The sequence below is a fragment of the Pseudomonas sp. NFX183 genome (genome assembly GCF_047943075.1).
Taxonomy (GTDB): Bacteria; Pseudomonadota; Gammaproteobacteria; order Pseudomonadales; family Pseudomonadaceae; genus Aquipseudomonas.
This window is the reverse complement of the sequence record NZ_CP181333.1, coordinates 672,706-729,634: the sequence shown is the minus strand read 5'-3', so window position 1 is coordinate 729,634 and position 56,929 is coordinate 672,706. Positions and strand designations below refer to the sequence as shown.

The 56,929-nt window shown below is 60.4% G+C and carries 49 protein-coding genes (2 of these 49 running past the window's edge); 33 read left to right on the top strand and 16 right to left on the bottom strand.

Going from position 1 to position 56,929, the window contains the following annotated elements:
* Positions 1 to 227 carry the 5' portion of a TetR/AcrR family transcriptional regulator gene (locus tag ACM530_RS03535; RefSeq protein ID WP_242194319.1) on the bottom strand. The gene continues 409 nt to the left of window position 1, outside the view, so 227 of the gene's 636 nt are visible here — the first part of the coding sequence; the start codon lies at positions 225 to 227; its stop codon lies off the left edge, out of view.
* Positions 228 to 320: 93 nt separating this feature from the next.
* Between ACM530_RS03535 and ACM530_RS03530 the strand changes: the two genes are divergently transcribed.
* From ACM530_RS03530 to ACM530_RS03520, 3 genes are read left to right on the top strand one after another with little or no spacing between them, the layout of a single operon-like run.
* Positions 321 to 1,424, top strand: a complete 1,104-nt coding sequence (locus tag ACM530_RS03530; protein WP_416364274.1) for an efflux RND transporter periplasmic adaptor subunit — start codon at positions 321 to 323, stop codon at positions 1,422 to 1,424.
* A 6-nt stretch (positions 1,425 to 1,430) separates the two neighbouring features.
* The gene (locus ACM530_RS03525; protein WP_242194315.1) at positions 1,431 to 4,496 is read left to right on the top strand and encodes an efflux RND transporter permease subunit; all 3,066 of its coding nucleotides are present in this window, start codon (positions 1,431 to 1,433) and stop codon (positions 4,494 to 4,496) included.
* A gap of 2 nt (positions 4,497 to 4,498) precedes the next feature.
* Positions 4,499 to 5,095 (top strand): LysE family translocator, encoded by a 597-nt coding sequence (locus ACM530_RS03520; protein WP_145161828.1) that lies wholly within the window; start codon positions 4,499 to 4,501, stop codon positions 5,093 to 5,095.
* 65 nt (positions 5,096 to 5,160) lie between these two features.
* Here the strand turns inward: ACM530_RS03520 and ACM530_RS03515 are convergent, their stop codons facing one another.
* Genes ACM530_RS03515 through plsB form a run of 3 tightly spaced genes read right to left on the bottom strand, consistent with a single transcriptional unit; the run spans position 5,161 to position 8,846 of the window.
* Positions 5,161 to 5,850 carry a DUF4197 domain-containing protein gene (locus tag ACM530_RS03515; protein ID WP_119738730.1) on the bottom strand — a complete coding sequence of 230 codons (690 nt, stop codon included), beginning with the start codon at positions 5,848 to 5,850 and terminating at the stop codon, positions 5,161 to 5,163.
* Between the two features lie 29 nt (positions 5,851 to 5,879).
* Positions 5,880 to 6,275: a YbaY family lipoprotein gene (locus tag ACM530_RS03510; RefSeq protein ID WP_416364273.1), complete on the bottom strand. Its 396-nt coding sequence runs from the start codon at positions 6,273 to 6,275 to the stop codon at positions 5,880 to 5,882.
* 51 nt (positions 6,276 to 6,326) lie between these two features.
* A complete protein-coding gene (gene plsB / locus ACM530_RS03505; protein ID WP_369300820.1) occupies positions 6,327 to 8,846 on the bottom strand; it encodes a glycerol-3-phosphate 1-O-acyltransferase PlsB in 2,520 nt (839 codons plus the stop codon).
* Between the two features lie 180 nt (positions 8,847 to 9,026).
* Between plsB and ACM530_RS03500 the strand changes: the two genes are divergently transcribed.
* Positions 9,027 to 9,236, top strand: coding sequence for a cold-shock protein (locus tag ACM530_RS03500; RefSeq protein WP_032891681.1), 210 nt, complete (start codon positions 9,027 to 9,029; stop codon positions 9,234 to 9,236).
* A 141-nt stretch (positions 9,237 to 9,377) separates the two neighbouring features.
* On the opposite strand, the gene ACM530_RS03495 is transcribed toward ACM530_RS03500, so the two are convergent.
* From ACM530_RS03495 to ACM530_RS03480, 4 genes are all read right to left on the bottom strand, one after another.
* The gene (locus ACM530_RS03495; protein WP_058425300.1) at positions 9,378 to 9,755 is read right to left on the bottom strand and encodes a hypothetical protein; all 378 of its coding nucleotides are present in this window, start codon (positions 9,753 to 9,755) and stop codon (positions 9,378 to 9,380) included.
* Between the two features lie 54 nt (positions 9,756 to 9,809).
* Positions 9,810 to 10,619, bottom strand: a complete 810-nt coding sequence (locus ACM530_RS03490) for a putative RNA methyltransferase (protein ID WP_416364272.1) — start codon at positions 10,617 to 10,619, stop codon at positions 9,810 to 9,812.
* Positions 10,619 to 11,770 (bottom strand): succinyl-diaminopimelate desuccinylase, encoded by a 1,152-nt coding sequence (gene dapE, locus ACM530_RS03485; RefSeq protein ID WP_145161842.1) that lies wholly within the window; start codon positions 11,768 to 11,770, stop codon positions 10,619 to 10,621. The genes ACM530_RS03490 and dapE overlap by 1 nt, the downstream gene beginning before the upstream one ends.
* A 252-nt stretch (positions 11,771 to 12,022) precedes the next feature.
* Positions 12,023 to 14,614, bottom strand: coding sequence for a glycosyltransferase (locus ACM530_RS03480; protein ID WP_416364271.1), 2,592 nt, complete (start codon positions 14,612 to 14,614; stop codon positions 12,023 to 12,025).
* Between the two features lie 217 nt (positions 14,615 to 14,831).
* Here ACM530_RS03480 and tcdA point away from each other — a divergent pair, with 217 nt between their 5' ends.
* Positions 14,832 to 15,641, top strand: a complete 810-nt coding sequence (tcdA, locus tag ACM530_RS03475) for a tRNA cyclic N6-threonylcarbamoyladenosine(37) synthase TcdA (protein ID WP_370004336.1) — start codon at positions 14,832 to 14,834, stop codon at positions 15,639 to 15,641.
* Positions 15,642 to 15,757: 116 nt separating this feature from the next.
* Here the strand turns inward: tcdA and ACM530_RS03470 are convergent, their stop codons facing one another.
* From ACM530_RS03470 to ACM530_RS03455, 4 genes are all read right to left on the bottom strand, one after another.
* Positions 15,758 to 16,171 carry a SufE family protein gene (locus ACM530_RS03470; protein ID WP_416364270.1) on the bottom strand — a complete coding sequence of 138 codons (414 nt, stop codon included), beginning with the start codon at positions 16,169 to 16,171 and terminating at the stop codon, positions 15,758 to 15,760.
* On the bottom strand, positions 16,168 to 17,373 hold the full coding sequence (locus ACM530_RS03465) for an aminotransferase class V-fold PLP-dependent enzyme (RefSeq protein WP_416364269.1): 1,206 nt from the start codon (positions 17,371 to 17,373) through the stop codon (positions 16,168 to 16,170). Before ACM530_RS03465 ends, ACM530_RS03470 begins: the two co-directional genes overlap by 4 nt.
* 67 nt (positions 17,374 to 17,440) lie before the next feature.
* Positions 17,441 to 18,475, bottom strand: coding sequence for a 2,3,4,5-tetrahydropyridine-2,6-dicarboxylate N-succinyltransferase (gene dapD, locus ACM530_RS03460; protein ID WP_145161856.1), 1,035 nt, complete (start codon positions 18,473 to 18,475; stop codon positions 17,441 to 17,443).
* Positions 18,476 to 18,506: 31 nt separating this feature from the next.
* A complete protein-coding gene (locus tag ACM530_RS03455; RefSeq protein WP_231982825.1) occupies positions 18,507 to 18,815 on the bottom strand; it encodes an arsenate reductase in 309 nt (102 codons plus the stop codon).
* A 293-nt stretch (positions 18,816 to 19,108) separates the two neighbouring features.
* Here ACM530_RS03455 and ACM530_RS03450 point away from each other — a divergent pair, with 293 nt between their 5' ends.
* Entirely contained in the window at positions 19,109 to 20,752 is a 1,644-nt protein-coding gene (locus ACM530_RS03450; RefSeq protein WP_262210438.1) for a Na+/H+ antiporter, read from the top strand.
* Between the two features lie 10 nt (positions 20,753 to 20,762).
* Here ACM530_RS03450 and dapC read toward each other — a convergent pair whose 3' ends face one another.
* The 3 genes from dapC to map all read right to left on the bottom strand — a co-directional run bounded on the left by dapC (position 20,763) and on the right by map (position 25,656).
* The gene (dapC, locus tag ACM530_RS03445; RefSeq protein ID WP_145161862.1) at positions 20,763 to 21,962 is read right to left on the bottom strand and encodes a succinyldiaminopimelate transaminase; all 1,200 of its coding nucleotides are present in this window, start codon (positions 21,960 to 21,962) and stop codon (positions 20,763 to 20,765) included.
* Between the two features lie 143 nt (positions 21,963 to 22,105).
* On the bottom strand, positions 22,106 to 24,808 hold the full coding sequence (locus tag ACM530_RS03440) for a [protein-PII] uridylyltransferase (RefSeq protein ID WP_416364268.1): 2,703 nt from the start codon (positions 24,806 to 24,808) through the stop codon (positions 22,106 to 22,108).
* Between the two features lie 65 nt (positions 24,809 to 24,873).
* The gene (map, locus tag ACM530_RS03435) at positions 24,874 to 25,656 is read right to left on the bottom strand and encodes a type I methionyl aminopeptidase (RefSeq protein WP_073522657.1); all 783 of its coding nucleotides are present in this window, start codon (positions 25,654 to 25,656) and stop codon (positions 24,874 to 24,876) included.
* Positions 25,657 to 26,042: 386 nt separating this feature from the next.
* On the opposite strand from map, the gene rpsB reads away from it, so the two are divergent.
* From rpsB to ispD, 23 genes are all read left to right on the top strand, one after another.
* Positions 26,043 to 26,780 (top strand): 30S ribosomal protein S2, encoded by a 738-nt coding sequence (gene rpsB / locus ACM530_RS03430; protein WP_003219330.1) that lies wholly within the window; start codon positions 26,043 to 26,045, stop codon positions 26,778 to 26,780.
* A gap of 191 nt (positions 26,781 to 26,971) precedes the next feature.
* Positions 26,972 to 27,835 (top strand): translation elongation factor Ts, encoded by an 864-nt coding sequence (gene tsf / locus ACM530_RS03425; RefSeq protein WP_083359812.1) that lies wholly within the window; start codon positions 26,972 to 26,974, stop codon positions 27,833 to 27,835.
* A gap of 212 nt (positions 27,836 to 28,047) precedes the next feature.
* Positions 28,048 to 28,791, top strand: a complete 744-nt coding sequence (gene pyrH, locus ACM530_RS03420; protein ID WP_003172271.1) for a UMP kinase — start codon at positions 28,048 to 28,050, stop codon at positions 28,789 to 28,791.
* The gene (frr, locus tag ACM530_RS03415) at positions 28,788 to 29,345 is read left to right on the top strand and encodes a ribosome recycling factor (RefSeq protein WP_106577169.1); all 558 of its coding nucleotides are present in this window, start codon (positions 28,788 to 28,790) and stop codon (positions 29,343 to 29,345) included. The genes pyrH and frr overlap by 4 nt, the downstream gene beginning before the upstream one ends.
* A 17-nt stretch (positions 29,346 to 29,362) precedes the next feature.
* Positions 29,363 to 30,118, top strand: coding sequence for a polyprenyl diphosphate synthase (uppS, locus tag ACM530_RS03410; protein ID WP_017137143.1), 756 nt, complete (start codon positions 29,363 to 29,365; stop codon positions 30,116 to 30,118).
* Positions 30,119 to 30,928, top strand: a complete 810-nt coding sequence (locus ACM530_RS03405; protein ID WP_416364267.1) for a phosphatidate cytidylyltransferase — start codon at positions 30,119 to 30,121, stop codon at positions 30,926 to 30,928. It begins immediately after the preceding gene.
* The gene (ispC, locus tag ACM530_RS03400; protein ID WP_416364266.1) at positions 30,925 to 32,115 is read left to right on the top strand and encodes a 1-deoxy-D-xylulose-5-phosphate reductoisomerase; all 1,191 of its coding nucleotides are present in this window, start codon (positions 30,925 to 30,927) and stop codon (positions 32,113 to 32,115) included. The genes ACM530_RS03405 and ispC overlap by 4 nt, the downstream gene beginning before the upstream one ends.
* Positions 32,116 to 32,168: 53 nt before the next feature.
* The gene (gene rseP / locus ACM530_RS03395; RefSeq protein ID WP_416364265.1) at positions 32,169 to 33,521 is read left to right on the top strand and encodes a sigma E protease regulator RseP; all 1,353 of its coding nucleotides are present in this window, start codon (positions 32,169 to 32,171) and stop codon (positions 33,519 to 33,521) included.
* Positions 33,522 to 33,595: 74 nt separating this feature from the next.
* Positions 33,596 to 35,986 carry an outer membrane protein assembly factor BamA gene (bamA, locus tag ACM530_RS03390; protein WP_145161876.1) on the top strand — a complete coding sequence of 797 codons (2,391 nt, stop codon included), beginning with the start codon at positions 33,596 to 33,598 and terminating at the stop codon, positions 35,984 to 35,986.
* Positions 35,987 to 36,031: 45 nt separating this feature from the next.
* Positions 36,032 to 36,535 carry an OmpH family outer membrane protein gene (locus ACM530_RS03385; RefSeq protein WP_003189173.1) on the top strand — a complete coding sequence of 168 codons (504 nt, stop codon included), beginning with the start codon at positions 36,032 to 36,034 and terminating at the stop codon, positions 36,533 to 36,535.
* 3 nt (positions 36,536 to 36,538) lie between these two features.
* The gene (lpxD, locus tag ACM530_RS03380) at positions 36,539 to 37,594 is read left to right on the top strand and encodes a UDP-3-O-(3-hydroxymyristoyl)glucosamine N-acyltransferase (protein WP_416364264.1); all 1,056 of its coding nucleotides are present in this window, start codon (positions 36,539 to 36,541) and stop codon (positions 37,592 to 37,594) included.
* A 111-nt stretch (positions 37,595 to 37,705) separates the two neighbouring features.
* A complete protein-coding gene (gene fabZ / locus ACM530_RS03375; RefSeq protein WP_016976866.1) occupies positions 37,706 to 38,146 on the top strand; it encodes a 3-hydroxyacyl-ACP dehydratase FabZ in 441 nt (146 codons plus the stop codon).
* Positions 38,143 to 38,919: an acyl-ACP--UDP-N-acetylglucosamine O-acyltransferase gene (gene lpxA / locus ACM530_RS03370; protein ID WP_145161881.1), complete on the top strand. Its 777-nt coding sequence runs from the start codon at positions 38,143 to 38,145 to the stop codon at positions 38,917 to 38,919. Before fabZ ends, lpxA begins: the two co-directional genes overlap by 4 nt.
* 2 nt (positions 38,920 to 38,921) lie before the next feature.
* Positions 38,922 to 40,061, top strand: coding sequence for a lipid-A-disaccharide synthase (gene lpxB, locus ACM530_RS03365; protein WP_416364263.1), 1,140 nt, complete (start codon positions 38,922 to 38,924; stop codon positions 40,059 to 40,061).
* Positions 40,058 to 40,690: a ribonuclease HII gene (gene rnhB / locus ACM530_RS03360; RefSeq protein WP_262207031.1), complete on the top strand. Its 633-nt coding sequence runs from the start codon at positions 40,058 to 40,060 to the stop codon at positions 40,688 to 40,690. The genes lpxB and rnhB overlap by 4 nt, the downstream gene beginning before the upstream one ends.
* Positions 40,691 to 40,766: 76 nt before the next feature.
* Positions 40,767 to 44,288 carry a DNA polymerase III subunit alpha gene (dnaE, locus tag ACM530_RS03355; RefSeq protein WP_124416617.1) on the top strand — a complete coding sequence of 1,174 codons (3,522 nt, stop codon included), beginning with the start codon at positions 40,767 to 40,769 and terminating at the stop codon, positions 44,286 to 44,288.
* Positions 44,289 to 44,417: 129 nt separating this feature from the next.
* On the top strand, positions 44,418 to 45,365 hold the full coding sequence (locus ACM530_RS03350) for an acetyl-CoA carboxylase carboxyltransferase subunit alpha (protein WP_106577159.1): 948 nt from the start codon (positions 44,418 to 44,420) through the stop codon (positions 45,363 to 45,365).
* A gap of 208 nt (positions 45,366 to 45,573) precedes the next feature.
* Positions 45,574 to 46,893: a tRNA lysidine(34) synthetase TilS gene (gene tilS, locus ACM530_RS03345; RefSeq protein WP_416364262.1), complete on the top strand. Its 1,320-nt coding sequence runs from the start codon at positions 45,574 to 45,576 to the stop codon at positions 46,891 to 46,893.
* Between the two features lie 273 nt (positions 46,894 to 47,166).
* Complete coding sequence (locus ACM530_RS03340) at positions 47,167 to 48,798, top strand: CTP synthase (RefSeq protein ID WP_106577157.1); 1,632 nt, start codon at positions 47,167 to 47,169, stop codon at positions 48,796 to 48,798.
* 5 nt (positions 48,799 to 48,803) lie between these two features.
* Positions 48,804 to 49,649 carry a 3-deoxy-8-phosphooctulonate synthase gene (gene kdsA, locus ACM530_RS03335; RefSeq protein WP_369300805.1) on the top strand — a complete coding sequence of 282 codons (846 nt, stop codon included), beginning with the start codon at positions 48,804 to 48,806 and terminating at the stop codon, positions 49,647 to 49,649.
* 157 nt (positions 49,650 to 49,806) lie between these two features.
* Positions 49,807 to 51,096 (top strand): phosphopyruvate hydratase, encoded by a 1,290-nt coding sequence (eno, locus tag ACM530_RS03330; protein ID WP_106577156.1) that lies wholly within the window; start codon positions 49,807 to 49,809, stop codon positions 51,094 to 51,096.
* A gap of 171 nt (positions 51,097 to 51,267) precedes the next feature.
* Positions 51,268 to 51,546 carry a cell division protein FtsB gene (gene ftsB / locus ACM530_RS03325; protein WP_017137157.1) on the top strand — a complete coding sequence of 93 codons (279 nt, stop codon included), beginning with the start codon at positions 51,268 to 51,270 and terminating at the stop codon, positions 51,544 to 51,546.
* Positions 51,543 to 52,250 (top strand): 2-C-methyl-D-erythritol 4-phosphate cytidylyltransferase, encoded by a 708-nt coding sequence (gene ispD, locus ACM530_RS03320; protein ID WP_242194279.1) that lies wholly within the window; start codon positions 51,543 to 51,545, stop codon positions 52,248 to 52,250. The genes ftsB and ispD overlap by 4 nt, the downstream gene beginning before the upstream one ends.
* 111 nt (positions 52,251 to 52,361) lie before the next feature.
* Here the strand turns inward: ispD and ACM530_RS03315 are convergent, their stop codons facing one another.
* Positions 52,362 to 53,258: a LysR substrate-binding domain-containing protein gene (locus ACM530_RS03315; protein WP_262207028.1), complete on the bottom strand. Its 897-nt coding sequence runs from the start codon at positions 53,256 to 53,258 to the stop codon at positions 52,362 to 52,364.
* Between the two features lie 109 nt (positions 53,259 to 53,367).
* Between ACM530_RS03315 and ACM530_RS03310 the strand changes: the two genes are divergently transcribed.
* The 4 genes from ACM530_RS03310 to truD form a co-directional block, all read left to right on the top strand.
* Positions 53,368 to 54,480, top strand: coding sequence for an S-(hydroxymethyl)glutathione dehydrogenase/class III alcohol dehydrogenase (locus ACM530_RS03310; RefSeq protein WP_025855143.1), 1,113 nt, complete (start codon positions 53,368 to 53,370; stop codon positions 54,478 to 54,480).
* Positions 54,481 to 54,569: 89 nt separating this feature from the next.
* Positions 54,570 to 55,415, top strand: coding sequence for an S-formylglutathione hydrolase (fghA, locus tag ACM530_RS03305; protein ID WP_416364261.1), 846 nt, complete (start codon positions 54,570 to 54,572; stop codon positions 55,413 to 55,415).
* Between the two features lie 54 nt (positions 55,416 to 55,469).
* Positions 55,470 to 55,943 (top strand): 2-C-methyl-D-erythritol 2,4-cyclodiphosphate synthase, encoded by a 474-nt coding sequence (gene ispF, locus ACM530_RS03300; protein ID WP_313057500.1) that lies wholly within the window; start codon positions 55,470 to 55,472, stop codon positions 55,941 to 55,943.
* Positions 55,940 to 56,929, top strand: the 5' portion of a protein-coding gene (gene truD / locus ACM530_RS03295; protein ID WP_416364260.1) for a tRNA pseudouridine(13) synthase TruD. The gene runs 69 nt beyond the window's last position; the window shows 990 of its 1,059 coding nt (coding positions 1–990); it begins with the start codon at positions 55,940 to 55,942; the stop codon falls past the right edge of the window. Before ispF ends, truD begins: the two co-directional genes overlap by 4 nt.

Below are 56,929 nucleotides of genomic sequence, written 5' to 3'. Positions count from 1 at the left end.
TCTTCGCATGTGGCCACGACGGCGGCAGTGAACAGCGTCTCTTTATCGGTGAAATGGCTGTAGACGGTCAGTTTCGACACGCCCGCCTCCATTGCCACGGCATCCATGCTGGTGCTGGCGTAGCCATTACTCAAAAACAGATTTTTCGCGGCTTCGAGGATTGCCTGGCGTTTTGCCATGTCCTTGGGACGCCCGGGGCTATTGGTGTTTACAGGATTGTCGGACATTTTCACCTTTAATACTGGACTGGTGAGTTTGGTATTAATAACATACCGGCCAGTATAATTATTCCTAGCTCCATTTGCGAAAGGTCCTACAGCATGCGCAGCACTTTCCTGCCCCTTGCGTTGCCTGTCAGCCTGATCTTCCTGTTGGCCGCCTGCGGCCATGAAGAAGCGGCCCAAACCACCCTCCGTCCAGCCATGGTGGTGCAACCGCAGCCCTCGGCGCAGGCGATGGACAGCTTTCCAGGCGAGGTGCGTGCCCGTTATGAGCCGGACCTGGCCTTTCGCATTGGCGGCAAAGTCAGTAAACGCCTGGTGGAGGAGGGCGAGCGGGTCAAGGCCAACCAACCGCTGGCCGAACTCGATCCGCAGGACGTACGCCTGCAACTGGAAGCCACGCGCGCCCAAGTGGCCGCCGCCGAAGCCAACCTGAGCCTGGTGCGCGCCGAGCGTGATCGCTACAAGACCCTGATGGACCGTCAGATGGTCAGCCGTTCTCAGTACGACAATTCCGAAAACCTCTACCGATCCGGTGAAGCACGCCTCAAGCAGATCAAGGCCGAGTTCGACGTGTCCAGCAACCAGGCCGGTTACGCCGTGCTGCGCGCGCCCCAGGACGGTGTGGTCGCCAAGCGCGCGGTGGAAGTTGGCCAAGTGGTGTCGGCCGGCCAAACCGTCTTCACCCTGGCCACCGATGGCGAGCGCGAAGTGCTGATCAGCCTGCCGGAGCAAGGTTTCGGCCGGTTCAAGATCGGCCAGCCTGTGTCGGTTGAGTTGTGGAGTCAGCCCGACCAACGTTTTGCCGGGCGTATCCGTGAACTGTCGCCCGCTGCTGATCCAAAATCGCGCACGTTTGCCGCCCGGGTTGCCTTCACCGGCGGCAAAGTCCCGGCCGAACTGGGCCAGAGCGCCCACGTATTCATACAGGCTGACGGCGTGATTGCGCTGGCGGTGCCGCTGTCAGCGCTGAGTGCAGAGAATGGCGCGTCCTACGTCTGGGTGGTGCAACCAGACAACACGCTCAAGCGCACGCCGGTGCGGATCGGCGCCTTTGGTGAAAAAACCGTCCCGGTACTGGAAGGCCTGGCCCCCACCGATTGGGTGATTGCGGCCGGTGTGCATGTGCTCCATGAGGGCCAGCAGGTGCGCCCGGTGGATCGCTCCAACCGCGTGGTGAATCTGGCGGCCAACAAGGAGTAGTCCCCGATGGGTTTCAATCTTTCCGAATGGGCGTTGCGTAATCGCCAGATCGTACTGTTCCTGATGATCCTGCTGGCGGTCGTCGGTACGCTGTCCTACACCAAGCTGGGGCAAAGCGAGGACCCGCCGTTTACCTTCAAGGCCATGGTGATCAAGACCAACTGGCCCGGGGCCACGGCCCAGGAAGTCTCGCGCCAAGTCACCGAGCGTATCGAGAAAAAGCTCATGGAGACCGGCGACTACGAGCGCATTGTTTCCTTCTCGCGCCCCGGTGAATCCCAAGTCACTTTCATAGCGCGCGACGCGATGCACTCGGCGCAGATTCCGGACTTGTGGTACCAGGTGCGCAAAAAGATCAGCGACATTCGCCAGACCTTGCCGCCGGACATTCAGGGGCCGTTTTTCAACGATGAATTCGGCACCACCTTCGGCAATATCTACGCGTTGACCGGTGACGGTTTCGACTACGCGGTGCTCAAGGACTACGCCGACCGCATCCAGATTCAACTGCAACGTGTGCCGGATGTGGGCAAGGTCGAGCTGCTCGGCCTGCAGGACGAAAAAATCTGGATCGAATTATCCAACCTCAAGCTCGCCACCCTCGGCCTGCCATTGGCCGCCGTGCAGCAGGCGTTGCAGGAGCAGAACGCCGTCTCTACCGCCGGTTTCTTCGAAACTCCGACCGAGCGTGTGCAGTTGCGCGTGTCCGGCAACTTCAAGACGGTGGAGGAGATCCGCAATTTCCCGATTCGCGTCGGTGACCGCACCTTTCGCATTGGCGACGTGGCCGATATCCACCGGGGTTTCAACGACCCACCGGCACCGCGCATGCGCTACATGGGCGCGGACGCCATCGGGCTGGCCGTGGCGATGCGTGACGGCGGCGACATTCTGGTATTGGGCAAGGCCCTCGAAGGTGAATTCGCACGCCTGCAGAAGAACCTTCCGGCAGGCATGGAGCTGCGCAAGGTGTCGGATCAACCGGCCGCGGTGAAAACCAGCGTCGGCGAATTCGTCCAGGTACTCGCCGAGGCACTGGCGATCGTGTTGTTGGTGAGCTTCTTCTCCCTCGGTGTGCGCACCGGCATGGTGGTGGCCCTGGCGATTCCGCTGGTGTTGGCGATGACCTTCGCCACCATGTATTACCTGGGCATCGGCTTGCACAAGATCTCCCTCGGCGCATTGGTCCTGGCCCTGGGCCTGCTGGTCGACGACGCGATCATCGCCGTGGAAATGATGGCGATCAAAATGGAGCAGGGCTACGACCGGCTCAAGGCCGCCAGCTTTGCCTGGACCAGCACTGCGTTCCCGATGCTCACCGGTACGTTGATCACCGCTGCAGGGTTTCTGCCGATTGCCACCGCGCAATCGAGCACCGGTGAATACACCCGCTCGATTTTCCAGGTCGTGACCATCGCACTGCTGGCCTCATGGGTGGCCGCCGTGGTGTTTGTGCCGTACCTGGGGGAAAAACTCCTGCCGGACCTGGCGAAAATTCATGCCGCCAAGCATGGCACCGATGGGCCAGATCCCTACGGCACGCCGTTCTATCAGCGTGTGCGACGTTTGGTTGAATGGTGTGTGCGTCGGCGCAAAACCGTGATCGTGCTGACGTTGCTGTTGTTTATCGGCTCGGTCGCGCTGTTCCGCTTTGTGCCGCAACAGTTCTTCCCGGCCTCCGGCCGCCTGGAGTTGATGGTCGATCTCAAGCTGGCTGAAGGGGCGTCCCTGAGCAACACCGCCGAGCAGGTCAAACGCCTGGAAGCGCTGCTCAAGGAACACGCCGGCATCGACAACTATGTGGCGTATGTCGGCACCGGTTCGCCGCGCTTCTACCTGCCGCTGGACCAGCAATTGCCGGCCGCGAGCTTCGCGCAATTTGTGGTGCTGGCCAAGACCATCGAAGAGCGTGAAAGCCTGCGCACCTGGCTGATCGAAACCCTTGACGAGCAATTCCCCGAACTGCGTTCGCGGGTCACACGCCTGGAGAACGGTCCACCGGTGGGTTACCCGGTGCAGTTTCGCGTGACCGGCGAACACATCGAAGAGGTCCGTGCCCTGGCCCGCAAAGTGGCGGCCAAGGTTCGTGAAAATACCCATGTGGTCAACGTGCACCTGGACTGGGAAGAGCCGAGCAAAATCGTCTACCTCAATATTGATCAGGACCGCGCCCGCGCCCTGGGTGTAAGCACCGCCAACGTGTCGAAGTTCCTGCAGAGTTCGCTGACTGGTGCAAGCGTCAGCCAGTACCGCGAGGACAACGAGTTGATCGAAATCCTCCTGCGCGGCACCGTGCACGAGCGCACCGAGTTGTCGTTGTTGCCAAGCCTGGCCGTGCCGACCGACAACGGCAAAAGCGTTGCGCTGTCGCAGATTGCCACCCTTGAGTACGGCTTCGAAGAGGGCATTATCTGGCACCGCAACCGCCTGCCGACGGTGACTGTGCGCGCCGACATCTATGGCAAGGAACAACCGGCGACCCTGGTCCAGCAGATCTTGCCGACCCTTGAAGGCGTGCGCGCCGAACTGCCGGAAGGTTACTTGCTGGAGGTCGGCGGCACCGTTGAAGACTCTGCGCGTGGCCAGAATTCGGTCAAGGCCGGTGTGCCGCTGTTTATCGTGGTGGTCCTGACCTTGCTGATGCTGCAACTGCGCAGCTTCTCACGCACTGCGATGGTGTTTCTGACGGCTCCGCTGGGCCTTATCGGCGTGACTTTGTTCCTGTTGGTGTTCCGCCAGCCCTTCGGGTTTGTCGCCATGCTCGGGACGATCGCCTTGTCGGGCATGATCATGCGCAACTCGGTGATCCTGGTCGATCAGATCGAGCAAGACATCAAGGCCGGCCTGACACCCTGGCAAGCGATCATTGAAGCGACCGTGCGACGCTTCCGCCCGATTGTGCTGACGGCGCTCGCGGCGGTGTTGGCCATGATTCCACTGTCACGCAGCGTGTTCTTCGGGCCGATGGCCGTGGCGATCATGGGCGGGTTGATTGTGGCGACGGCGTTGACCCTGTTGTTCCTGCCGGCCCTGTATGCTGCGTGGTTCCGAGTGAGGAAGGACGTCGCGTAATCATGCTGGCCACTGTTTCAGCCTTACTGTTGTTGCTGCTTGCCCCTGGCCCGACCAACACCTTGTTGTTTCGTGCCGGGGTGTTGTTCGGCTATCGGGCGTCGTGGACGCTGGCGCTGGTCGAGTGCCTGGCGTACCTGTTGCAGGTCTCGGTGTGGGGCGTGGCGTGGCTGTATCTGGCGGCGCATTCGCCGTGGGCGTTGAAAACCACGCAACTGGCGGCGGGCTGCTACCTGCTGTATGTCTCGTTCAAGCTGTGGCAACGCAAACACAGCGCTATCGATTCGACCCGTGACCGCTTCTCTGGCGTGTATTTTTTCTGGCTCACTGTGATGAATCCCAAGGGCCTGTTGATCGTTTCGTTCATCGCCCCGCTCAGCGCATTTGCATCCTTGCAGGGCTATGCCGGGTTCATGGCCACGCTGGCGTTGGTGGTGGTGCCGGTGGGGTCTGCCTGGATCGTGCTGGGCAGCCGCTTTGAAGGGATTCAGAAGACGTGGCTCACGCCCCTGAAGATCAACCGCGCGGCATCCGTGGCGATTTGTTGTTTTGCCACGCTCATGCTTGGGCGGTTGGCGCAGGCGGTTATCCAGGGCTGAAACAACAGCGCCAAGGCCCGTGAACAGCGGCCTTGGCGCAGTGATTGAAGGTTTACTGCCAACGTTTACAGCGCGCCGAACACCTTCTTCGCCAGGCTGGTGGCAGCCGCGGCCGGGTTCTTGCGGATGGTTTCTTCCTGCTGCGCGATCATCTTGAACAGGCCGTCCAGCGCCTGTTCGGTCACGTAGCTTTCGACGTTGGCACTTTTGGCATCAACCGCGCCAAACGCTGCGGCCTTGCCGGCCAGGGCGTTGTATTGCTGGGCGACGCCGACCTTGTCGGTGGCAGCCTTGACGATCGGCAGGAACTTGGCACGAATCTCTTCGCGACTGCTTTTGTTCAGGTATTGAGTGGCCGAGTCCTGGCCACCGGTGAGGATGCCCTTGGCGTCGGTCACGCTCATGTTCTTCACCGCATTGACCAGAATCGGCTGAGCCTGGGTCACGGCGGTTTCTGCCGCTTTGTTCATGCTGGTTTCGAGCTGCGTGACCTGATCACCCATGCCGAACATTTTCAGCTTGTCGGCGACTTTGCCGAGTTTGCCGGGCAGGCCGATTTTCACTTGCGGGTTGTTGCTGAAGCCACCGGGCGCGCCCAGTTGTTTCACGGCGATTTGTGCGCCTTGGGTCAGTGCATCCTTGAGGCCGCCGCTGGCGTCGCCCTGGGACAGGCTGCCAAGTGACACCGCCATGGCGTTGGCGCCAAGCAGCAGGCCGGCGCACAGGGCAGTGAGGCGAAGAGAATTACGGAGCATGGGCTCTTCCTTTTTCAAGCTGGGAATAATCAGTGTGAGACCGCATCAACCCGCAGACGCATTGGTTGTGGGTCTTGGCCGTTGAGTTGCACGGCGTGCTGCTCGGTGGTGATAAACAGTAGCTTGCCATCGAGCTCGATGCGAGCGCTGACCGAGTACGTGTGGCCTGGTTTGATCTGGGCCGGGTCGTAGCTCAGGTGAAATGGCAGCGGCACCTGGCCTTTGACCGGTCCTTTCTGTTCGGCAAGGGTCACGGCCGGAGCGTCCATCAAGGACACGTCCTGCAGGCTGACGCTCAAGGTGGCGGCGGGCGGCAGCGCGATGCGTTGCAGGTAGAACACTTCGCCGTCGAGGCTGGCCTTGGGGGTCATGGATTGGCAGGCTCCGAGCAGGGCGGTCAGGCCCAGGAGGATGATCTTTTTCATGGTACAGCTCCTTTTCAACGGCGCCGGAAACCGACCGGCGCCTCGTTCAATCTAGCGGCGTTCTTCAGCGTTTACCGGCTCGGGTTCGGCCGGCGTTTCGGCTGCGCCATCGACGCGGTGCAACGCCACTTGGCGAATCGACAAACGAATGTCGGCGGGCAGCACGCGCTTGGCTGCACCTTCGGCCAACTCACCGAGCAGGTCGTGATAACTCAACTTGCCGGCTTCATCGCGACGCAGCACATCTTGCTCCAGCAACGTCTGGATAAAATGTCGGAAAAGGCTCTTGTCGAAGAACTCCGGGGCATTGAGGCCATGCAGGATCGACAGGCGCTGAGCCATGATCGTGCACAGGTCTTCCAGCTCTTCGGCGCTGATGGTGTTCTGGCCGCTGTTGAGCAGCAGCGAGATCGCCATGTAAAAGCGTTGCAGAGTCTGGGCGATGCTCTTGGACAGCAGCGTCAGCAGCACAAAATGCCGCGAACTCGGTGCCGGGCGCAGGTACACCTCATTCTCGAAGCGCAGCAGGCCTTGTTCGACAAACGCCTCCAGCCAGTGGTCGACCACCGCGTCCAGCTCATCCAGCGACCAGCGGATAAACAGCTCCGATTGCAGGTACGGGTACAGCGCACGGGTGTAGCGCAGGATTTGTTCGCGGCTCATGCGCGAGCTGCTCTGGAAGAAACTCGCCAGCAACGCCGGCAGGGCGAAGATGTGCAGCACGTTGTTGCGGTAGTAGGTCATCAGGACGGCATGTTGCTCGTCCAGGTACAAAATCTTACCCAGGGCGTCGCTCTGCTCCGACAGCAGGTGCATGTCCTTGACGTGCTTGATCAGCGCCAGGCCATCGCCTTCCGGCAAGGTGGTGTGCGGTGAGTAGGGCACGCGGCGCAGCAGCGCCAGATACAGGTCCAATTGGCGCGCCATGGCCTGTTCATCCAGGGCCAGGCGCGTGGTGGACAGCAACGCCAGGGCCACCAGGTTTACCGGGTTGACCGCGGCGGCTTCGTTCAAGTGGCGCGCCACCAGCTCGCCAAGGCGGTTGGTGGTTTCATTGAGCCACGCCGGTTTGTAGTTCGGGCCCAGCTCCTGGGCGCGCCAGTCGGGTTGCTCGGCGTCGAGGAACTCGGCCAGTTTGATCGGCTCGCCAAAGTTGACCGCGACCTGGCCAAAGCGCTGCTTGAGCGCGCCAACCACTTTGAAAATATCGAAGATCGACTCTTTTTTCTTGCTCGCGCCGCGCAGCTCGCCGAGGTAGGTGCGGCCTTCCAGCACGCGTTCATAGCCGATGTACACCGGCACGAAGACGATCGGCATGCGTGAGGAGCGCAAAAAGCTGCGCAGGGTAATCGCCAGCATCCCGGTCTTGGGTTGCAGCATGCGCCCGGTGCGCGAGCGTCCGCCTTCGACGAAGTACTCCACCGGAAAGCCCTTGGTGAACAAGGTGTGCAGGTATTCGTTGAACACCGAGGTGTACAGCGGGTTGCCCTTGAAGGTGCGGCGCATGAAAAACGCACCGCCCCGGCGCAGCAGGCTGCCGATCACCGGCATGTTCAGGTTGATACCGGCGGCGATGTGCGGCGGGGTCAGGCCGTTTTTGAACAGCAGGTAGGACAGCAGCAAGTAGTCGATATGGCTGCGGTGACACGGTACGTAGATCACCTCGTAACCCTGGGCAACCTTTTGCACGCCTTCGATGTTATTGACCTTGATGCCGTCGTAGATCTTGTTCCAGAACCAACTGAGCACCACTTCCAGGAAGCGAATCGCGGTGTAGGTGTAGTCCGAAGCGATCTCGTTGCCGTAGCGCAAGGCCTGGGCCTTGGCTTTTTCCGGGGAGATTTTCTCGCGTTCGGCCTCTTCGCTGATGGCTTGGCGCACCAACGGCATGTTCACCAGGCCTTTGACCAGGTTGCGCCGGTGCGACAGGTCGGGGCCGATCACGGCGGTCTTCAGGTTGCGAAAGTGCACCCGCAGGATGCGCTGAGCCATACGTACGGTGCGTTCGTGACCTTTATTGTGCTCGATCAATTCACGCAGGTTGATAGGCGCGGAGAATTGCACGCGGGTCTTGCGACCCAGGATCAGGATGCTCAGCAAACGGCGCAGACGCCCGGTGACGGCCCAGCTGTCGGCAAACAGCAGTTTCCACGGGCTGGACTCGCTCTCGGGCGACTGGCCCCAGAACACGCTGACCGGAATGATTTGTGCATTCTCTTCGGCGTGTTCGGTCAGGGTATTGACCAGCCGGGTCAGGGTCGGCGGTGCGCCGCGCTTGTCCTGACGGCCGAGCCAATCCGGCTCGGGCGTGAGGTAGAAGAACGCGGCGGGTTCGATCTGCGGGCCTACCGAGACCGGCAGCACCGGGCGCGGCAAGCCGGCCTTGGTGCACTCGGTATCGACCACGGCCAGTTCGGTAAGGGAGGGCGATTGCAGGACGTAAAACACCGGCCGGCTGCGGTCGAGGTTAAGGGTTAGGGACGACTGGTTGATCGTCTCCGAGCGAACCCAGAGGTACAACAGTCGGCGCAAGGTGCCAAACACCAGACGGCGGAACGGAGAGCGGGTCATAGGCGTGCTGCTTCAAGTGGAAAAAACCGAGCAGGCGCTCGGGCGGGTAGTGTGCCGTATTCGCCGAAAATCGGCAAAAAAGCAGCGATGTAAACTTGAGTTGATCGTTTTTGAGCCTGTCTTATACTCGGCAGTTCAATGCGACGACTCAACAATAAAAAGCATGTGGGAGCAAAACAGATGGCAACGCGCGAAACCGGCAATGTGAAGTGGTTCAACGATGCAAAGGGCTATGGCTTTATTCAACGCGAGGACGGCAAGGATGTGTTTGTGCACTACCGCGCCATTCGCGGTGATGGTCACCGCTCACTGGCCGAGGGCCAGCAGGTGGAATACGCCGTGGTGACCGGCGAGAAGGGGTTGCAGGCGGAGGATGTGGTGGGGTTGTAACCTGATTTTGCTACACAGCTGAACCCCTGTGGGAGCGGGCTTGCTCGCGAAGGCGGTGTGTCAGTCACAATAAAGGCGACTGACCCACTGCTTTCGCGAGCAAGCCCGCTCCCACATTTTGATTGGGTTCACACTTCAGGTTCAGGCCGTTTTCCAGGTGATCTGTTCTTCACCGTCCACGCTGATGCGAATCCAGGTGTCGGCGCTTTCCTCACCTTCTTCCTCAACCCAGGTACCCGGCGCACAGCGCACTTCAACGTTGAGTGCGGCGAAGGCTGCGCGGGCGCAGGCGATGTCGTCGTCCCACGGGGTCTGGTCGCTTTCCAGGTACAGGCTGTTCCATTTGCCCACGGCCTTGGGCAGCCAGGTGACGGGCACATTGCCGGCCTTGCACTTGTAGGTCTGGCCCTTCTGGACCCAGTCGGTGCACGGGCCCAGCGCGGCGCCCAGCCAGGCGGCGATGGCTTTATGGTCGACGTCGGCGTCCTTCAGGTAAATCTCGATATCAGGTTGGCGCATGGATGTTCCTCGTTGCGGGATTCGAAAATCCATTCGCGGATGCTTAAAAGTCGGTTATTGAAGCACGAAATAATCGTAGCGCATCGACACCGTGACCTGCAGCGGCTCGGCGGCCTCGATCACCTCGGCGCGGCGCTCGGCACTCGCGCGCCAGCCGTGCGGCGTCATCGCCAGCAGGTTGGCGCGGTCGTTGGGCTCGGCCAGGCTCAAGGTGAATGCCAGGGTTTCGCTGTGTGCCAGGCTCATGCCATCGGGCACCAGGGCCAAATGCTTGTCGTCGGTGTACTCGCGCACCTCGTCGTACAGGCGTTCGCGCAGTTCCATCAGGTGGCCGGCCGTCGGGCCGACTTTCATCAGACCGCCGCCGGGGCTGAGCAGGCGCTTGGCCTCTTGCCAATCCAAGGGACTGAAAACGCTGGCGAGAAATTGGCAACTGCCCGAGGCCAGCGGCACACGCGCCATGCTGGCAATCAACCAGGTCAGCGCCGGGTTGCGCTTGCACGCACGTTTGACCGCTTCCTTGGAGATGTCCAGCGCGTAGCCGTCAGCATCGGGCAGCGCCTCGGCGATTTGCGCGGTGTAGTAACCCTCGCCACAACCGATGTCCACCCAGCGCTGCGGTGCGCGTTCAGCGGCCAGTTCAGCCAGGCGCTTGGCCACCGGCGCGTAATGCCCGGCGTTAAGGAAGTCGCGGCGTGCCTCGACCATCGCGAGGTTATCGCCCGGGTCGCGGCTGTTTTTGTGCTGCACCGGCAACAGGTTCAGGTAACCCTGGCGCGCGCGGTCGAAACGGTGCCCGACCGGGCACGCCACGCCATTGTCCACCGCGTGGAGCGGTGCGCTGCAAATGGGGCAAGCGAGCATCAGGCGAGCAACTTGATCAGGGTCTGGTAATAGATTTCGGTCAGCACATCGAGGTCGCTGGCCAGAATGCGCTCGTTGACCTGATGGATCGTCGCGTTGACCGGGCCCAGTTCCACGACCTGAGTGCCGAGGGTGGCAATGAAGCGCCCATCGGAGGTGCCGCCGCTGGTGGAGGCTTTGGTTTCGCGCCCGGTGATCGCCTTGATGCTGGCCGACACCGCATCCAGCAACGCGCCGGGCTCGGTGAGGAACGGCAGGCCCGACAGCGCCCATTCCACGTGCCAGTCCAGGCCATGTTTGTCGAGAATTGCCGCAACGCGCTGTTGCAGGCCTTCGACGGTGGACTCGGTGGAGAAACGGAAGTTGAACACCGCCGTCAGGTCACCGGGGATCACGTTGGTGGCGCCGGTGCCGGAATTGAGGTTGGAAATCTGGAAGCTGGTCGGCGGGAAGAAGGTGTTGCCGTCGTCCCAGTGCTCGGCGGCCAATTCGGCCAAGGCCGGGGCGGCGAGGTGGATCGGGTTCTTCGCCAGGTGCGGGTACGCCACGTGGCCTTGCACGCCGCGCACGGTCAGGGTGGCGCCGAGGGAGCCACGGCGGCCGTTCTTGACCACATCGCCCACCAGCGTGGTGCTCGACGGTTCGCCGACGATGCACCAGTCCAGGCGTTCCTTGCGGGCTGCCAGGCGTTCGATCACGGCTTTGGTGCCGTGGTGCGCCGGGCCTTCTTCATCGCTGGTGATCAGGAAGGCGACCGAGCCTTTGTGGTCCGGGTAGTCGCTGACGAAACGCTCGGAGGCCACCAGCATGGCGGCCAGGCTGCCTTTCATGTCTGCCGCGCCACGGCCGCAGAGCATGCCGTTTTCGTCGATCAGCGCGTCGAACGGGTCGTTCTGCCAGGCGCCCACCGGCCCGGTCGGTACCACGTCGGTGTGGCCGGCAAAGCACAGCACCGGGCCGTCGTGCTTGCCGTGGGTGGCCCAGAAGTTGTCCACATCTTCAATACGCATCGGCTCCAGCGCAAAGCCGGCGTCGCCCAGGCGCTGCATCATCAGCTTCTGGCAATCGGCGTCGATCGGCGTCACCGAGGGGCGACGGATCAGGTCGATAGCGAGTTGAAGGGTCGGCGAAAGGTCGGCATGGGCCGTCATGGGGGAACTCCGGAAGCGTGTTATGGGCGCAGGACGAATGTGGAATACACAACCTGAATGGGCGCAGATTCAATGTGGGAGCTGGCTTGCCGGCGATGCAGACGCCGCGGTCTGGCAGGTACGCCGCGGCGATGCCATCGCAGGCAAGCCAGCTCCCACAGAAAGCAGGGCTAGGCCAAGTCTCACAAAACGGCCGTTATCTTATAGCAAAACGGCGGCCAAGGGCCGCCGTTTAGTGCATTGCGCAAGTTTTTACTCAGCCGTTGCCGGCTCAACCTTCGGCGCAGGTTTTGGCAGCGACGAGAGGAACGCCATGATCAACGCCGCCACGTACGGCAGCGATTGCACCAGCAGCATCACCACCCAGAAGCGCATGTCATTGCTCGGCAGGCCCTGCACCAGGTAGATCCCCAGCGCCGCGCCCCACAACAGCAGCATGATGAACATTTCTTCGCGGGCTTCGGAGATCGCTACCCAGAAGCCGTGGTTATCCGCGTTTTTCGGGGTCCGAAAGAACGGAATACTGGTGGTGAAGAAGCCGTACAGCACCGCCTTGGCGATGGTGTGCGACAACGCCAGGCCGGCCAGCGCCGCGCAGAACGCATCTTTCAAGTTCACACCCACCGCACGGCGGTAGAGGAAAATGATCTTGCCCACTTTGAACACGAACAGCGCCAACGGCGGAATCGCGAAAATCAGCAGCGGCGGGTCAACCCGCGTTGGCACGATGATCATCGCCGCCGACCACAACAGGGCGCCGACGGTGAAGAAGATGTTCATGCCGTCCGCCACCCACGGCAACCAGCCTGCGAGGAAGTGGTAGCGCTGGCCACGGGTCAGCTCAGTGCCCTTGCCGCGCAGCAGGCTGGCGGTGTGGCGCTTGATGATCTGAATCGCGCCGTAGGCCCAGCGGAAACGCTGCTTCTTGAAGTCGATAAAGGTATCGGGCATCAAGCCTTTGCCGTAGCTGTCGTGGTAATACGCCGCCGACAGGCCTTTCTCGAATACGCGCAGGCCCAGTTCGGCGTCTTCGCAGATGCACCAGTCAGCCCAGCCGAGTTCTTCGAGCACCGAGCGACGAGTCATGGTCATGGTGCCGTGCTGGATGATCGCGTCGCGATCGTTACGGGTGACCATGCCGATATGGAAGAAGCCTTTGTATTCCGCATAGCAGAGCTTCTTGAAGGTGCTTTCGTTCTGGTCGCGGTAATCCTGCGGCGACTGCACCACGGCGATTTTCGGGTCGGCGAAGTGCGGCACCATGTGCTTGAGCCAGTTGGGCGACACGCAGTAGTCCGAGTCGATCACCGCGATCACTTCGGCGTCCTTGGCGGTGTGCGGGATCAGGTAGTTCAGCGCGCCGCCCTTGAAACCGGCCAGGGGCGAGACGTGGAAGAACTTGAAGCGCGGGCCGAGGGTTTCGCAGTAGTCGCGCACCGGTTCCCATACCGCCGGGTCCTTGGTGTTGTTGTCGATGATCAGGACTTCATAGTCCGGGTAATCGAGGGCGGCGAGGGCGTCGAGGGTCTGTTTGACCATCTCTGGCGGCTCGTTGTAGCACGGCACATGGATCGACACTTTCGGGCGGTAGTCCGAATCGCCTTCCACCGGCAGGAATTCACGCCGGCGCTTGTGGGTCCACACCGCTTCCGCCAGTTCGTGGGCTTCGGTCAGCAACACGATAAACACACCGAGGGCGCCGAGTGCCAACAAGATCCCCACGGTCACGCTGAACCAGGTGCTGTATTGCTGGCTGTAGTCGTAGCCGATCCACACCAGCACCGAACCGCACAGGAATGCGATAAAGGTCAGGAACGTACGGCCACGCTGGCGCAGGGCCGAGCCGTCGATCATCAGCAAGGTCAGCGACAGCAGCGCAAGCACCACCGAGCCGATGGCCAGCACGCGCCATTGCGGGATCGCGACCACTGGGCCTTCAAAGTTGAATTTCTGCTGACGCGCGGCGTTGTACACGCCCCAATAGGCGCCGGCCGAGCCTTCGTCGCTGACTTTCCACGGCTGATCGAACGCCTCGATCACGAAGTAGTTGTAGCCCTGGCGGTTGAGCTTATTGACCAGCGTACGCAGGTAAATCGCCTGGTCGGCTGGCGAGGTTTCATTGCCCCCGCGCATACGGCCGTTACTCGGCCAGCCAACCTCCGACAGCAGCAGCGGCTTTTTCGGGAACAGTTTCTTCAGATCCCGGGCGCGGTCGAGTACGTATTGGCCGGCCTTGTCCATCGGAATAAATTCCCAGAACGGCAGGATGTGCGCCGCGATCAGGTCGACGTGCTTGGCCAGTTGCGGGTTCTTTTCCCAAATGTGCCATTGCTCGGACGTCGTCACCGGCACTTTCACGGCGGCGCGCACGCGGTCGAGCAGCGCAATCAGCGCCTCTGGGGTGATTTCTTCACGGAACAACGCTTCGTTACCGACCACCACGCGCACGACGCTGCGTGAGCTGTTGGCCAGTTCGATGGCCCGCTGGATCTCGCGTTCGTTACGCGCAAGGTCCGGGCTGATCCAGATGCCCAGCGTCACGCGCAGGCCGAACTCTTCCGCCAGCTTGGGGATGTCGCCCAGGGTGCCGTCGACCGAGTAGGTACGGATGTTGTCCGTCAGCTTGCTCATGATCTCGAGGTCACGACGCATTTCTTCGTCGCTTGGGTACTGGTCTTTCTGCGGGAACTGGCCTTGCTGGAACGGCGAGTAGGAGAACCCGGAGATCTGTTCAGGCCAGTTGGGTGTGGTGACCGGGCGGTTGATCAGCGCCCAGAAACCGGTGAACAGCGCGGCAATTGCCAGCACCACCACCAGGTTGAGTCCAAATTTACGCGATGACATGGCTATTTCGGGTTCCAAAGGGTGTGGAACGAAAAGAGGTGTCGGCTTACGCCGAACGGCGCGCATCCTACACTGGCCTTTCCCCGAGCGTACAGCAGACAGAGAAAAGCCGGACGTTAGTCCGCGAATGTTCACCTAAGTTCTTTACTTGTAGCTGGAAGCTTCGAACTTGTCGCTGCGTAGTCCATAATGCGCGCCGGTTTTTGGGGTAATGGTCATGAGCACAGAAGATCCGCGGTTTGCAGGCGTCGCCCGCTTGTATGGCATTGAAGGCCTGGAACGCTTGAAAGCGGCCCATGTGGCGATCGTCGGCGTCGGCGGCGTAGGCTCGTGGGCGGCTGAAGCCATGGCCCGTTGCGGGGTAGGCGAGATTTCGCTGTTTGACCTGGACGACGTCTGCGTCAGCAACAGCAACCGCCAGTTGCACGCGCTGGACAGCACGGTGGGCAAGCCCAAGGTCGACGTCATGGCCGAGCGCCTGCGCGCTATCAACCCCGATTGCACCGTGCATGCGGTGGCGGACTTCGTGACCCGCGACACCATGGCCGAGTACATCACGCCGAATATCGATTGCGTGATCGACTGCATCGACGCCGTCAACGCCAAGGCTGCGCTGATTGCCTGGTGCAAGCGCCGCAAGATCCAGATCATCACCACCGGCGGCGCCGGCGGGCAGATCGACCCGACGCTGATCCAGGTGTGCGACCTGAACCGCACCTTTAATGACCCACTGGCCTCGAAGGTGCGCTCCACGTTGCGCCGCGATTACGGTTTCTCCCGCACCGTGACCCGCCATTACAGCGTGCCATGCGTGTTTTCCACCGAGCAGCTGCGCTATCCCAAGCCGGACGGCAGCATTTGTCTGCAAAAAAGTTTCGTTGGGGATGGGGTGAAGCTGGACTGCGCCGGCGGGTTTGGCGCGGTGATGATGGTGACGGCCACGTTTGGCATGGTGGCGGCGACCAAGGCGGTGGACAAGATCGTGGCTGGGGTGCGCAGGCCGTCGGAGCGGGTCAAAGCCAGCTAAATCTTACAGCCGAACAGAGATCGAAATGTGGGAGCGGGCTTGCTCGCGAATGCGGTGGTTCAGTCAATGATGTATTGACTGACACTCTGCTTTCGCGAGCAAGCCCGCTCCCACATTTAGTTTTGCGTATGGCTTAGTTCGCGCATGCGCTGCAGGACGGCATTCAAGCCATTGCTGCGCGAAGGTGACAGCTGTCGGGACAGCCCCAGTTGACTGAACCAGTCGGGCAGGTCAACGGCCTGCAACTGCGCCGCTGACAGCCCATTGACCCGCGCCAGCAGCAGCGCCACCAACCCGCGAATCATCCGCGCATCGCTGCTCGCGGCGAACTGCCAATGGCCGTTCTCAAGACGCCCCACCAACCACACCAGGCTTTCGCAGCCCTGCACCAGGTTGGCGTCGACTTTGTCCTCATCGGCCAAGGCTGGCAGGCGTTCGCCCCATTGCATCAGCATCCGCGCGCGCTGCTCCCAACTGCCGACCGCCTGAAAGGCGTGCAGGGCAGCGGCGGCTTCGGCCGGCAAGCTCATCGCAACATATCCAGCGCCTGGTCGAGGGCTTCAAAGAAGCGCTCCAGGTCATCGGAGTCGTTGTACAGCGCCAGGGACACGCGGATCGCCCCGGACAAGTGCATCGCCTTGAGCAACGGCATCGCGCAATGGTGGCCGGCGCGCACGGCGATGCCCTGTTCGGTCAGCAGGTGGGCGAGGTCGGCGTTGTGTATGCCTTCCACCACAAAGCTGGCCAAGGCTACTTGGGGCGATCCCAACACGCGGATGCCATTGCGTGCTTTGAGGCCGCGCAGCAGATAGTCGTGCAGCGCCGCTTCATGGGCGACCACGGCGGGCGGGTCCAGTGAGCTCAGGTAATCCAGGCTGGCCCCCAGGCCGATCACGCTGGCGATTGGTGGCGTACCCGCTTCAAAACCCAGCGGGGCAGGGCGGAAACTGGCGCTGTGGTAGTCCGCCTGTTGCACCATCTCGCCGCCAAACTGCCAGTGGCGCAGGTGATGCAGGGCTTCGTGGCGGCCAAACAGCACGCCGACGCCGTCCGGGCCGTACAGTTTGTGGCTGGAAAACACGTAGAAGTCGCACCCCAGCGCCTGCACGTCATGGCGGCCATGCACGATGCCCTGGGCACCGTCGACCACGGTCAGTGCGCCGTGTGCCCGCGCCATCGCCAGCAAGGCGTCCAAGGGCTGCCAGGTGCCAAGCACATTGGAAAGCTGGCTCACCGCCAGCACCCGCGTGCGCGGGCCGATCAATTCGCCAGCGGCGTGCAGGTCAATCACGCCGTCGTCACCCAGTGGCAACACCACCAGCGTGAGCGCGCGACGTTTGGCCAGTTGCTGCCAGGGCAGCAGGTTGGCGTGGTGTTCCAGGGCGCTGATAACAATTTCATCGCCCGCATTGAATAAGTGCTCAAGGCCATAGGCCAGGAGGTTCAGCGCAGAGGTTGCGCCGTGGGTAAAGATGATTTGCCCGCTGTCACCTGCGTTAAGCCACTGCGCGACCTTGCTGCGACTGTCTTCAAACGCCTGTGTCGCATGGGCGCCCGGCAAATGTTGGGCACGGTGCACATTGGCTGCGCCATTGGCGTAGTAATGGCTGATGGCATCCAACAGGGCCTGGGGTTTTTGCGTGGTGGCGGCGTTGTCCAGGTAAGTCTGGTCTTGCCGTTGCAGGGTGGCGATGGCCGGAAAGTCGGCGCGCCAGGGAGAGGGCACAAGCATGGTGTTCAAGACTCGTATAAGCGGGCCGACCCGAAGGCGCGACCCGCTAGTGGCATCGAGTGGCTGCTTAGTTGTGAGCGTGCAGCGCTTCGTTCAGTTCGATGGCCGATTTGTGGGTTTTGCACTCCACGGCACCGGTCTCGGAGTTACGGCGGAACAGCAGGTCCGGTTGGCCGGCCAACTCGCGCGCCTTGACCACTTTGACCAGTTGGTTCTGCTCATCCAGCAGCGCGACCTTGGTGCCGGCGGTGACGTACAGGCCCGACTCCACGGTGTTACGGTCGCCCAACGGGATACCGATACCGGCGTTGGCACCGATCAGGCAGCCTTCGCCAACCTTGATCACGATGTTGCCGCCGCCCGACAGGGTGCCCATGGTGGAGCAACCGCCGCCCAGGTCCGAACCCTTGCCGACGAACACGCCAGCGGAGACGCGGCCTTCGATCATGCCCGGGCCTTCGGTGCCAGCGTTGAAGTTGACGAAGCCTTCGTGCATCACGGTGGTGCCTTCGCCCACATAGGCGCCCAGGCGGATACGCGCGGCATCAGCGATACGCACGCCGGCCGGGACCACGTAGTCGGTCATTTTCGGGAACTTGTCCACCGAGAACACTTCCAGCAGCTCGCCACGCAGGCGTGCTTCCAGTTGGCGTTCGGCCAGCTCATTGATGTCGATCGCGCCCTGGCTGGTCCACGCCACGTTCGGCAGTTGCGGGAACACACCGGCCAGGCTCAGGCCGTGTGGCTTGACCAGGCGATGGGAGAGCAGGTGCAGCTTGAGGTAAGCCTCAGGCGTGGAGGTCAGTGCGGCGTCTTCGGCCAGCAGGGTGGCGACCAGCGGGGTATGGCTTTCAGCCAGGCGGCTCAGCAGGGCAGCTTGGGCAGCGTCGACGCCTTTGAGCGCGTCAGCCATTTGCAGCGCCTGGGAGACGGTGAAGGTGATGGCCTGGTTGCCTTCGGTGTAGCCCAGGATCGGCGCAATGGCTGCGACGATGTCGGCCGACGGGTTGAGCAACGGTTGTGCGTAAAACACTTCCAGCCAAGCACCTTGGCGGTTCTGAGTGCCGACGCCGAAGCCCAGGCTGAACAGGGAATTGGACATGCTGTTACCTCTACAAAAATGGAAGGCTGGCCTACTTGAGGGCCGCCGAATAACTATCTGGCTTGAAGCCAATCAGGGTTCTGTCTCCGAGATCGAGCACCGGGCGCTTGATCATCGAGGGTTGTGCGAGCATCAATTCAATGGCTTTCGACTGATCGAGATCGGCTTTGCGTTCGTCTTCGAGTTTGCGAAAGGTGGTGCCCGCACGGTTCAAAACCACCTGCCAACCGTGCTCGTTGCACCATTGGGTCAAGTGTTCGCGGTCGATACCGGCCGTTTTGTAGTCGTGAAACTCATAGCTCACAGCGTGCTCATCGAGCCAGGTGCGCGCTTTTTTCATGGTGTCGCAGGCTTTGATACCGAAAAGGTGCAACGTTTTGCTTGAAGCGGTCAAGGAATTGCCCCCCTTTGGACCAAGTAGAAACGAAAGGTCACGGATTATGCCATGACCAGCAGGTTTGGGTGCCGCTCGTCATGCTTGCTGATGGCGCAGTGCGACTTTTGTGCAAACGCCATGGCGCGGCATGGCCGGGTAACATGGCTGGTTAACATAGCCGAGTAATATGGCACTTCAACGGCCAGCTGTTGCCTGATGGGTGTCGTTGCAAGTCGATTGTCCGGGAAACCCGCTTTATGCAAACCGCCTACACCGTTCTTATCCTGCTGATGCTGGTCAGCGTTTCGCGCCTGGTCGGGCGCATCATTCCTCTGCCGTTACCCCTGGTGCAGATCGCCGCCGGCGCCTTGCTGGCCTGGCCCACTCTGGGGCTGCATGTGGCGTTGGACCCTGAGTTGTTTCTGTTTCTGTTCCTGCCGCCGCTGTTGTTCTCCGATGGCTGGCGCATGCCCAAGCGCGAGCTCTGGCGATTGCGCGGCCCGATTCTGACGTTGGCGGTGGGGCTGGTGCTGTTCACCGTGGTGGGTGCTGGCTATTTCATTCATTGGATATTGCCGACGATCCCGTTGCCGGTGGCCTTCGCCCTGGCGGCGGTTTTATCGCCGACGGATGCCGTGGCGGTGTCGGCCATTGCCCAGAATCGTCTGCCCAAGCCGTTGATGCACATGCTTCAGGGCGAAGCGTTGATGAATGATGCCTCGGGCCTGGTGACCTTCAAGTTCGCCCTGGCGGCGGCGCTGACCGGCGTGTTCTCCCTGGCGGATGCCAGCCTGACCTTTGTGCTGGTCGCCGTGGGTGGTCTGGCGGTTGGCGTGGCGCTGAGCTGGCTGGTCGGCCGTTTGCGCGCCTGGATGATCGCGCGCGGTTGGGATGACCCGGCCACGCATGTGGTGTTCATGTTGCTGTTGCCGTTTGCGGCCTATGTATTGGCGGAGCGCCTGGGCGCATCGGGCATTCTCTCGGCGGTGGCGGCGGGCATGATGCAAAGCTGGCTCGACCTGTTGCCGCGCCAGACCAGCACGCGCTTGCTTAACCGCAGTGTCTGGTCGCTGCTGGAGTTTGCCTTCAATGGCCTGATCTTCCTGCTGTTGGGCCTGCAACTGCCGGACATCATCAAGGCTGTGGTCAGCCACGAGACAACGTTGTGGCCCACCCTGCTGTATCGCTGCCTGGATGTGATTGCGATCTTTGTGGTGCTGGTGGTGTTGCGCTTTATCTGGGTGCAGAGCATCTGGCGCCTGTCGGGTTTACTGCGACGCCTGCGTGGCAAAAGCGAACTGACCCTGGTGCCGACCGCGCGCTCCTGCTGGCTATTGACGGTCGGCGGCGTGCGCGGTGCGGTGACCCTGGCCGGTGTGATGTCGGTGCCCCTGCTGCTGGCGCCGGGCGAGGCCTTCCCTGAGCGGGACCTGCTGATTTTCATCGCTGCCGGGGTGATTCTGCTATCGCTGATCGCCGCTTGCATCGCGCTGCCGTTGCTGTTGCGCGGCATCGAGCAAAGTCCCGATGAAAAGCGTCATAACGAAGTGCGCGAGGCGTGGAAAAAGACCGCCGTGGCGGCGATCCATGCCCTTGAAGCGGAAGAACCCGCCGAAACCGAAACCTCGGACGCCGCTCAGGCCGCACTGGCCACTGAGCTCAAGGCGCGGCTGATGTCGGAATATCGCCATCAGTTGGAAGTGTTCAATGACTCGGCCGACGCCCAGGCGCTGGCGCTGCAGATGGACCAGCTGGAGCGCAAATTACGCCTCAAGGCTCTGCGAGCGCAGCGGTTGGAGTTGTACAGCTTGAGCCGTCATCACCAGATTGGTGATGACGTTTTGCGTGAAGTGCTGGCGGATCTGGACATGAGCGAGGCGAATCTGGGTCATGTGAAATGACCCATAAGTGTCAGCGGCGGCGCTGAATGAAGTCGCGAATGCGCTGGGCCGCTTCAACGCATTCCGCCAACGGTGCAACCAGCGCCATGCGCACGCGCCCGGCGCCTGGGTTGACGCCGTCCACGTCCCGGGACAGGTACGAACCTGGCACCACGGTCACGTGTTCTTCCACGAACAGGTCACGGCAGAACGCGGCGTCGTCGCCATTCACGTTCGGCCACAGGTAAAACCCGCCGTCCGGGCTTTGTACGTCCAGCACCGGCTTGAGAATGGCCAGCACGGCGTCAAACTTCTCGCGGTACAGGTCACGGTTGGCCAGCACGTGGGCTTCATCCTGCCAGGCCGCGATGCTCGCCCGTTGGGTTTGCACCGGCATCGCGCAGCCATGGTAGGTGCGGTAGAGCAAAAAAGCCTTGAGGATGTCGGCATCGCCGGCCACAAAGCCCGAGCGCAGGCCCGGCAGGTTGGAGCGCTTGGACAGGCTGTGGAAGACCACGCAGCGTTTGAAGTCCTGACGGCCAAGCTCGACGCAGGCACTGAGCAGGCCGGGCGGCGGGGTTTGTTCGTCGAAATACAACTCGCTGTAGCACTCGTCGGCGGCGATGACGAAGTCGTACTCGTCGGCCAGGGCGATGAGCTTTTTCAGGGTATCGACCGGAATCAGGGCGCCGGTGGGGTTGCCCGGCGAGCACAGGAACAGGATCTGGCAGCGTTTCCAGATGTCCGGCGACACGGCGTCAAAATCCGGGTTGAAGCCGTTGGCGTCCAGGCACGGCAGGTAATGCGGCTTAGCGCCGGCCAGGAACGCGGCGCCTTCGTAGATCTGGTAGAACGGGTTCGGGCTCACTACCAATGCGTCGTCAGCGCGGTTGACCACGGTCTGGGTGAAGGCAAACAGCGCTTCACGGGTGCCGTTGACCGGCAGGATATTGCGCGCCGGGTCCAGCCAACCCTTGGGCACGTTGAAGCGGCGTTCGCACCAGGCGCCGATGGCCTCGCGCAATGCCGGGATGCCCAGCGTCGTCGGGTACACGGCCATCTGGTCGAGGTTGTCAGCCAGCGCCTTGGCAACGAATTCCGGCGATGTGTGCTTGGGCTCACCGATGGACAGCGCAATCGGGCGTTTGTCCGGGTTCGGCGTGACGCTGCCGAGCAGGGCGCGCAGTTTCTCGAACGGGTAGGGCTGCAGCTGGTTCAGGGCGTTGTTCATGTAAGCCTCTATTGCAATGGGCACGAACCCTGTGGGAGCTGGCTTGCCTGCGCTGGCATCGCTGCGTTGCGCCAGACACACCGCGGTGCCCGCATCGCAGGCAAGCCAGCTCCCACATGAATCGCGTTCACACAGTTAAGAAATCAAATCGTCAGCCGCGTCAGCTCGACGCCGGGTTCCTGGGTCACGCTCAGTTGCTGGACGATTGCGTCCTGCAAACGTCGGCACAGTTCAGGGTCGGACAGCGGCTGGTTGTCGGCGTCGGTAATGAAGAACACGTCCTCCACGCGCTCGCCGAGGGTCGCAATCTTGGCGTTCTGCAACGACAGGTCGAACTCCAGGAAAATCCCGCCGATGCGCGCCAGCAAGCCGGGGCGGTCCGGCGCGCTGAGTTCCAGCACGGTCACCGGGCGCTGGGCGTCGTTGGAAATGGTCACCTGAGGCGCAAAGGCAAAGTGCTTGAGCTGACGCGGTACCCGACGCTGGATGATCGTCGGGTAATCGTCCGGGTTGCGCAGCGCTTCGGTCAGGCCTTCGCGGATCTTTTTTACGCGCACCGGGTTATCGCCGATGGAGTCGCCGTCGGTGTCGAGCACGATGTAGGTGTCGAGGGTGAACTGGCTGCTCGAGGTGATGACCCGCGCGTCATGGATGTTCAAGTTGAGCTGGTCCATGGCCGCCACGGTCACGGCGAAGAAGTCGTGCTGGTCGGGCGCATAGATGAAGATCTGCGTGCCACCCTCGAATTCGCGCTGGGTGGTTTCCTTGATCAGTACCAGCGGGCCACCATCGGCGGGCTGCTGCAGGATCGCGTCACTGTGCCAGGCCACGTCGCCGGCAGTGTGGCGCAGGAAGTAATCGTCGCCCAGTTGCGACCACAGCTGTTCGACGTCGTCCGGATCATTGCCGCCGCGCACCAGGATATCCAGGGCCGCGCTTTGGGTGCGGCGGATCTGCTCCTCGCGGTCTACCGGGTTTTCCAGGCCGCGGCGCAGCGCGCGCTTGGTCTCGGTGTAGAGCTGGCGCAGCAGGCTGGCGCGCCAGGAGTTCCACAATGTCGGGTTGGTGGCATTGATGTCGGAGACGGTCAGCACATAGAGATAGTCGAGGTGGGTTTCATCACCGACGATGCCGGCGAAGTCGTGGATCACCTGCGGGTCGGACAAGTCCTTGCGCTGGGCGGTGGTCGACATCACCAGGTGGTTCTGTACCAGCCAGACGATCAGGCGGCTGTCCCACAGCGGCAGTTGATGGCGCTGGCAGAACGCCTCGGCATCGACTGCGCCGATTTCCGAGTGGTCGCCGTGCCGGCCCTTGCCGATGTCGTGGTACAGGCCGGCCAGGTAGATCAGTTCCGGTTTGGGCAGCTTGGCCATGAGCTTGCTGGCCAGCGGGAATTTCTCTGACACCTGGGTGTACTGCAACTTACGCAGGTGCTTGATCAGGTTCAGGGTGTGGGCGTCTACGGTGTAGATGTGGAACAGGTCGTGCTGCATCTGCCCGACGATAAAGCCGAACTCCGGCAGGTACCGCCCGAGGATGCCGTATCGGTTCATGCGCCGCAGGTTGCGGTGGATGCCGATTTTGCACTTGAACAGCTCGATAAACAGGCTGGTGTTGCGGATGTCATTGCGAAAATCATCATCGATCAGATGACGGTTTTCTCGCAGCAGGCGGATGGTGTCGGCGCGCACGCCTTTGATTTCCGGCTGCTGGGCCATCAGCACGAAGATTTCCAGCATGGCGAACGGGGTGCGGCGGAACACGTTATCGTTGCGCGCCTCGATGTAGCCGTCGTGCAGTTGGAAGCGCGAGTTGATCGGCTGCGGCGGTGCTTCGTCTTCGGGGGCCAGGATCACTTCTTCGAAGTGCTGGATGATCAGGTCGCTGAGCTGAGCGATGCTCATGACCACCCGGTAGTACTGCTGCATGAAGCTTTCGATGCTGGTTTTCGCGTCCTCGCCCTCAAACCCCAGGAGGGTGGCGATGGAGCGCTGGTGGTCGAACAGCAGGCGGTCTTCGGAACGCCCGGCGAGCATGTGCAGCGCATAGCGCACTTTCCACAGGAACTCCTGGGACGAGGCCAGCAGGGCGTTTTCGCTCTCGACCAGAAAGCCTTCGCCGGCCAGGGCGCGCAGGTTCAGGGTGCCGTATTGGCGACGCGCGACCCACAAAATGGTCTGGATATCGCGCAGTCCGCCCGGTGAGCCTTTGACGTTGGGTTCCAGGTTGTATTCGGTGTCGTTGTACTTGTGGTGCCGGGCCTTCTGCTCGGCACGCTTGGCCAGGAAGAACTCCTTGCTCGGCCACATATGCGCGGTGCTGGTGACTTCCAGCATGCGCTTGCGCAGGCGCTCGGGGCCGGCAATGGTGCGGCTTTCCATCAAGTTGGTGATGACGGTGAGGTCGGCGCGCGCCTCTTCGGCGCATTCGTCTACCGAGCGAACGCTCTGGCCGACTTCCAGGCCGATGTCCCACAACAGCGTCAGAAAGCGCTCGATGGAATCGCGAAAGATCTCATGATCGGCGCTGTCCAGCAGGATCAGCAGGTCGATGTCGGAGTAGGGGTGCAGCTCACCGCGACCGTAGCCGCCGACGGCCACCAGGGCGATATCGGCGTCTTCACTCCAGTTGAACTGTTCCCAGGCCTTTTGCAGGATGTTGTCGACGAACCAGGCACGGTCCTCGATCAGCCGACGAATGTCCCGGCCACTGCGAAAGCGCGCATCGAGCACCTCGCGGGCCTGGCGAATAGCCTTCTTGAAGGCGAAGATCGGGCTTGCCTTCAAGGCCAGTTCAGCCTGGAACTGGCCACGGTCGAAGAGTTCGGGATCCACCTGGGGCATCGATCGGCTTTCCTTTCTATCTATCAGTCAGTCACAACACCGTTGGGGGGGAACCCAAGCGACCTTTACGCTGAAACGCGTGGAATCGTGTCATCTGCGCGCAAGGTGAAGATCTCGTAGCCGGTTTCGGTGACCAGCAGGGTGTGTTCCCACTGTGCCGAGAGCTTGCGGTCCTTGGTGATGGCGGTCCAGCCGTCGCCCAGCACTTTGGTGTCGGCCTTGCCCTGGTTGATCATCGGCTCGATGGTGAAGGTCATGCCCGCCTTGAGTTCCATGCCGGTGCCGGCGCGACCGTAATGCAGGATCTGCGGTTCTTCGTGGAATACTTTGCCGATGCCATGGCCACAGAATTCGCGGACCACCGAGAAGCCGTTCTTTTCTGCGTGCTTCTGGATCACTTCACCGATATCGCCCAGGCGGCAGCCGGGCTTGACGATTTCGATGGCCTTGTACATGCATTCCTGGGTGACCTGCGACAGGCGCTCGGCCCAGACCGGCACGGTGCCGACGTGGAACATGCGGCTGGTGTCGCCGTGGTAGCCGTCTTTGATCACGGTCACGTCGATGTTCAGGGTGTCGCCGTCTTTCAGCGGCTTGTCGCCTGGAATCCCGTGGCAGACCACGTGGTTGATCGAGGTGCAGATGGACTTGGGGAAGCCCTTGTAGTTCAGCGGCGCAGGAATGGCTTTTTGCACGTCGACAATATAGTCGTGGCAGATGCGGTCCAGGGCTTCGGTGGTCACGCCTGGCTTGACGTGTTCGGCAATCATTTCCAGCACGTCGGCAGCCAGTTTGCCGGCAACGCGCATGCCTGCGATGTCTTCGGCGGTTTTCAAGGTAACGGTCATACAGGCTCTCTCTAGCGCGACGCGCTGAAATCAATACGGTTTACGGGCGTGCGACAAAAGGTTGCAGAATTCGCACAAGCCCCAAAAAAACGCGATTCTACCAGACGCGGGCGGCAAACCATGAGCGTCTGACGATCGCTTCTCTCTATAAGGTAGGGGCATGTTGGCTCTATTCAAAGGCTTACGCAAAAGCCGATCACGGCAAATGTGATTGCGGGTTTCGTTTTAGTCCTTCGTGTGGTATAAAATGCGCCGCTTTCCGGGGATACCCCGCAAAGCTTAAATCCACACACGTGTCGACACGATGACCTGGGTGCCGGAGGCGAATGCCGCTGGTTGGTCATTGGGATACGTGGAGGCCAAACCCGACTTATTAAGGAACTATCATGTCCCAAGTCAACATGCGCGATATGCTGAAGGCCGGTGTGCACTTCGGTCACCAGACCCGTTACTGGAACCCGAAAATGGGTAAATACATTTTCGGCGCGCGTAACAAGATCCACATTATCAACCTTGAAAAAACCCTGCCAATGTTCAACGAAGCGCTGACTTTCGTAGAGCGTCTGGCCCAGGGCAAAAACAAGATTCTGTTCGTCGGCACCAAGCGTTCCGCTGGCAAGATCGTTGCTGAAGAAGCAGCACGTTGCGGTTCGCCGTACGTCGATCACCGCTGGTTGGGCGGCATGCTGACCAACTTCAAAACCATCCGTGCTTCCATCAAGCGTCTGCGTGACCTTGAAGTGCAAGCCGAAGACGGTACTTTCGCCAAGCTGACCAAGAAAGAGGCGCTGATGCGCACTCGCGACCTGGAAAAGCTCGATCGTTCCCTGGGTGGTATCAAGGACATGGGCGGTCTGCCTGACGCACTGTTCGTTATCGACGTTGATCACGAGCGCATCGCGATCACCGAAGCCAACAAGCTGGGCATCCCTGTTATCGGCGTAGTCGATACCAACAGCAGCCCGGAAGGCGTTGACTACATCATCCCAGGCAACGATGACGCAATCCGCGCTATCCAGCTGTACATGGGTTCGATGGCTGACGCTGTAATCCGTGGTCGCAACCACGTTGCTGGCGGTACCGAGCAGTTCGTTGAAGAAGCTCCGGTAGCTGCCGCTGAGTAACTGACGCCCTGGCGTTGACTCAGTAAGCAAAAAGGGGGCTTGGCCCCCTTTTTGCCACCTCGAAAACCATTTGTCGGCAGCGCAGCTACATCTTCTGTAACGTGCAGCGGCCTACAAGGGTGATTCGGGAAGAATTGATCGCCCGTTTGATCGGGTGGAATGGTTGAAAACCTATCCAAGAGGATTTTGAAATGGCAGAGATTACTGCAGCGTTGGTTAAAGAACTGCGTGAGCGTACCGGCGAAGGCATGATGGATTGCAAAAAGGCCTTGACCAAGGCCGGCGGCGACATCGAAAAAGCCATTGATGACATGCGTGCTTCCGGCGCCATCAAGGCTGCCAAAAAAGCAGGCAACGTAGCTGCTGAAGGCGCTATCGCTCTGAAAGAAGACGGTAAGTCCGCTGTTCTGCTGGAAGTGAACTCGCAGACCGACTTCCTGGCTCTGCAAGACGACTTCAAGGCATTTGTTGCTGCTAGCGTTGAAAAAGCGTTCGCCGACAAACTGACCACTGTTGAGCCGTTGATCGAAGCTCAAGAAGCTGCTCGCCTGGTACTGGTCGGCAAGGTTGGCGAAAACGTCAACATCCGTCGTCTGGCGCGCATCGAAGGTGATGTGGTTGGCGGTTACCTGCACGGTAACAAAATCGGCGTTGTGGTTGCCCTCAAAGGCGGCGACGTTGAGCTGGCCAAAGACATCGCTATGCACGTAGCGGCCAGCAACCCAGAGTTCCTGCTGCCGTCGGAAGTGTCTGCTGACGCAATCGAGCGCGAAAAAGCTGTGTTCCTGAGCCTGAACGCTGACAAGATCGCCGGCAAGCCAGAAAACATCGTTGAAAACATGATCAAAGGCCGTATCAGCAAGTTCCTGGCTGAAGCGAGCCTGGTTGAGCAGGCGTTCGTGAAGAATCCTGAAATCAAGGTTGGCGAACTGGCCAAGAAAGCCGGTGCTGAAATCGTTTCCTTCACTTACTACAAAGTAGGCGAAGGCATCGAGAAGCCGGTCGACAACTTCGCTGAAGAAGTTGCTGCCCAGCTGGCTGCCGCCAAGCAATAAGACAGTTTTCAACTGTCGCCCGAAAGAGGCTGCCCGCTCACGCGCGCAGCCTCTTTTCAAATGGGAAGACCAATTTTTATTTGGTTTCCTCTCGGAACTGGCTTACAAAGCCGTGTTCCGATGGCGCTGAGACAGCGTCCAGCTAGAGTGAACGCAAGCCGTAAACGGCTCGCCAAGAATTTTTAAAAAATACGCCGCAGGAGAGATTCGCAATGGCTCAGCAGGGCAGTGGTTATCAGGCTCGCTATAAACGCATTCTACTCAAGCTTAGCGGCGAGGCCCTGATGGGCTCGGAAGAGTTCGGGATCGATCCTAAGGTGCTCGACCGCATGGCGCTGGAAGTCGGCCAGTTGGTCGGCATCGGTGTTCAGGTCGGCCTGGTGATTGGCGGTGGTAACCTGTTCCGTGGTGCGGCGCTGAGTGCGGCCGGCATGGATCGGGTGACTGGCGATCACATGGGCATGCTGGCCACTGTGATGAACGCCCTGGCAATGCGTGACGCCCTGGAGCGTGCCAATATCTCGGCGATCGTGATGTCGGCTATTTCCATGGTTGGCGTGACCGATCACTATGATCGTCGCAAAGCCATGCGTCACCTGAACGCCAAAGAAGTAGTGATCTTTGCTGCCGGTACCGGCAACCCGTTCTTCACCACGGACTCGGCTGCCTGCCTGCGCGCCATCGAAATCGATGCCGACGTTGTGCTCAAGGCCACCAAGGTGGACGGTGTCTACACCGCAGACCCATTCAAAGACCCGCATGCCGAGAAGTTCGATCATCTGACCTACGATGAAGTACTGGATCGCAAGCTGGGCGTGATGGACCTGACGGCTATTTGCCTGTGCCGTGACCACAAGATGCCACTGCGCGTATTTAACATGAACAAGCCCGGCGCCCTGCTGAACATCGTACACGGCGGCGCGGAAGGGACTCTGATCGAGGAAGGCCAACAATGATCAACGAAATCAAGAAAGACGCTCAAGAGCGTATGCACAAATCCCTGGAGTCTCTGGCCCATGCTTTTGGCCAGATTCGTACCGGTAAGGCTCACCCAAGCATCCTGGGCAGCGTAATGGTGCCGTACTACGGCACTGACACCTCCATTACCCAGGTCGCCAACATCACCGTAAAAGACTCGCGCACCCTGCAAGTCGTGGCCTTCGAGCGCAACATGCTCGCAGCCGTCGACAAAGCCATTCAGAGCGCCGGCCTGAACCTCAACCCGACCAACCTGGGCGAGTTGTTGCTGATCTCCATGCCTGCTCTGACCGAAGAAACCCGCAAGGGCTTCACCAAGCAGGCGCGCAGCGCTGCTGAAGATGCGCGTGTTGCCGTGCGCAACATTCGTCGTGATGCGTTGGGTGACCTCAAGAAACTGGTCAAGGACAAAGAAATCAGCGAAGACGAAGAGCGTCGCGCCGTAGCTGATATCGACAAACTGACCAAAGACGCCGAGGCCCAGATCACCAAGGCCACGGAAGAGAAAGAAAAGGACCTGATGGCCGTATAAGGGGTCAGGACGCCTTCATGGAAAAGACCAAGCAGACTGTGCCCTCCGTGGTGCCGCGCCATGTCGCGATCATCATGGATGGGAATAATCGCTGGGCGAAAAAACGCTTTATGCCGGGTGTCGCCGGGCATAAGGCGGGTGTCGATGCGGTGCGCGCTGTTATTGAGGTGTGTGCCGAGGCCAAGGTCGAGGTGTTGACTCTGTTTGCCTTCTCCAGCGAGAACTGGCAACGGCCCGCCGAAGAAGTCAGCGCCTTGATGGACCTGTTCTTCAAGGCGTTGCGTCGTGAGGCCAAGCGCCTCAACGACAACAACATCAGCCTGCGCATCATTGGTGATCGCTCGCGGTTTCATCCGGAACTGCAAGCGGCCATGCGCGAAGCCGAGGCTATCACCGCCGGCTCCAACCGTTTTGTGCTGCAGATTGCAGCCAACTACGGTGGTCAGTGGGATATCGCCCAGGCTGCACAGCGGCTTGCCCGCGAAGTGCAGGCCGGGCATCTGCGGCCTGACGACATTACGCCCGAATTGTTGCAAACCTGCCTGGTAACCGGTGATCTGCCTTTGCCGGACTTGTGCATCCGTACCGGTGGTGAGCACCGCATCAGCAATTTCCTGCTGTGGCAGCTGGCCTACACCGAGCTGTACTTCTCCGACCTGTTCTGGCCGGACTTCAAACACGATGCCATGCGCAATGCGCTGGCCGATTTCGCTTCCCGTCAGCGTCGCTTCGGTAAAACGAGCGAGCAGATCGAAGCTGGAGCCCGGGTTTAAATGCTTAAACAACGAATCATCACAGCACTGATCCTGCTGCCGATTGCCTTGTGTGGTTTTTTTCTGCTCGACGGTTCCGGCTTTGCGCTGTTTATCGGCCTGGTCGTTACCCTGGGTGCTTGGGAATGGGCGCGCCTGGCCGGTTTCAACGAGCAGTTGCCGCGCGTGGTTTACGCCGCTGTGGTGGCCCTGTTGCTGTTTCTCATGCATATGCTTTCGAGCATTGTCGTGCCTTGGGTGTTGGGAGCGGCGGTACTGTGGTGGGCGCTTGCGACCTTCCTGGTGCTGACCTACCCGCGCACCAGCGCCCAATGGTCCAGCGTGGCCAGCAAGTTGGTGATTGGTCTTCTGATTCTGCTGCCGGCCTGGCAAGGGCTGGTGGAAATCAAGAATTCGCCGATGGGCAACTGGCTGATCATGGCGGTGATGGTGCTGGTGTGGGGCGCTGACATCGGTGCCTACTTCTCCGGCCGGGCGTTCGGCAAGCGCAAGTTGGCGCCAGCCGTCAGCCCGGGCAAGAGCTGGGAAGGCGTTTACGGTGGCTTGGCATTGACGTTGTTGATCACGCTGGTGGTCGGTGTAGTGCGCGACTGGTCGGTGAAGGAAATCCTCCTGGCCTTGTTGGGCACCGCCGTTGTGGTGTTTATCTCCGTGGTGGGTGACCTCACCGAAAGCATGTTCAAGCGCCAGGCCGGGATCAAGGACAGCAGCAACCTGCTGCCGGGTCATGGCGGTGTGCTGGATCGAATCGACAGCCTTACCGCTGCCATTCCCATCTTCGCCGTGCTGTTGTGGATGGCGGCTTCGTGAGCCGCCTGCAACAGGTGACCGTGCTGGGCGCAACCGGCTCGGTCGGGCTCAGCACGCTGGATGTGATTGCTCGCCATCCAGATCGCTACCAGGTGTTTGCGCTGACCGGCTTCTCTCGCTTGAACGAGTTGCTGGCCTTGTGCGTGCGTCATACGCCTAGATTCGCCGTTGTGCCAGAGATGTCGGTAGCGCGCGGCTTGCAGGACCAGTTGAGGTCTGCAGGCCTTGCGACCCACGTGTTGGTGGGCGAGGAGGGCTTGTGCCAGGTCTCGGCAGATCCTGACGTCGACACTGTGGTGGCTGCCATTGTCGGGGCGGCAGGGTTGCGCCCGACACTGGCCGCCGTCGATGCTGGTAAAAAGATCCTGCTGGCCAATAAAGAGGCGCTGGTGATGTCCGGCACGCTCTTTATGCAGGCTGTGCGCAAGAGTGGCGCCGTGCTGCTGCCTCTGGACAGCGAACACAATGCGATCTTCCAGTGCATGCCCGGTGATTTTGCCCGAGGCTTGAGCCAGGTTGGCGTGCGGCGGATTCTCCTGACGGCTTCCGGTGGCCCTTTCCGGCAAACTCCGCTGGCTGATCTCGAGCATGTCTCGCCTGATCAGGCGTGTGCACACCCAAACTGGTCGATGGGGCGAAAAATCTCCGTGGATTCGGCGAGCATGATGAACAAAGGCCTGGAGTTGATCGAGGCGTGCTGGTTGTTCGATGCGCGGCCTGATCAGGTCGAGGTGGTGATTCACCCGCAAAGTGTGATTCATTCTCTGGTCGACTATGTCGATGGTTCGGTCCTGGCGCAGCTGGGCAACCCCGATATGCGCACGCCGATTGCCAATGCACTGGCCTGGCCGGAGCGGATTGATTCCGGCGTTGCACCGTTGGACCTGTTTGCCATTGCGCGCCTGGATTTCGAAGCGCCGGACGAGCAGCGCTTCCCGTGCCTGCGTCTGGCCCGGCAAGCGGCAGAGGCGGGCAACAGTGCGCCGGCCGTGCTCAATGCGGCCAACGAGGTGGCGGTGGCGGCGTTTCTTGATGGGCGTATTCGCTTTCCGCAGATCGCGAGTATCATCGAGGACGTTTTGAGCCTTGAGCCCGTTGTGGCAGTGGATGATTTGGGTGCAGTGTTCGAGGCCGATACAAAGGCCCGAGCCCTGGCCCAACAGTGGTTGAACCGCAACGCGCGTTAGTCTGTGGGCAGGTTTGAGCCCTCAGGCACTGGATTGGAATGCGGAGAAATTAGATGAGTGCGCTCTACATGATTGTCGGCACCCTGGTTGCTCTGGGTGTGCTGGTAACCTTTCACGAATTCGGCCACTTTTGGGTCGCGCGTCGTTGCGGCGTCAAGGTGCTGCGCTTTTCCGTCGGTTTCGGCATGCCGCTGCTGCGTTGGCACGACCGTCGGGGCACTGAATTCGTGATTGCGGCCATTCCGCTGGGCGGCTACGTCAAGATGCTCGACGAGCGTGAAGGCGAGGTGCCTGTCGATCAGTTGGACCAATCCTTCAACCGTAAGACCGTTCGTCAGCGTATCGCTATTGTCGCAGCCGGCCCGATCGCCAATTTCCTCTTGGCAATCGTGTTCTTCTGGGTCTTGGCCATGATGGGCAGCCAACAGGTGCGCCCGGTTATCGGCGCAGTTGAAGCGGACAGCATGGCGGCCAAGGCCGGACTGATCGCCGGTCAGGAAATTGTTTCCATTGATGGCGAGCCCACCACCGGCTGGGGCGCTGTCAATTTGCAGTTGGTTCGCCGCATGGGCGAGAGCGGCACTATTAATGTGGTGGTGCGCGAGCAGGATTCCACCGCTGAGACGCCGCGTGAATTGTCCCTGGACCATTGGCTCAAAGGCGCAGAAGAGCCTGATCCGATCAAGTCCCTGGGCATTCGTCCGTGGCGTCCGGCCCTGCCGCCGGTGCTCGCCGAGCTGGACCCGAAAGGCCCGGCGCAGGCCGCAGGTCTGAAAACGGGTGATCGCCTGTTGGCGCTGGATGGTCAGGCGCTGGGCGACTGGCAGCAAGTGGTGGATCTGGTGCGTGTACGGCCTGATACCAAAATTGTGCTGAAAGTTGAGCGCGATGGTGCTCAAATCGACGTCCCTGTGACCCTGGCTGTTCGCGGGGAAGCCAAGGCGGCCGGGGGTTACCTCGGTGCTGGTGTAAAAGGTGTCGAGTGGCCGCCATCGATGGTGCGTGAGGTCAGCTTCGGGCCTTTGGCGGCAATTGGCGAGGGTGCAAAACGCACTTGGACCATGAGTGTGCTGACGCTCGAATCGCTCAAGAAAATGTTGTTCGGCGAGCTCTCGGTAAAAAACTTGAGTGGACCGATAACCATTGCTAAAGTGGCGGGCGCTTCTGCCCAGTCGGGTGTCGCGGATTTCCTGAATTTCCTGGCTTATCTGAGTATTAGCCTTGGAGTTCTGAATTTGCTGCCCATTCCAATATTGGACGGGGGGCATCTGTTGTTTTATCTGGTCGAGTGGGTGCGTGGTCGCCCCTTGTCGGATCGGGTGCAGGGTTGGGGGATACAGATCGGTATCAGTTTGGTGGTCGGAGTGATGTTGTTAGCTCTGGTCAACGATCTGGGACGACTGTAACGCTTCGCTGAATTGCGAATCTGCCGCATTTTGCGGCAGTTTGTTTATTGCCAGTTGGAATAAGAAAGGACTTCATGAAACGTCTGCTGCTAACTGCGGTTCTCACCGTATTGATGATCGCCGAAGTTCACGCCGAGTCCTTCACTATCTCCGATATTCGCGTCAACGGCCTCCAGCGGGTTTCCGCGGGTAGCGTCTTTGGTGCCTTGCCGTTGAACGTCGGGGAACAGGCGGATGATCGTCGCCTGGTGGAATCCACTCGTGCGCTGTTCAAAACCGGGTTCTTTCAAGATATCCAGCTGGGTCGCGAAGGCAACGTCCTGGTCATCACTGTCGTCGAGCGACCTTCTGTCGCCAGTATCGAGATCGAAGGTAACAAGGCGATCTCCACTGAAGACTTGATGAAGGGTCTCAAGCAATCCGGCCTTGCCGAGGGCGAGATCTTCCAGCGCGCCACCCTTGAAGGTGTGCGTAACGAATTGCAACGTCAGTACGTTGCCCAGGGCCGCTACTCCGCGACCGTGGAAACGGAAGTGATCCCGCAGCCTCGTAACCGTGTTGGCCTCAAGGTCAAGATCAACGAAGGCACCGTGGCGGCCATTCAGCACATCAACGTGGTGGGTAACACCAAGTTTGCTGATGATGACCTGATCGACCTGTTCGAACTCAAGACCACCAACTGGTTGTCGTTCTTCAAGAACGATGACAAGTACGCCCGTGAAAAACTCTCGGGTGACCTGGAGCGTCTGCGCTCCTACTACCTGGACCGTGGCTATATCAACATGGATATCGCTTCGACCCAGGTGTCCATCACCCCGGACAAGAAGCACGTCTACATTACTGTCAACGTCAACGAAGGCGAGAAGTACACCGTTCGTGACGTGAAACTCAGCGGCGACCTGAAAGTGCCTGAAGATCAGGTCAAGGCGCTGTTGCTGGTACAGAAAAACCAGGTGTTCTCGCGCAAGCTGATGACCACCACGTCCGAGCTGATCACCCGTCGTCTGGGTAACGAAGGCTATACCTTCGCCAACGTCAACGGCGTTCCGACTCCGCACGATGATGACCACACTGTGGACATCACCTTTGTCGTTGATCCGGGCAAGCGCGCCTACGTGAACCGCATCAACTTCCGTGGCAACACCAAGTCTGCGGACGAAGTGCTGCGTCGTGAGATGCGTCAAATGGAAGGTGGCTGGGCGTCGACTTACCTGATCGACCAGTCCAAGACCCGCCTTGAGCGCCTGGGCTTCTTCAAAGAAGTCAACGTCGAAACCCCGGCTGTACCGGGCGTGGATGACCAGGTTGATGTGAACTACGCCGTTGAAGAACAAGCGTCGGGTTCGATCACCGCCAGCGTTGGTTTCGCACAGAGCGCCGGTCTGATCCTCGGTGGTTCGATCACCCAGAACAACTTCCTGGGTACCGGTAACAAGGTTTCCATCGGCCTGACCCGAAGCGAATACCAGAGCCGCTATAACTTCGGTTATGTCGACCCCTACTGGACTGCTGACGGTGTGAGCCTGGGCTACAACGCCTTCTACCGCACCACCGACTACAAAGACCTCGACGTTGACGTTGCAAGCTATGCGATCGACAGCCTCGGCGCCGGTGTGAACATCGGTTACCCGATTAGCGAGACTTCGCGCCTGACCTTCGGCCTGACCGCGCAACAAGACAAGATCAAGACCGGTGTGTACACCGTGGACGAAATCTTCGACTTCGTGCGCAAAGAGGGTGACCAGTTCCTGAACTTCAAGGCTTCGGCCGGTTGGTCGGAATCGACCCTGAACAAAGGCGTACTGGCGACCCGTGGTCACTCCCAGAGCCTCACGGCAGAAGTGACTACGCCGGGCAGCGACCTGTCGTTCTTCAAGCTCGACTACCGTGGTCAGTTGTTCCAGCCGTTGAGCGATAACTACACCATGCGCCTGCACACTGAGCTGGGTTATGGCGACGGTTATGGTTCGACCAGTGGCCTGCCGTTCTACGAGAACTACTATGCCGGTGGTTTCAACTCGGTACGTGGCTTCAAGGACAGCACCTTGGGTCCGCGTGGTACGCCGAGCCGTGGCGCCAGCGTGACGGGTAACCAGGGCACTCTGGCTGACTCGGACAACGATCCGCTGCCATTCGGTGGTAACGTTCTGATTCAAGGTGGTGCGGAGATTCTGTTCCCGCTGCCGTTCGTCAAGGATCAGCGTTCCCTGCGTACTTCGGTCTTCTGGGATGTGGGTAACGTGTTCGACTCCAAGTGCGAACAGGTTAAAAACCCGGCACCTGGTTCCGTGTCCAACACCCAGTGCAACGACGTGAGCCTCAGCAACCTGGCGAGCTCCGTGGGCGTTGGTGTGACTTGGGTGACCGCGCTTGGCCCATTGAGCTTTGCTCTGGCCATGCCGATCAAGAAACCGGATAACGCTGAAACCCAGATTTTCCAATTCTCCCTCGGCCAGACGTTCTAAGCGTCTGACCCAAGATAACGACAACGGATTCTGTAGGAGTACATCGTGCGCAAGTTGACTCAATTGGTTCTGCTGGCCACCGTGCTGGTGACCACCCCGGCCTTCGCCGAAATGAAAATCGCCGTCCTGAACTATCAGATGGCTCTGCTGGAATCCGACGCGGCCAAGCGTTACGCAGTGGATGCCGAGAAAAAATTCGGTCCGCAACTGACCAAGCTGAAAACGCTGGAAAGCAGTGCCAAAGGCATCCAGGATCGTCTGGTAGCCGGTGGCGACAAAATGCAGCAAGGCGAGCGTGAGCGTCTGGAGCTTGAGTTCAAGCAAAAGGCCCGTGACTACCAGTTCCAGTCCAAGGAACTGAACGAAGCCAAAGCTGTTGCCGACCGTGAAATGCTCAAGCAGCTCAAGCCGAAACTCGACAGCGCTGTGGAAGAAGTCATCAAGAAAGGTGCCTTTGACCTGGTGTTCGAGCGCGGCGCCGTGATCGACGTCAAGCCTCAATACGACATCACCCGCCAGGTGATCGAGCGCATGAACCAGCTGAAGTAAGCCATGACCGCGACTATCAAACTCGGCGAGTTGGCCGAGTTCCTTGGAGCCACCTTGCGTGGCTCCAAGGAGAAAGAAATCACTGGGCTAGCCACCTTGCAGGAGGCTGGCCCAGCTCAGTTGAGCTTCCTCGCAAATCCCCAATACCGTAAATACCTGGTCGACAGCCAAGCCGCAGCCGTGTTGCTGAAGGCTGCTGACGCCGAAGGGTTTGCCGGGGATGCGCTGGTGGTGGCCGATCCTTACCTGGCTTATGCCCGGGCGTCGCACCTGTTCGATCCAAAGCCAAAGGCTGCTGGCGGTATTCATCCGTCTGCGGTCATTGCTGATGATGCCTGGGTTGACCCTGCGGCAAGCATTGGCGCGTTTGCCGTGATCGAGAGCGGCGCGCGCATTGCCGCCGGCGTCACAGTAGGTGCGCATTGCTTTATCGGCGCACGCTGCGAGATCGGTGCCCATGGCTGGCTGGCTCCGCGTGTCACCCTGTACCACGACGTGCGTATCGGTGAACGTGTGGTCATTCAGTCAGGTGCTGTGATTGGTGGCGAAGGTTTTGGCTTTGCCAATGCCAAAGGCATCTGGCACAAGATTGCCCAGGTCGGCGGCGTGCTGATCGGCGATGACGTGGAAATCGGCGTCAATACCGCAGTGGACCGTGGCGCCTTGGCCGATACCGTCATCGGTAACGGTGTGAAGCTCGACAACCAGATCCAGATTGCCCACAACGTACAGATTGGCGATCACACCGCCATGGCCGCGTGCGTGGGGATTTCCGGCAGCACCAAAATCGGCAAGCATTGCATGCTCGCCGGTGGCGTTGGGTTGGTGGGGCACATCGAGATTTGCGACAACGTCTTCATTACCGGCATGACCATGGTGACGCATTCGATTACCGAGCCCGGTGCCTATTCTTCCGGTACCGCCATGCAGCCCGCGGCTGAATGGCGCAAGAGTGCAGCACGTTTGAGGCAGCTCGACGACATGGCTCGACGCCTCAAACAGCTGGAAAAGCGTGTTGGGGACGTGACCCCTGGCGGTAATGCTTCATCAGAAGGCTGATACCATTTCCATATCAAGTGTGCACAGCCGCTAGACTGCCTCCTTGATTTGCTAGCGGGGCGTGCGTTTTGTCCGCCCGCCCCCAATCTTTATTACAGGCTTCCCCCCGAAATGATGGACATCAACGAGATTCGCGAATACCTGCCTCACCGTTACCCGTTCCTGTTGGTGGACCGTGTAGTGGACCTCAACATTGAGGAAAAGCGCATTCGTGCCTACAAGAATGTCAGCATCAACGAACCGTTCTTCAATGGTCACTTTCCGGCGCATCCAATCATGCCGGGCGTATTGATCATCGAAGCGATGGCCCAGGCTGCCGGTATCCTTGGTTTCAAAATGCTCGACCTCAAGCCTGCCGATGGCACGCTTTACTATTTCGTGGGCTCCGACAAGCTGCGTTTTCGCAACCCGGTCACACCGGGTGACCAGTTGATCCTGGAAGCCAAGTTCATCAGCTGCAAGCGCCAGATCTGGAAGTTCGAATGCCAGGCCTCGGTGGACGGCAAGCCGGTGTGCTCTGCTGAGATCATCTGCGCGGAACGCAAACTATGAGTTTGATTGACCCTCGCGCAATCATCGATCCGTCGGCCGTTCTGGCCGCCGACGTTGAGGTCGGCCCCTGGTCGATCGTCGGCGCAGGTGTTGAAATCGGCGAGGGGACTGTCATCGGGCCACACGTGATCCTTAAAGGTCCGACCCGCATTGGCAAACACAATCGTATCTACCAGTTTTCCTCGGTAGGCGAAGACACCCCGGACATGAAGTACAAGGGTGAGGAAACGCGCCTGGTAATCGGTGATCACAACATCATCCGTGAAGGCGTGACGATTCACCGCGGCACCGTGCAGGATCGTGCCGAGACCACGCTGGGGGATCACAACCTGATCATGGCCTATGCCCACATCGGCCACGACAGCGTCATCGGCAACCATTGCATCCTGGTCAACAACACTGCGTTGGCGGGCCATGTGCATGTTGATGACTGGGCGATCCTGTCTGGCTTTACCCTGGTGCATCAGTATTGCCATATCGGCGCCCACAGCTTTTCCGGCATGGGCACTGCGATCGGCAAGGACGTTCCGGCGTACGTCACGGTATTCGGCAACCCGGCTGAAGCGCGCAGCATGAACTTCGAAGGCATGCGCCGTCGCGGGTTCAGTGAAGACGCAATTCACGCCCTGCGCCGTGCCTATAAGGTGGTTTACCGCCAGGGGCTGACGGTTGACCAGGCTTTGGCCGAACTGACCGAGCCGGCAGCGTTGTACCCGGAAGTCGCGGTGTTCCGTGACTCTATCCAGGCATCGACTCGCGGCATCACCCGCTGATCATGGCTAATCTGCGTATCGCGTTGGTGGCCGGAGAAGCTTCCGGCGATATTCTCGGCGCAGGCTTGATGCGGGCCCTCAAAGCCCAGCATCCCGCGGTGGAATTTATCGGTGTGGGCGGCCCGCTCATGCAGGCCGAAGGGCTGACGTCCTACTTCCCCATGGAGCGTCTTTCCGTCATGGGGCTGGTGGAAGTGCTGGGGCGTCTGCGCGAGCTGCTGGCTCGCCGCAAGCTGCTGATTCAAACCTTGATCGAAGAAAAGCCTGACGTCTTTATCGGAATCGACGCGCCGGACTTCACCCTCAATATCGAACTCAAGTTGCGTCAGGCCGGGATCAAGACCGTGCACTACGTCAGCCCTTCGGTATGGGCGTGGCGGCAGAAGCGCGTGCTCAAGATCCGTGAAGGCTGCGACTTGATGCTGACACTGCTGCCGTTCGAAGCCCGGTTCTACGAAGAGAAGGGCGTGCCGGTGCGGTTTGTCGGGCACACCCTGGCCGATACCATTCCATTGCAAGCTGATCGCGCGGCTGCGCGTGCCGAACTGGGCCTGCCCGCCGGCCCGCTGGTAGCCTTGATGCCGGGCAGTCGTGGCGGGGAAGTCGGTCGCCTGGGGGCGCTGTTTTTTGACGCCGCCGAACGTCTGCAGGCGTTGAAGCCCGGCATTCGTTTTGTGTTGCCATGTGCCAGTCCGCAACGTCGTGCACAAATCGAAATGCTGCTGGAAGGGCGTACGCTGCCGGTCACCTTGCTGGACGGTCAGTCGCACCTGGCCCTGGCGGCATGTGATGCGGTACTGATCGCCTCAGGCACCGCCACCCTGGAAGCGTTGTTGTACAAGCGTCCGATGGTCGTGGCCTATCGCCTCGCGCCGCTGACGTTCTGGATTCTCAAGCGCATGGTCAAAAGTCCTTACATCTCCTTGCCCAACCTGTTGGCCCAGCGTCTGCTGGTCCCGGAATTGTTGCAGGACGATGCAACGCCCCAGGCACTGGCGCAAACGCTACTACCCTTGATCGACGGCGGCGAAGAACAGACCCGTGGTTTCGACGACATCCACCGGACCTTGCGCCGTGATGCGTCGAACCAGGCGGCAGACGCCGTGCTGACCTTGATTGGCCACAAACAGGAAGCCCTATGAGGACGCAAATGGGCCTGGACTTCAGCCTCGTCGCGCAAGTGCACGAGCTGGTCGCCGGGGTTGACGAGGTAGGGCGCGGCCCGCTGTGTGGCGCCGTCGTCACGGCGGCGGTGATTCTCGATCCGAACCGCCCGATCCTGGGCCTCAATGATTCGAAAAAACTCACCGAAGCGCGTCGCGAAAAGCTTTATGACGAGATCTGCGAAAAAGCCCTGAGCTGGCATATTGCCCGGGCTGAAGTCGAAGAAATCGACGAGCTGAACATCCTTCACGCAACCATGCTGGCCATGCAGCGTGCGGTGGAAGGCCTGCATATCACGCCCAAAATGGCGATGATCGACGGTAACCGTTGCCCAAAACTGGCGATGCCTGCAGAAGCGGTGGTCAAGGGTGACAGCAAAGTTCCGGCTATTGCTGCCGCCTCGATCCTGGCCAAAGTCAGCCGTGACCGTGAAATGGCCGCGTTTGAGTTGATCTACCCCGGCTACGGCATGGGTGGCCATAAAGGCTATCCGACGCCCGTTCATCTGGAAGCCCTCGCTCGCCTCGGCCCCACGCCGATCCATCGCCGCTCGTTCGCCCCGGTCCGCCAGGCTTACGAGCTGCGCGAGCGCCTCATCGAGGTTTAGTCGCGAGGCTGATGTTTTGCTCAAGGCCCGGTACAATCCGGGCCTTGTTGTCTCCACGTATTAGAACAGGATCACTATGCCGGCTTCATTCGTTCACCTGCGCCTGCACACTGAATACTCCCTGGTCGACGGCCTGGTACGGATCAAACCGCTGGTCAAAACCCTGGTGGGCATGAACATGCCTGCGGTAGCGGTGACCGATCAGAACAACATGTGTTCCCTGGTCAAGTTCTACAAAAACGCCATGGGCGCCGGTATCAAGCCGATTTGCGGTGCCGACCTGTGGCTGTCCAACAAAGACCCGGATAACCCCCTGAGCCGCATCAGCCTGTTGGCGATGAACGGCGTCGGTTATCGCAACCTCACCGAATTGATTTCCCGTGGCTTTATCGACGGTCAGCGCAACGGTTCGATCATCATCGAGCGCGAGTGGGTGGCCGAGGCGAGCGAGGGCGTGATCATGCTCTCGGCCGCCAAAGAAGGTGAGATCGGTATCGCGCTGCTCGGCGGCAACCCGCAGGAAGCCGAAGTGCTGGCCCGCGAGTGGATGCAGGTCTTCCCTGACCGTTTCTACCTGGAAGTCCAGCGCACCAATCGTCCCAATGATGAAGAGCATCTGCACGCCGCCGTGGCCCTGGCCGACAAGCTGGGCGCGCCGCTGGTTGCAACCAACGATGTGCGCTTTATCAAGAAGGAAGATTTCGAAGCCCACGAAACCCGCGTGTGCATCGGCGAAGGCCGGGCTCTGGACGACCCGCGTCGTTCCAAGAACTACAGCGAAGAGCAGTACCTCAAAAGCGCCGACGAGATGGCCGAGCTGTTCAGCGACCTGCCCGAGGCCCTGGAAAACTCCGTCGAGATCGCCAAGCGCTGCAATATCGAAGTGAAGCTGGGCAAGCACTTCCTGCCCAACTTCCCGATTCCCGATGGCATGACCATCGATGAGTATTTCCGCAAAGTGTCCTTCGATGGCCTCGAAGAGCGCCTCAGCGTGCTGCTGCCCAAGGACACCACCGAGGACTACGAGGCCAAGCGCCAGGTCTACGTTGACCGACTGAATTTCGAGCTGGATATCATCATCCAGATGGGGTTCCCCGGTTACTTCCTGATCGTGATGGACTTTATCCAGTGGGCCAAGAACAACGGCGTACCGGTAGGTCCTGGCCGGGGGTCAGGTGCCGGTTCGCTGGTGGCTTACGTTCAGAAGATCACCGACCTTGACCCGCTGGAATATGACCTGCTGTTCGAGCGGTTTCTGAACCCGGAACGGGTCTCCATGCCCGACTTCGACGTCGACTTTTGCATGGACGGCCGCGACCGCGTGATCGAGTACGTGGCCGAGAAATACGGTCGCAATGCGGTAAGCCAGATCATCACGTTCGGTTCCATGGCGGCCAAGGCTGTAATCCGTGACGTGGCGCGGGTGCAGGGCAAGTCCTACGGCCTGGCGGACCGCCTGTCGAAGATGATCCCGTTCGAAGTCGGCATGACCCTGGAAAAAGCCTACGAGCAGGAAGAAATCCTGCGCGACTTCATCAAGGTCGATGAAGAGGCCGCCGAAATCTGGGACATGGCGCGCAAGCTCGAAGGTGTGGTGCGTAACGTCGGTAAACACGCCGGTGGCGTGGTGATCGCACCGACCAAGCTCACCGACTTTTCGCCGATCTATTGCGATGAAGAAGGCGACGGCCTGGTAACCCAGTTCGACAAGGACGACGTTGAAGCCGCCGGCCTGGTGAAGTTCGACTTCCTGGGTCTGCGGACCCTGACGATCATCGACTGGGCACTGAAGACGATCAACCGCGACCGCGCCAAGGTCAACGAAGCGCCGCTGGATATCGCCTTTATCCCGCTGGACGACAAACCGACTTACACCTTGCTGCAAAAAGCCGAAACCACGGCGGTGTTCCAGCTTGAGTCGCGCGGCATGAAAGAGCTGATCAAAAAGCTCAAGCCCGACTGCCTGGAAGACTTGATCGCACTGGTGGCACTGTTCCGTCCAGGCCCGCTGCAGTCGGGCATGGTGGATGACTTCATCAACCGTAAGCACGGCCGCGCCGAGCTGGCGTACCCGCACTCGGATTATCAGTACGAAGGCCTCAAGCCGGTACTGGCGCCAACCTACGGCATCATCCTGTATCAAGAACAGGTGATGCAGATCGCCCAGGTGATGGCCGGTTACACCCTCGGCGGCGCAGACATGCTGCGTCGCGCCATGGGTAAGAAAAAGCCCGAAGAAATGGCCAAGCAGCGCGGCGGTTTCATTGAGGGTTGTGCCACCAACAACATCGACGCCGACCTCGCCGGTAACATCTTCGACCTGGTAGAAAAGTTCGCCGGTTACGGCTTCAACAAATCCCACTCCGCCGCCTACGGCCTGGTGTCGTACCAGACTGCCTGGCTGAAAGCCCATTACCCGGCGCCGTTCATGGCCGCGGTACTCTCGGCGGATATGCACAACACCGACAAGGTCGTGACCTTGATCGAGGAAGTGCGCACCATGAAGCTGCGCCTCGACGCGCCGGACGTGAACGCCTCCGAGTTCAAGTTCACGGTGAACGACGAAGGCCGCATCATCTATGGCCTGGGCGCGATCAAAGGCGTGGGCGAAGGCCCGGTCGAGGCCATCACCGAAGCGCGCCAGGACGGGCCGTTCAAGGACTTGTTCGACTTCTGCGCGCGGGTTGACCTCAAACGCATCAACAAACGCACTCTCGATGGCTTGATCCGCAGCGGCGCACTCGATCGCCTTGGCCCGTATTTCCATGATGAGCCCAAGGCTTATCAGGCCAATATCGACCGCAACCGCGCGGTGCTGCTGACCGCCATGGAAGAAGCGATCAAGGCGGCCGAACAGACCGCCCGCACCCACGACAGCGGCCACGCCGACCTGTTTGGCGGGTTGTTCGTCGAAGAAGACGCGGACGTCTATGCCAACCACCGCAAGGCCAAGGAGTTGACCCTCAAGGAACGACTCAAGGGCGAAAAAGACACCCTGGGCCTGTACCTCACCGGTCACCCGATTGACGAATACGAAGGCGAAATCCGCCGTTTCGCTCGTCAGCGCATCATCGACCTGAAACCGGCGCGCGACACCCAGACAGTCGCCGGCATGATCATCGCGCTGCGCGTGATGAAAAATAAGAAGGGCGACAAGATGGGCTTTATCACCCTCGACGACCGCTCGGGCCGGATCGAAGCGTCATTGTTTGCCGACGCTTTCCACTCTGCCCAGTCGTTGCTGCAGACCGATGCCATGGTGGTCGTCGAAGGGGAGGTCAGCAACGACGACTTCTCCGGCGGCCTGCGCCTGCGGATCAAGCGGGTGATGAGCATGGAAGACGCGCGCACCAACCTCGCCGAAAGCCTGCGCTTGAAGGTCAAGACCGAAGCCCTCAAAGGCGATCAGCTACGCTGGTTGGGTGACCTGCTCAAGCGCCACCGTGGCGCGTGCCCGGTGACCATGGAGTACACCGGCAATGACGCCAAGGCGATGTTGCAGTTTGGTGAGACGTGGCGAATTGATCCCGCCGATGGCTTGATTCAAGCTTTGCGTGACCAGTTCGGGCGAGACAACGTCTTCCTCCAATACCGTTGACGGTCAGATAGGTCTGATCTCGACTGAATATTTAATCTCGACCTAAACGCGCCTCTCCCTTAAGGTAGGGCGCGAATAGACAACCGGCTGGCCAGGCACTCCTTGGCCGTCGACCCAAGACGGACGCTTATGAACCCGAATTTTCTTGATTTCGAACAGCCGATCGCTGACCTGCAAGCCAAGATTGAAGAATTGCGCCTGGTCGGCAATGACAATTCGCTGAATATCGGCGATGAGATCGCTCGCCTGCAAGACAAGAGCAGCACGCTCACCGAGGACATCTTCGGCAAGCTGACCAGCTGGCAGATCGCGCGCCTGGCACGCCACCCGCGCCGTCCGTACACCCTGGATTACATTCAGCACATCTTCACCGAGTTCGACGAGCTGCACGGCGACCGCCACTTCTCCGACGACGCGGCCATCGTGGGCGGTATCGCTCGCCTGGACGACCAGCCGGTCATGGTGATCGGTCACCAGAAAGGCCGTGAAGTGCGTGAAAAAGTCCGCCGCAACTTCGGCATGCCGCGCCCCGAAGGCTACCGCAAGGCTTGCCGCCTGATGGAAATGGCCGAGCGCTTCAAGATGCCGATCCTGACCTTCATCGACACGCCGGGTGCTTACCCGGGCATCGACGCCGAAGAGCGCAACCAGAGCGAAGCAATCGCCTGGAACCTGCGTGTGATGGCGCGCCTGAAAACCCCGATCATCGCCACCGTGATTGGTGAAGGTGGTTCCGGCGGGGCACTGGCCATTGGCGTGTGCGACCAGCTGAACATGCTGCAGTATTCGACCTACGCGGTGATCTCGCCGGAAGGTTGCGCTTCGATTCTGTGGAAAACCGCCGAAAAGGCACCGGACGCTGCTGAAGCCATGGGCATCACCGCTGATCGCCTCAAAGGCCTGGGCATCGTGGACAAAGTGATCGCCGAGCCATTGGGCGGCGCCCACCGTGACCCGGCTGCGGCTGCTGCCACCCTGCGCGCTGAGCTGGGTTCGCAATTGGCGATGCTCAAGAAGTTCGATAACGAGGCGCTGCTGGCCCGTCGTTACGAGCGCCTGATGAGCTACGGTCTCTGATCAAACACTGATCGTGAAGACAATGCAGTACTAATGTGGGAGCAGGCTTGTGTGGGCGCTGGCTTGCCTGCGATAGCATCAACTCGGTGTAACAGATAACCCGAGTTGCCTGCATCGCGGGCGAGCACGGCGCCCACGCAAGTCCGCTCCCACATTTGCTTTGTGTATGCTGGGTTATCGCGTTCCAGATCGATGGCGGTACTGTGTTATGAAGCCGGCTCTACCCGCCAACCTCTTGCAAACCCTGGCACCCTGGCGCAATGCCCCGGCCTGGCACATCGCATTCTCGGGTGGTCTGGACTCCACCGTCCTGCTGCACCTGTTGGCCACCCTTGCTACCACCGAAAGCCTTCCACCGCTCAGTGCTGTCCACGTCCACCATGGCCTGCAAGCTGCCGCCGACGCCTGGCCCAGCCATTGCCAGGCGGTGTGTGACGGCTTGGGCGTGCCCTTGCGGGTAATGCGCGTGCAAGTGCAGCCGGGCGCCAGCCTTGAGCGTGCAGCGCGTGACGCGCGTTATCAGGCGTTTACCGAAGCCACCGGGGCAGGGGAGGTGTTGCTCACCGGGCAGCATCGCGACGATCAGGCTGAAACCCTGTTGTTTCGGCTGATGCGCGGTGCAGGGGTGCGCGGGCTGGCGGCAATGCCTGTGCATCGCCAACTGGCGAATGGTCACGTGGTGCGGCCGTTACTGGAGGCCTCGCGCGCTGAATTGGAAGCCTACGCCCACGAGCACCAGTTGACGTGGATCGAAGACCCTTCCAACGCCGACCCACGTTTCTCGCGCAATTACTTGCGCCATCGTGTGCTTCCCGTGTTGACGCAGCGATGGCCTCAAGCCGTTTCCAGCCTGGCGCGCACCGCCGATCACCTGAGTGAAGCCCAGGGCCTGCTCGACGAGTTGGCGAGGATGGACTTGCAAGCCGCCAGTCAGCCTTCGCCATTTCCCTGGTTGCCCTTGCCCTCGTTGGTTCTGGCTCCACTAAGCGAACTTTCCGACGCTCGCCAACGTAATGCCTTGCGCCACTGGCTGGCGCCTCTGACCCGTTTACCCGACAGCGACCACTGGGCCAGCTGGCATTCCCTGCGCGACGCCAAAGCTGACGCACAACCGCTGTGGCGCCTTGCCGACGGCCAGTTGCATCGTTGCGGCGAGCGCATCTGGTGGCTGCCCGCAGCATGGCTGGAGTTTTCCGACGCCGCGGTGAGCTGGCCGCATCCGCAAAACCCACTCGCGTTACCCGGCAATGGCCAACTGAAATTTATCGGTGAGGCTCCCCAAGGTCCGCTTGAGGTGCGTTACCGTCAGGGCGGCGAAATTATCGAAGTGCCCGCTCGAGGCCGGCGCGACTTGAAGCGCTTGCTTAATGAGTGTGGGCTGCCGGGCTTTGTCCGTGGCAGATTGCCGCTGGTGTATCAGGGTGAGCAATTGCTGGCTGTGCCAAGCCTTGCAGGGCTGTGGGCCAGGCTGCCGGGTGACGGACAATTGGATTGGATGCCACAGACTTGCGATCAAGGTTTGAGCTGATAGAGCCTTTCCGGTAGACTACGCTCCCTTCTTGATACAACTTCTGTGGATTCGACTGAATCGCAGCAGTTGCCGATTACCAAGCAGTCTTTGCTGGGCGATTCCAAAAAATGTGTAGCGATCAACGTACCGGTGTTTCATTGCTGGTCTGTCACAACGCGGCGGTTTTTTTGAAAGGTGCACTGTGATTAATGCAGGTGATCGGGGGCTTCGGCCTTCCTTCGCTTTCCCCGGCGGCTCGGACCGCTTTAACGCAGACTTCTAGGGTTTTTCATGACGCGCTACATATTCGTCACGGGCGGTGTTGTTTCTTCATTGGGGAAAGGCATTGCCTCCGCTTCATTGGCGGCCATCCTGGAGGCGCGGGGACTTAAGGTCACCATGCTCAAGCTGGACCCGTACATCAACGTTGACCCGGGCACCATGAGCCCGTTCCAGCACGGTGAAGTGTTCGTCACACACGACGGCGCCGAGACCGACCTGGACCTGGGCCACTACGAGCGGTTCATCCGCACGACCATGACCCAGAACAACAACTTCACCACCGGCCGTGTCTACGAGCACGTGCTGCGCAAAGAGCGCCGTGGTGACTACCTGGGTGCAACCATCCAGGTGATCCCGCACATCACCGACGAAATCAAGCGCCGCATCATCAAGGGTGCAGGCGATGCCGACGTGGCGATGGTCGAGATCGGTGGCACCGTGGGTGACATCGAATCCCAGCCGTTCCTCGAAGCCATCCGCCAGCTGCGTTTCGAAGTCGGCGCCAAGCGCGCGATGCTGATGCACCTGACGCTGGTGCCGTACATCGCCACCGCCGGCGAAACCAAAACCAAGCCTACCCAGCACTCGGTCAAGGAACTGCGTTCCATCGGCCTGCAGCCGGACGTGCTGGTATGCCGCTCCGATCACCCGATCGACATTTCCTCGCGTCGCAAGATTGCGCAGTTCACCAACGTTGAAGAGCGTGCGGTGATTGCCCTGGAAGACGCCGACACCATCTACAAGATCCCGGGCATCCTGCACTCCCAGGGCCTGGATGATTTTGTGGTCGAGCGTTTCGGCCTGCAGTGCAACGGCGCGGACCTGTCCGAGTGGGAAGCTGTGGTGGATGCCAAGCTCAACCCTGAGCATGAAGTCACCATCGCCATGGTCGGCAAGTACATGGAGCTGCTGGACGCGTACAAGTCGCTGATCGAAGCGATGAGCCACGCCGGTATCAGCAACCGTACCAAGGTCAACCTGCGCTACATCGATTCCGAAGACATCGAGAACCAGGGCACCGCGCTGCTCGAAGGTGTTGACGCGATCCTCGTACCCGGCGGTTTCGGCCTGCGTGGCGTGGAAGGCAAGATCACTGCCGTGCAGTACGCACGTGAAAACAAAGTGCCGTACCTGGGCATCTGCCTGGGCATGCAAGTGGCGGTCATCGAGTTCGCGCGTAACGTGCTGGGCTGGAAAGACGCCAACTCCACCGAGTTCGATCACACCAGCGGCCACCCGGTCGTAGGCCTGATCACCGAGTGGGAAGATGCCACCGGCGCCGTTGAAACCCGTACCGAAAGCTCCGACCTGGGCGGCACCATGCGCCTTGGCGCGCAAGACTGCCTGCTGGAGCCGGGCTCGCTGGTTCACGATTGCTATGGCAAGGACGTGATCGTCGAGCGTCACCGTCATCGCTACGAAGTGAACAACAACCTGCTGCCGCAGATCAAAGAAGCCGGCCTGAAAATCTCCGGTCGCTCCGGCGATGGCAAGTTGGTTGAAGTGGTTGAAGCACCGGATCATCCGTGGTTCGTGGCCTGCCAGTTCCACCCGGAGTTCACCTCGACCCCGCGCGACGGCCACCCGTTGTTCAGCGGTTTCGTTAAAGCAGCACTGACGCAACATCAGAAGAAGGCGTAACCCTGATGGCCCAGAAGATCATTCGCGTAGGCGACATCGAGATTGCCAACGACAAGCCCATGGTGCTGTTCGGCGGCATGAACGTGCTGGAAAGCCGCGACATGGCGATGCAGGTCTGTGAAGAGTACGTGAAGGTCACCGAGAAACTCGGTATCCCTTACGTGTTCAAGGCCAGCTTCGACAAGGCCAACCGTTCGTCCGTGACTTCCTATCGCGGCCCGGGCCTTGAAGAAGGCATGCGGATCTTCCAGGACATCAAGCAAGCCTTCGGCGTGCCGATCATCACCGACGTCCACGAGCCGGAACAAGCGGCCGTGGTCGCCGAGGTGTGCGACATCATCCAGTTGCCGGCCTTCCTATCGCGCCAGACCGACCTCGTGGTCGCCATGGCCAAGACCGGCGCTGTGATCAATATCAAGAAAGCCCAGTTCCTCGCGCCCCAGGAAATGAAACACATCCTGAACAAGTGCGTGGAGGCGGGTAACGACCAGTTGATTCTCTGCGAGCGTGGTTCGAGCTTCGGCTACAACAACCTCGTGGTGGACATGCTCGGTTTCGGCATCATGAAACAGTTCGAATACCCGGTGTTCTTCGACGTAACCCACTCGCTGCAAATGCCCGGTGGTCGCGCCGATTCCGCCGGTGGGCGCCGTGCCCAGGTGCTGGACCTGGCCAAGGCGGGCATCAGCCAGTCGCTGGCGGGCCTGTTCCTGGAAGCCCACCCGGACCCGGACAACGCCAAATGCGACGGCCCATGCGCCTTGCGCCTGGACAAGCTGGAGCCATTCCTGGCCCAGCTCAAGCAGTTGGACGAACTGGTCAAGAGTTTTCCGACGGTAGAGACCGCGTAAGCGCCATTTCTCCGGTAGACTTTCCCTCGCTTTACGCTCAGGCCTGCGGGCCTGAGCCTTGTCGCCTGCAAGCCTGCCCCGTTGTTCCACCCTTGCGGTCGGTCAAAAGATTTCCTTCAGCTGCGTCGTTTTCGTCAACTTTGGAGTGTTTACAACAATGGCAAAAATCGTCGACATCAAAGGTCGTGAAGTTCTCGACTCCCGTGGCAACCCTACCGTCGAAGCCGACGTGCTCCTCGATAATGGCATCATCGGCAGCGCCTGCGCGCCGTCCGGTGCTTCCACAGGTTCCCGCGAAGCACTGGAACTGCGTGATGGCGACAAGAGCCGTTACCTGGGCAAGGGTGTACTCAAGGCTGTAGCCAACATCAACGGCCCGATCCGTGACCTGTTGCTGGGCAAGGACCCGCTGGACCAGAAAGCCCTGGACCACGCGATGATCAAGCTCGACGGCACCGAAAACAAAGGCAGCCTGGGCGCCAACGCGATCCTCGCCGTGTCCCTGGCCGCTGCCAAGGCTGCTGCACAGGACCAGGACCTGCCGCTGTACGCACACATCGCCAACCTGAACGGCACCCCGGGTGTTTACTCGATGCCGGTGCCGATGATGAACATCATCAACGGTGGCGAGCACGCTGATAACAACGTCGACATCCAGGAATTCATGGTGCAGCCGGTTGGCGCCAAGACCTTCTCCGAAGGCCTGCGCATGGGCACCGAGATTTTCCACCACCTCAAAGCTGTCCTGAAGGCCCGTGGCCTGAGCACTGCCGTGGGTGACGAAGGTGGTTTCGCACCGAACCTGGCGTCCAACGAAGATGCACTCAAAGTGATCTCCGAAGCCGTGGCCAATGCGGGCTACAAGCTGGGCACCGACGTGACCCTGGCCCTGGACTGCGCAGCCAGCGAGTTCTACGAGGACGGCAAGTACAACCTGTCCGGTGAAGGCCACGTGTTCACCTCCGAAGGTTTTGCCGACTACCTCAAAGGCCTGACCGAACGCTACCCGATCATCTCCATCGAAGACGGCCTGGACGAGTCCGACTGGGCTGGCTGGAAAGTCCTCACCGACAAGATCGGCGAAAAAATCCAACTGGTCGGCGACGACCTGTTCGTGACCAACACCAAGATCCTGAAAGAAGGCATCGACAAAAAGATCGCCAACTCGATCCTGATCAAGTTCAACCAGATCGGCACCCTGACCGAAACCCTGGAAGCCATCCAGATGGCCAAGGCTGCGGGCTACACCGCCGTGATCTCCCACCGCTCCGGCGAAACCGAAGACTCGACCATTGCCGACCTGGCCGTGGGCACCTCGGCTGGGCAGATCAAGACCGGTTCCCTGTGCCGTTCGGACCGCGTTTCCAAGTACAACCAATTGCTGCGTATCGAAGAGCAATTGGCAGGTAAAGCCAAGTACAACGGTCGCAGCGAGTTTCGCGGCTGATTGTTAAATGGTAAAAGGTCAGCGGATTACGTCGGAAAAATCACGGCAGCGTGAATTTCGACGCTAATCTCATGGCTAACAAGCACAAGCCTGGTTCATCCAGGCTTCGTGCTATCAGTTGCTTCAAAAGTTTTGCATGGCTGTCTTTTTTTACTGGATACCCGGATTTCGATGCGCAGTCCCAATTGGTTGTTCCTCGTCTTGCTCTTGTTGCTGGCTGGCCTGCAGTACCGCCTATGGGTGGGTAATGGCAGCTTTGCGCAGGTGAAAGAGTTGACCCAGCAAATTGCCGACCAGCACGCCGAGAACGAACGCCTGCTGGAGCGCAACCGCGTCCTCGATGCCGAAGTGCTTGAGTTGAAAAAAGGCACAGAGACCGTTGAAGAACGGGCGCGTCATGAGCTGGGCATGGTGAAAGAGGGCGAAACCCTCTACCAGTTGGCCCAATGAGTAGTGTGTTACCGGCCTTCTGGGCCGTGATTCCTGCCGCGGGCGTTGGTGCCCGTATGGCTGCGGACCGTCCCAAGCAATACTTGCAATTGGGCGGGCGCACTATCCTCGAACACAGCCTCGGCTGTTTTCTCGACCATCCAGGCCTCAAAGGGCTGGTAGTCAGTTTGGCTGTCGATGACCCTTATTGGCCGAACCTGCCTTGCGCCAACGACCCACGCATCGTGCGTGCGGACGGCGGTGATGAGCGCTCGGGCTCGGTACTCAACGCGCTGCTGCAACTCAATGCGCTGGGTGCCAGCGATGATGATTGGGTGCTGGTGCATGACGCCGCGCGGCCTAACCTCAGCCGTGATGACCTCGATAACCTGTTATCAGAACTGTCGGATGATCCCGTCGGCGGGCTGCTGGCCGTGCCCGCTCGCGACACGCTCAAGCGCGTCGACAAGCACGCACGTGTGGTCGAAACCGTTGACCGCAGCCTGATCTGGCAAGCCTATACGCCGCAGATGTTTCGCCTCGGCGCTTTGCATCGAGCGTTGGCTGATAGCTTGGTGGCGGACGCCGTCATCACCGACGAAGCCTCGGCAATGGAATGGTCCGGCCAGGCGCCGCGCCTGATTGAAGGGCGTTCGGACAATATCAAGGTGACCCGGCCCGAAGACCTGGAGTGGTTACGGTTGCGGTGGGCGAACCGCAGGTAGTCAGTTAAACCGCGTCGACTTCATCGCAGGCACGCCAACTTCCACAGTTGAAACGCGATTAGCTGTGGGAGCCGGGCTTGCCTGCGATGAGGCCCAGGCAGGCGCTCCAAATTATGCGCTGTACTCCGGCCGCTCGGCCAACCCCTCCTTCAAGAAATCCACCAGCTTTCTGACCTTCGGCGATAAATGCCGCTGCTGTGGATACAGCGCCCACACCGCCGTGTTCGGCGGCTGATGCGCTTCCAGCAACGACACCAGCGCGCCAGTGTGCAAGTGCTCAAGCACGTAATAGTCCGGCAACTGGCACAGCCCAACCCCTTGCAACGCCGCATCCAGAACTGCCTGCCCACTGTTGCAGCGCCAGTTTCCCTGCACCCGCTGGGAAAATTCGCGCCCGTCCTGGGCCAGTTGCCAGATATCCGAGCTGCCGATCAGGCAGTTATGCCGAGTTAATTCCGACAGACTGTGTGGCCGACCATACCGCGCCAGGTAGGAAGGTGACGCGCACAGGTACATGCGCCGCGGGGCCAGGCGACTGGCGACCATGCGCGAGTCTTGCAGGCGGCCCAGGCGGATCGCCAGGTCGAGGCCTTCATGCACCAGGTCCAGCTGGCGATTGCTCAACTCGATATCCACGCGCAATTGCGGGTAGAGGCCCATGAATCGTGTGACCAGCGGCACGATAAAGCGCTCGCCGTAAGCCACCGCGCAGGTCATGCGCAACATGCCCTTGGGTTCACTGGCGAGGTCGCCGACGGCGCGCAATGCTTCTTCGCGACCGTCCTGCAAGCGTTGGCAGTGTTGCAGGAAGGTCTGGCCGGCTTCGGTCAGCGTCACCTTGCGCGTGCTGCGATAGAGCAGCCGGGTTTGCAGCCGTTCTTCCAGGCGCGCCACCTGCCGGCTGATGTGCGACGAAGACACGCCAAGTCGCTCGGCCGCCGCGGTGAATTGGCTGCACTCGGCCACCGCAACAAACTCGTCGATGCCTTCCCAGCGGTTCTCCAGCATGGTGATTATCCCTGTACAGCAATAAAGTTTTGCTTTCGCTCGGATTATTAATCAATGGGCCATGTTTTACACTCAGCGCTTCAGTTTTTAATTTCCTGGAGAAACCCGGATGATCAAGTCCCGCGCCGCTGTAGCCTTCGAAGCGAAAAAGCCCCTTGAGATCGTCGAAGTCGATGTCGCCATGCCCAAGGCCGGCGAGGTGCTGCTGCGGGTGGTCGCGTCCGGCGTGTGCCATACCGACGCGTACACGTTGTCGGGCGCCGACCCGGAAGGCATCTTTCCGTCGATCCTCGGCCATGAAGGTGGCGCGGTGGTTGAAGCAATCGGCGAGGGCGTGACTTCGGTAGCCGTCGGCGACCACGTGATCCCGCTGTACACGCCGGAATGCGGCAAGTGCAAATTCTGCCTGTCGGGCAAGACCAACCTGTGCCAGGCCATTCGGTCCACTCAGGGCAAAGGCCTGATGCCGGATGGCACCACACGTTTTTCCTACAAGGGCCAGCCGATTTTCCACTACATGGGTACCTCGACCTTCTCCGAGTACACCGTGCTGCCGGAAATCTCCGTGGCAAAAATCCCTAAAGAAGCGCCGTTGGAAAAGGTCTGCCTGCTCGGTTGCGGCGTCACCACCGGCATCGGTGCGGTGATCAACACGGCCAAGGTCAAGCCGGGCGATACCGTGGCGATCTTCGGCCTCGGCGGTATCGGCCTGTCGGCCGTGATCGGCGCGGTGAAGGCCAAGGCGGGGCGCATCATCGCCATCGACATCAACCCGGCCAAGTTCGAAATCGCCAAGCAACTGGGCGCCACCGACTGCATCAACCCGAAAGACTACGACCGCCCCATCCAGGACGTGATCGTCGACTTGACCGACGGCGGCGTGGACTTTTCCTTCGAGTGCATCGGCAATGTGCAACTGATGCGCGCGGCACTCGAGTGCTGCCACAAGGGTTGGGGCGAGTCGGTGATCATTGGTGTGGCCGGCGCTGGCCAGGAAATCGCCACCCGCCCATTCCAGCTGGTGACTGGGCGCGTCTGGCGCGGTTCGGCGTTCGGCGGCGTGCGTGGCCGTACCGAATTGCCAAGCTACGTGGAAATGGCCCAGACCGGCGAGATCCCGCTCGACACGTTTATCACCCACACCATGGGCCTGGAAGACATCAACAAAGCGTTTGACCTGATGCATGAAGGCAAGAGCATTCGTACCGTCATTCACTTTTGAAGCAGCTGCAAGTTGCACGCTATAGGCTGCAAAAAGGTGAACGCCCGCCTGCAGCCTGAAGTTTGCCGCTTGCCGCTGGGAGCATTCCCATGACCCTGGAAAATATCTCCTGCCAAAAGAGTTTTGGCGGCTGGCATAAACGCTACAAACACAGCTCCCACGTGCTCGGTTGCGACATGACCTTTGCTGTCTACCTGCCGCCGCAAGCGGAGCAGGGCGGCAAGCTGCCGGTGGTGTACTGGCTGTCCGGCTTGACCTGCACCGACGAAAACTTCATGCAAAAAGCCGGTGCCCAGCGTGTGGCCGCCGAGCTGGGGTTGATCATCGTTGCTCCGGACACCAGCCCGCGTGGGCCCGGCGTGCCGGGCGACCCTGACAATGCCTGGGATTTTGGCCTGGGGGCCGGCTTCTACCTGAATGCCACGCAGGAACCTTGGGCCAAGCACTATCGGATGCATGACTACGTGGTGCAGGAATTGCCTGCGTTGGTTGAAGCGCATTTCCCTGCATCGGCAAAGCGCGGCATCAGCGGCCACTCCATGGGCGGCCACGGTGCGTTGGTGTGTGCCTTGCGCAACCCCGGGCGCTATCAGTCGGTGTCGGCGTTTTCGCCGATCAACAACCCGATGGATTGCCCGTGGGGCCAGAAGGCCTTCTCGCGTTATTTGGGCGAAGAACGCTCGAAATGGCGTGAATGGGACGCCTGCGCGCTGATCAGCGAGGCCTCGCAAAAGTTGCCATTGCTGGTGGATCAGGGCGACCGCGACGATTTCCTCGCCGTGCAGCTCAAGCCTGAGGCCCTGCAGCAAGCGGCCAAGGCGGCCAACCATCCGCTCGAACTGCGCCTGCAACCCGGCTATGACCACAGCTACTTCTTTATCGCCAGCTTCATCGAAGATCATTTGCGACATCATGGGCGTGCTTTGCTCGGTTAATGTGAGGCAAAAGTAGGTAGAATCACGCCCTGAATTAAATCGGGGCGTTTTTTTATGCGTATTGGCCACGGCTACGATGTGCACCGTTTCGCTGAAGGCGATTTCATCACCTTGGGCGGCGTGCGCATTGCACACCACCATGGGTTGCTCGCTCATTCCGACGGCGACGTTGTATTGCACGCCTTGAGCGATGCCTTGCTCGGCGCAGCGGCGTTAGGCGATATCGGCAAGCACTTTCCAGACACCGACCCTACCTTCCAGGGGGCGGACAGCCGCGTCCTGCTGCGCCATGTGGTCGGCCTGATCCACGCCAAGGGCTGGAAGGTCGGGAATGTCGACAACACCATCGTGGCCCAGGCACCGAAAATGGCCCCGCATATCGAATCGATGCGCGCACTGATTGCCGCGGATCTGCAAATTGAATTGGATCAAGTCAACGTGAAAGCCACCACCACCGAAAAACTCGGGTTTACCGGACGGGAAGAGGGCATCGCGGTGCACTCCGTTGCCTTGTTGCTGCGCGCATGAATGACTTGCAACTGTTGGGCCCGCGGGCCTACGGCGAGGCTTTGGGCAGCGCGGTATTAAAAGCGACGGCTGAAGATTTCCAGGTAGACGAAGTGCTGGATATTCCGCTGACCGGCGACGGCGAGCACCTGTGGCTGTGGGTTGAAAAGCGCGGTTTGAATACCGAAGAAGCCGCGCGGCGCATCGCCAAGGCCGCCGGCGTGCCGCTGCGTACCGTCAGCTATGCTGGGCTCAAAGATCGCCAGGCGTTGACGCGCCAGTGGTTCAGCGTGCAACTGCCGGGCAAGGCCGATCCGGACATGAGCGGTGCGCAGAACGACACCCTCAAAATCCTCAAGATGGCCCGTCACAAACGCAAGCTGCAGCGTGGCGCGCATTCGGCCAACGGCTTTACCCTGCGCCTGACCCAGTTGGCTGGCGACACCTCCGCCATCGACGCGCGTTTGCAGCAGATTGCCCAGCACGGCATCCCCAACTACTTCGGCGCCCAGCGCTTCGGCCACAACGGCGGCAACGTGGCGGACGCGCGTGAATGGGCGGCCCGCAAGGCCTTGCCGGAGCAGCGCAATGTGCGCTCGCGGCTGCTGTCTACCGCGCGTAGTTTTCTCTTCAATAAAGTCCTGGCGGCACGTGTTGCAGACGGTTCCTGGCAGCGCGCCCAGGTCGGCGACTTGCTGGCGTTTACTGACAGCCGCAGTTTTTTCCCGGCGGGGGAGGCTGAATGCAGCGACCCGCGCCTGGCGATTCTGGACCTGCACCCGACAGGGCCGCAGTGGGGCGAAGGCGATTCGCCGGCGTCGGGGGCAACCTTCGCGCTGGAACAGGCAATCGCCGACGGTGAAGCCGACCTGCGCGATTGGCTGGTGAATGCCGGCATGAGCCAGGAACGTCGCATTCTGCGACTGCCCATTGGCGGGTTGACGTGGCATTATCCCTCGCTGGACATTCTGCAACTGGAATTCGTCCTGCCGGCCGGATGCTTCGCC

What these genes read in the sequence shown, in the direction of transcription:
- ACM530_RS03310 (WP_025855143.1), top strand. Translation starts at nt 53,368, where the DNA reads ATGATCAAGTCCCGCGCCGCTGTAGCCTTCGAAGCGAAAAAGCCCCTT.
- ACM530_RS03440 (WP_416364268.1), bottom strand. Translation starts at nt 24,808, where the DNA reads ATGCCCCAGGTGGATCCCGAACTCTTCGACCGTGGCCAGTTCCAGGCT.
- lpxB (WP_416364263.1), top strand. Translation starts at nt 38,922, where the DNA reads ATGGCTAATCTGCGTATCGCGTTGGTGGCCGGAGAAGCTTCCGGCGAT.
- kdsA (WP_369300805.1), top strand. Translation starts at nt 48,804, where the DNA reads ATGGCCCAGAAGATCATTCGCGTAGGCGACATCGAGATTGCCAACGAC.
- eno (WP_106577156.1), top strand. Translation starts at nt 49,807, where the DNA reads ATGGCAAAAATCGTCGACATCAAAGGTCGTGAAGTTCTCGACTCCCGT.
- ACM530_RS03500 (WP_032891681.1), top strand. Translation starts at nt 9,027, where the DNA reads ATGGCAACGCGCGAAACCGGCAATGTGAAGTGGTTCAACGATGCAAAG.
- plsB (WP_369300820.1), bottom strand. Translation starts at nt 8,846, where the DNA reads ATGACCCGCTCTCCGTTCCGCCGTCTGGTGTTTGGCACCTTGCGCCGA.
- dapC (WP_145161862.1), bottom strand. Translation starts at nt 21,962, where the DNA reads ATGAACAACGCCCTGAACCAGCTGCAGCCCTACCCGTTCGAGAAACTG.
- lpxD (WP_416364264.1), top strand. Translation starts at nt 36,539, where the DNA reads ATGACCGCGACTATCAAACTCGGCGAGTTGGCCGAGTTCCTTGGAGCC.
- map (WP_073522657.1), bottom strand. Translation starts at nt 25,656, where the DNA reads ATGACCGTTACCTTGAAAACCGCCGAAGACATCGCAGGCATGCGCGTT.
- ACM530_RS03510 (WP_416364273.1), bottom strand. Translation starts at nt 6,275, where the DNA reads ATGAAAAAGATCATCCTCCTGGGCCTGACCGCCCTGCTCGGAGCCTGC.
- ACM530_RS03350 (WP_106577159.1), top strand. Translation starts at nt 44,418, where the DNA reads ATGAACCCGAATTTTCTTGATTTCGAACAGCCGATCGCTGACCTGCAA.
- ACM530_RS03465 (WP_416364269.1), bottom strand. Translation starts at nt 17,373, where the DNA reads ATGCTTGTGCCCTCTCCCTGGCGCGCCGACTTTCCGGCCATCGCCACC.
- dapD (WP_145161856.1), bottom strand. Translation starts at nt 18,475, where the DNA reads ATGTCCAATTCCCTGTTCAGCCTGGGCTTCGGCGTCGGCACTCAGAAC.
- frr (WP_106577169.1), top strand. Translation starts at nt 28,788, where the DNA reads ATGATCAACGAAATCAAGAAAGACGCTCAAGAGCGTATGCACAAATCC.
- ispF (WP_313057500.1), top strand. Translation starts at nt 55,470, where the DNA reads ATGCGTATTGGCCACGGCTACGATGTGCACCGTTTCGCTGAAGGCGAT.
- bamA (WP_145161876.1), top strand. Translation starts at nt 33,596, where the DNA reads ATGAAACGTCTGCTGCTAACTGCGGTTCTCACCGTATTGATGATCGCC.
- rnhB (WP_262207031.1), top strand. Translation starts at nt 40,058, where the DNA reads ATGAGGACGCAAATGGGCCTGGACTTCAGCCTCGTCGCGCAAGTGCAC.
- dnaE (WP_124416617.1), top strand. Translation starts at nt 40,767, where the DNA reads ATGCCGGCTTCATTCGTTCACCTGCGCCTGCACACTGAATACTCCCTG.
- ACM530_RS03450 (WP_262210438.1), top strand. Translation starts at nt 19,109, where the DNA reads ATGCAAACCGCCTACACCGTTCTTATCCTGCTGATGCTGGTCAGCGTT.
- rseP (WP_416364265.1), top strand. Translation starts at nt 32,169, where the DNA reads ATGAGTGCGCTCTACATGATTGTCGGCACCCTGGTTGCTCTGGGTGTG.
- ACM530_RS03520 (WP_145161828.1), top strand. Translation starts at nt 4,499, where the DNA reads ATGCTGGCCACTGTTTCAGCCTTACTGTTGTTGCTGCTTGCCCCTGGC.
- fabZ (WP_016976866.1), top strand. Translation starts at nt 37,706, where the DNA reads ATGATGGACATCAACGAGATTCGCGAATACCTGCCTCACCGTTACCCG.
- ispD (WP_242194279.1), top strand. Translation starts at nt 51,543, where the DNA reads ATGAGTAGTGTGTTACCGGCCTTCTGGGCCGTGATTCCTGCCGCGGGC.
- ACM530_RS03315 (WP_262207028.1), bottom strand. Translation starts at nt 53,258, where the DNA reads ATGCTGGAGAACCGCTGGGAAGGCATCGACGAGTTTGTTGCGGTGGCC.
- ACM530_RS03495 (WP_058425300.1), bottom strand. Translation starts at nt 9,755, where the DNA reads ATGCGCCAACCTGATATCGAGATTTACCTGAAGGACGCCGACGTCGAC.
- ACM530_RS03470 (WP_416364270.1), bottom strand. Translation starts at nt 16,171, where the DNA reads ATGAGCTTGCCGGCCGAAGCCGCCGCTGCCCTGCACGCCTTTCAGGCG.
- rpsB (WP_003219330.1), top strand. Translation starts at nt 26,043, where the DNA reads ATGTCCCAAGTCAACATGCGCGATATGCTGAAGGCCGGTGTGCACTTC.
- ACM530_RS03525 (WP_242194315.1), top strand. Translation starts at nt 1,431, where the DNA reads ATGGGTTTCAATCTTTCCGAATGGGCGTTGCGTAATCGCCAGATCGTA.
- ftsB (WP_017137157.1), top strand. Translation starts at nt 51,268, where the DNA reads ATGCGCAGTCCCAATTGGTTGTTCCTCGTCTTGCTCTTGTTGCTGGCT.
- lpxA (WP_145161881.1), top strand. Translation starts at nt 38,143, where the DNA reads ATGAGTTTGATTGACCCTCGCGCAATCATCGATCCGTCGGCCGTTCTG.
- ACM530_RS03530 (WP_416364274.1), top strand. Translation starts at nt 321, where the DNA reads ATGCGCAGCACTTTCCTGCCCCTTGCGTTGCCTGTCAGCCTGATCTTC.
- tcdA (WP_370004336.1), top strand. Translation starts at nt 14,832, where the DNA reads ATGAGCACAGAAGATCCGCGGTTTGCAGGCGTCGCCCGCTTGTATGGC.
- ACM530_RS03490 (WP_416364272.1), bottom strand. Translation starts at nt 10,619, where the DNA reads ATGCTCGCTTGCCCCATTTGCAGCGCACCGCTCCACGCGGTGGACAAT.
- ACM530_RS03515 (WP_119738730.1), bottom strand. Translation starts at nt 5,850, where the DNA reads ATGCTCCGTAATTCTCTTCGCCTCACTGCCCTGTGCGCCGGCCTGCTG.
- fghA (WP_416364261.1), top strand. Translation starts at nt 54,570, where the DNA reads ATGACCCTGGAAAATATCTCCTGCCAAAAGAGTTTTGGCGGCTGGCAT.
- tilS (WP_416364262.1), top strand. Translation starts at nt 45,574, where the DNA reads ATGAAGCCGGCTCTACCCGCCAACCTCTTGCAAACCCTGGCACCCTGG.
- ACM530_RS03455 (WP_231982825.1), bottom strand. Translation starts at nt 18,815, where the DNA reads ATGAAAAAAGCGCGCACCTGGCTCGATGAGCACGCTGTGAGCTATGAG.
- pyrH (WP_003172271.1), top strand. Translation starts at nt 28,048, where the DNA reads ATGGCTCAGCAGGGCAGTGGTTATCAGGCTCGCTATAAACGCATTCTA.
- ACM530_RS03405 (WP_416364267.1), top strand. Translation starts at nt 30,119, where the DNA reads ATGCTTAAACAACGAATCATCACAGCACTGATCCTGCTGCCGATTGCC.
- uppS (WP_017137143.1), top strand. Translation starts at nt 29,363, where the DNA reads ATGGAAAAGACCAAGCAGACTGTGCCCTCCGTGGTGCCGCGCCATGTC.
- dapE (WP_145161842.1), bottom strand. Translation starts at nt 11,770, where the DNA reads ATGACGGCCCATGCCGACCTTTCGCCGACCCTTCAACTCGCTATCGAC.
- ACM530_RS03480 (WP_416364271.1), bottom strand. Translation starts at nt 14,614, where the DNA reads ATGTCATCGCGTAAATTTGGACTCAACCTGGTGGTGGTGCTGGCAATT.
- ACM530_RS03340 (WP_106577157.1), top strand. Translation starts at nt 47,167, where the DNA reads ATGACGCGCTACATATTCGTCACGGGCGGTGTTGTTTCTTCATTGGGG.
- tsf (WP_083359812.1), top strand. Translation starts at nt 26,972, where the DNA reads ATGGCAGAGATTACTGCAGCGTTGGTTAAAGAACTGCGTGAGCGTACC.